The organism is Streptomyces sp. NPDC007875, from assembly GCF_042868035.1.
Taxonomy (GTDB): Bacteria; Actinomycetota; Actinomycetes; order Streptomycetales; family Streptomycetaceae; genus Streptomyces; species Streptomyces antimycoticus.
Map to the genome: position 1 here is coordinate 1 of NZ_JBIADZ010000037.1, position 57,671 is coordinate 57,671.

At 71.7% G+C, this 57,671-nt stretch carries 45 protein-coding genes and 2 pseudogenes (1 of these 47 running past the window's edge); 10 read left to right on the plus strand and 37 right to left on the minus strand.

Features of this window, described 5'->3' with window-relative positions; all coding sequences use genetic code 11:
- From ACFYOY_RS43195 to ACFYOY_RS43320, 26 genes and pseudogenes are all read right to left on the minus strand, one after another.
- Window positions 1-177: pseudogene (locus ACFYOY_RS43195) on the minus strand (4-hydroxy-3-methylbut-2-en-1-yl diphosphate synthase); the annotation flags it as partial.
- A gap of 4 nt (window positions 178-181) precedes the next feature.
- On the minus strand, window positions 182-1,207 hold the full coding sequence (hpnH, locus tag ACFYOY_RS43200; RefSeq protein WP_351900802.1) for an adenosyl-hopene transferase HpnH: 1,026 nt from the start codon (window positions 1,205-1,207) through the stop codon (window positions 182-184).
- On the minus strand, window positions 1,158-1,919 hold the full coding sequence (locus ACFYOY_RS43205; RefSeq protein ID WP_388593269.1) for a 1-hydroxy-2-methyl-2-butenyl 4-diphosphate reductase: 762 nt from the start codon (window positions 1,917-1,919) through the stop codon (window positions 1,158-1,160). The genes hpnH and ACFYOY_RS43205 overlap by 50 nt, the downstream gene beginning before the upstream one ends.
- Window positions 1,919-3,865 (minus strand): squalene--hopene cyclase, encoded by a 1,947-nt coding sequence (gene shc, locus ACFYOY_RS43210; protein ID WP_351900798.1) that lies wholly within the window; start codon window positions 3,863-3,865, stop codon window positions 1,919-1,921. The genes ACFYOY_RS43205 and shc overlap by 1 nt, the downstream gene beginning before the upstream one ends.
- 104 nt (window positions 3,866-3,969) lie before the next feature.
- Window positions 3,970-5,067: a polyprenyl synthetase family protein gene (locus ACFYOY_RS43215; RefSeq protein WP_388593273.1), complete on the minus strand. Its 1,098-nt coding sequence runs from the start codon at window positions 5,065-5,067 to the stop codon at window positions 3,970-3,972.
- Window positions 5,064-6,557: a hydroxysqualene dehydroxylase HpnE gene (gene hpnE, locus ACFYOY_RS43220; protein ID WP_388593276.1), complete on the minus strand. Its 1,494-nt coding sequence runs from the start codon at window positions 6,555-6,557 to the stop codon at window positions 5,064-5,066. Before hpnE ends, ACFYOY_RS43215 begins: the two co-directional genes overlap by 4 nt.
- The gene (hpnD, locus tag ACFYOY_RS43225) at window positions 6,554-7,516 is read right to left on the minus strand and encodes a presqualene diphosphate synthase HpnD (protein WP_388593279.1); all 963 of its coding nucleotides are present in this window, start codon (window positions 7,514-7,516) and stop codon (window positions 6,554-6,556) included. The genes hpnE and hpnD overlap by 4 nt, the downstream gene beginning before the upstream one ends.
- A complete protein-coding gene (gene hpnC, locus ACFYOY_RS43230; protein ID WP_351900817.1) occupies window positions 7,513-8,376 on the minus strand; it encodes a squalene synthase HpnC in 864 nt (287 codons plus the stop codon). The genes hpnD and hpnC overlap by 4 nt, the downstream gene beginning before the upstream one ends.
- A gap of 440 nt (window positions 8,377-8,816) precedes the next feature.
- Window positions 8,817-9,557, minus strand: a complete 741-nt coding sequence (locus tag ACFYOY_RS43235) for a TetR/AcrR family transcriptional regulator (RefSeq protein WP_014056063.1) — start codon at window positions 9,555-9,557, stop codon at window positions 8,817-8,819.
- A gap of 1,278 nt (window positions 9,558-10,835) precedes the next feature.
- A complete protein-coding gene (locus tag ACFYOY_RS43240) occupies window positions 10,836-12,269 on the minus strand; it encodes a cytochrome P450 (RefSeq protein ID WP_351900789.1) in 1,434 nt (477 codons plus the stop codon).
- Window positions 12,266-13,192, minus strand: coding sequence for an SDR family NAD(P)-dependent oxidoreductase (locus tag ACFYOY_RS43245; RefSeq protein WP_351900787.1), 927 nt, complete (start codon window positions 13,190-13,192; stop codon window positions 12,266-12,268). Before ACFYOY_RS43245 ends, ACFYOY_RS43240 begins: the two co-directional genes overlap by 4 nt.
- A complete protein-coding gene (locus ACFYOY_RS43250; RefSeq protein WP_093465960.1) occupies window positions 13,189-13,626 on the minus strand; it encodes an ester cyclase in 438 nt (145 codons plus the stop codon). Before ACFYOY_RS43250 ends, ACFYOY_RS43245 begins: the two co-directional genes overlap by 4 nt.
- A gap of 12 nt (window positions 13,627-13,638) precedes the next feature.
- Window positions 13,639-16,017, minus strand: coding sequence for an SDR family NAD(P)-dependent oxidoreductase (locus ACFYOY_RS43255; RefSeq protein ID WP_351900785.1), 2,379 nt, complete (start codon window positions 16,015-16,017; stop codon window positions 13,639-13,641).
- Window positions 16,014-21,974: an SDR family oxidoreductase gene (locus tag ACFYOY_RS43260; protein WP_388593285.1), complete on the minus strand. Its 5,961-nt coding sequence runs from the start codon at window positions 21,972-21,974 to the stop codon at window positions 16,014-16,016. Before ACFYOY_RS43260 ends, ACFYOY_RS43255 begins: the two co-directional genes overlap by 4 nt.
- A gap of 39 nt (window positions 21,975-22,013) precedes the next feature.
- Window positions 22,014-23,567 carry an acyltransferase domain-containing protein gene (locus ACFYOY_RS43265; RefSeq protein WP_351900781.1) on the minus strand — a complete coding sequence of 518 codons (1,554 nt, stop codon included), beginning with the start codon at window positions 23,565-23,567 and terminating at the stop codon, window positions 22,014-22,016.
- Window positions 23,568-23,706: 139 nt separating this feature from the next.
- The gene (locus ACFYOY_RS43270) at window positions 23,707-25,080 is read right to left on the minus strand and encodes an NAD(P)/FAD-dependent oxidoreductase (RefSeq protein ID WP_388593288.1); all 1,374 of its coding nucleotides are present in this window, start codon (window positions 25,078-25,080) and stop codon (window positions 23,707-23,709) included.
- Between the two features lie 81 nt (window positions 25,081-25,161).
- Complete coding sequence (locus ACFYOY_RS43275) at window positions 25,162-26,625, minus strand: MFS transporter (protein WP_351900777.1); 1,464 nt, start codon at window positions 26,623-26,625, stop codon at window positions 25,162-25,164.
- 92 nt (window positions 26,626-26,717) lie between these two features.
- Window positions 26,718-27,020, minus strand: a complete 303-nt coding sequence (locus ACFYOY_RS43280; protein WP_388593291.1) for a response regulator transcription factor — start codon at window positions 27,018-27,020, stop codon at window positions 26,718-26,720.
- Window positions 27,021-27,209: 189 nt separating this feature from the next.
- The gene (locus tag ACFYOY_RS43285) at window positions 27,210-27,983 is read right to left on the minus strand and encodes an IclR family transcriptional regulator (protein WP_388593294.1); all 774 of its coding nucleotides are present in this window, start codon (window positions 27,981-27,983) and stop codon (window positions 27,210-27,212) included.
- A 215-nt stretch (window positions 27,984-28,198) separates the two neighbouring features.
- Window positions 28,199-29,005, minus strand: a complete 807-nt coding sequence (locus tag ACFYOY_RS43290) for an ABC transporter ATP-binding protein (protein ID WP_093465944.1) — start codon at window positions 29,003-29,005, stop codon at window positions 28,199-28,201.
- Window positions 28,998-29,933: an ABC transporter permease gene (locus ACFYOY_RS43295; RefSeq protein WP_351900771.1), complete on the minus strand. Its 936-nt coding sequence runs from the start codon at window positions 29,931-29,933 to the stop codon at window positions 28,998-29,000. The genes ACFYOY_RS43290 and ACFYOY_RS43295 overlap by 8 nt, the downstream gene beginning before the upstream one ends.
- Window positions 29,934-30,012: 79 nt before the next feature.
- Window positions 30,013-30,885 carry a glycosyltransferase gene (locus tag ACFYOY_RS43300; protein WP_351900815.1) on the minus strand — a complete coding sequence of 291 codons (873 nt, stop codon included), beginning with the start codon at window positions 30,883-30,885 and terminating at the stop codon, window positions 30,013-30,015.
- 11 nt (window positions 30,886-30,896) lie between these two features.
- Window positions 30,897-31,688 (minus strand): CDP-alcohol phosphatidyltransferase family protein, encoded by a 792-nt coding sequence (locus ACFYOY_RS43305; protein ID WP_351900769.1) that lies wholly within the window; start codon window positions 31,686-31,688, stop codon window positions 30,897-30,899.
- Window positions 31,654-32,727, minus strand: a complete 1,074-nt coding sequence (locus tag ACFYOY_RS43310) for an iron-containing alcohol dehydrogenase family protein (RefSeq protein ID WP_388593297.1) — start codon at window positions 32,725-32,727, stop codon at window positions 31,654-31,656. Before ACFYOY_RS43310 ends, ACFYOY_RS43305 begins: the two co-directional genes overlap by 35 nt.
- Entirely contained in the window at window positions 32,715-33,467 is a 753-nt protein-coding gene (locus ACFYOY_RS43315) for a sugar phosphate nucleotidyltransferase (protein WP_014056048.1), read from the minus strand. The genes ACFYOY_RS43310 and ACFYOY_RS43315 overlap by 13 nt, the downstream gene beginning before the upstream one ends.
- A complete protein-coding gene (locus ACFYOY_RS43320) occupies window positions 33,464-35,344 on the minus strand; it encodes a DUF5941 domain-containing protein (RefSeq protein ID WP_388593348.1) in 1,881 nt (626 codons plus the stop codon). The genes ACFYOY_RS43315 and ACFYOY_RS43320 overlap by 4 nt, the downstream gene beginning before the upstream one ends.
- A gap of 268 nt (window positions 35,345-35,612) precedes the next feature.
- On the opposite strand from ACFYOY_RS43320, the gene galE reads away from it, so the two are divergent.
- From galE to idi, 3 genes are all read left to right on the plus strand, one after another.
- Window positions 35,613-36,599 (plus strand): UDP-glucose 4-epimerase GalE, encoded by a 987-nt coding sequence (gene galE / locus ACFYOY_RS43325; RefSeq protein ID WP_351900765.1) that lies wholly within the window; start codon window positions 35,613-35,615, stop codon window positions 36,597-36,599.
- A gap of 155 nt (window positions 36,600-36,754) precedes the next feature.
- Window positions 36,755-37,678, plus strand: coding sequence for a cation diffusion facilitator family transporter (locus tag ACFYOY_RS43330; protein ID WP_351900763.1), 924 nt, complete (start codon window positions 36,755-36,757; stop codon window positions 37,676-37,678).
- Window positions 37,679-37,742: 64 nt separating this feature from the next.
- Window positions 37,743-38,354: an isopentenyl-diphosphate Delta-isomerase gene (gene idi / locus ACFYOY_RS43335; protein WP_351900761.1), complete on the plus strand. Its 612-nt coding sequence runs from the start codon at window positions 37,743-37,745 to the stop codon at window positions 38,352-38,354.
- Here the strand turns inward: idi and ACFYOY_RS43340 are convergent.
- Complete coding sequence (locus tag ACFYOY_RS43340; protein ID WP_351900759.1) at window positions 38,329-38,835, minus strand: ATP-binding protein; 507 nt, start codon at window positions 38,833-38,835, stop codon at window positions 38,329-38,331. The genes idi and ACFYOY_RS43340 overlap by 26 nt on opposite strands.
- A 285-nt stretch (window positions 38,836-39,120) precedes the next feature.
- On the opposite strand from ACFYOY_RS43340, the gene ACFYOY_RS43345 reads away from it, so the two are divergent.
- From ACFYOY_RS43345 to ACFYOY_RS43360, 4 genes are all read left to right on the plus strand, one after another.
- Window positions 39,121-39,879 (plus strand): enoyl-CoA hydratase/isomerase family protein, encoded by a 759-nt coding sequence (locus tag ACFYOY_RS43345; protein ID WP_351900757.1) that lies wholly within the window; start codon window positions 39,121-39,123, stop codon window positions 39,877-39,879.
- A 147-nt stretch (window positions 39,880-40,026) separates the two neighbouring features.
- Complete coding sequence (locus tag ACFYOY_RS43350) at window positions 40,027-40,890, plus strand: hypothetical protein (protein ID WP_351900755.1); 864 nt, start codon at window positions 40,027-40,029, stop codon at window positions 40,888-40,890.
- A 275-nt stretch (window positions 40,891-41,165) separates the two neighbouring features.
- Window positions 41,166-41,306, plus strand: a complete 141-nt coding sequence (locus ACFYOY_RS43355) for an LPFR motif small protein (RefSeq protein ID WP_014056040.1) — start codon at window positions 41,166-41,168, stop codon at window positions 41,304-41,306.
- Window positions 41,307-41,447: 141 nt separating this feature from the next.
- The gene (locus ACFYOY_RS43360) at window positions 41,448-43,850 is read left to right on the plus strand and encodes a Tex family protein (RefSeq protein ID WP_388593303.1); all 2,403 of its coding nucleotides are present in this window, start codon (window positions 41,448-41,450) and stop codon (window positions 43,848-43,850) included.
- Window positions 43,851-44,625: 775 nt separating this feature from the next.
- Here the strand turns inward: ACFYOY_RS43360 and ACFYOY_RS43365 are convergent.
- The 4 genes from ACFYOY_RS43365 to ACFYOY_RS43380 form a co-directional block, all read right to left on the minus strand.
- On the minus strand, window positions 44,626-45,669 hold the full coding sequence (locus ACFYOY_RS43365; RefSeq protein WP_388593306.1) for an oxidoreductase: 1,044 nt from the start codon (window positions 45,667-45,669) through the stop codon (window positions 44,626-44,628).
- A gap of 197 nt (window positions 45,670-45,866) precedes the next feature.
- The gene (locus ACFYOY_RS43370) at window positions 45,867-47,603 is read right to left on the minus strand and encodes a BCCT family transporter (RefSeq protein WP_351900810.1); all 1,737 of its coding nucleotides are present in this window, start codon (window positions 47,601-47,603) and stop codon (window positions 45,867-45,869) included.
- Between the two features lie 168 nt (window positions 47,604-47,771).
- Window positions 47,772-49,094, minus strand: a complete 1,323-nt coding sequence (locus tag ACFYOY_RS43375) for a M14 family metallocarboxypeptidase (protein WP_388593308.1) — start codon at window positions 49,092-49,094, stop codon at window positions 47,772-47,774.
- Window positions 49,095-49,218: 124 nt separating this feature from the next.
- Window positions 49,219-51,240 (minus strand): Xaa-Pro dipeptidyl-peptidase, encoded by a 2,022-nt coding sequence (locus ACFYOY_RS43380; RefSeq protein ID WP_351900749.1) that lies wholly within the window; start codon window positions 51,238-51,240, stop codon window positions 49,219-49,221.
- A 185-nt stretch (window positions 51,241-51,425) separates the two neighbouring features.
- Here ACFYOY_RS43380 and ACFYOY_RS43385 point away from each other — a divergent pair, with 185 nt between their 5' ends.
- A complete protein-coding gene (locus ACFYOY_RS43385; RefSeq protein ID WP_388593311.1) occupies window positions 51,426-52,916 on the plus strand; it encodes a M1 family metallopeptidase in 1,491 nt (496 codons plus the stop codon).
- A gap of 83 nt (window positions 52,917-52,999) precedes the next feature.
- Here the strand turns inward: ACFYOY_RS43385 and ACFYOY_RS43390 are convergent, their stop codons facing one another.
- The 5 genes and pseudogenes from ACFYOY_RS43390 to ACFYOY_RS43410 form a co-directional block, all read right to left on the minus strand.
- Window positions 53,000-53,860 carry an oxygenase MpaB family protein gene (locus ACFYOY_RS43390; protein ID WP_388593314.1) on the minus strand — a complete coding sequence of 287 codons (861 nt, stop codon included), beginning with the start codon at window positions 53,858-53,860 and terminating at the stop codon, window positions 53,000-53,002.
- A 19-nt stretch (window positions 53,861-53,879) separates the two neighbouring features.
- On the minus strand, window positions 53,880-54,755 hold the full coding sequence (locus ACFYOY_RS43395; RefSeq protein ID WP_388593316.1) for a beta-galactosidase small subunit: 876 nt from the start codon (window positions 54,753-54,755) through the stop codon (window positions 53,880-53,882).
- Between the two features lie 136 nt (window positions 54,756-54,891).
- Window positions 54,892-55,032 (minus strand): annotated as a pseudogene (locus tag ACFYOY_RS43400) (hypothetical protein); the annotation flags it as partial.
- 42 nt (window positions 55,033-55,074) lie between these two features.
- Entirely contained in the window at window positions 55,075-55,437 is a 363-nt protein-coding gene (locus tag ACFYOY_RS43405) for a glycoside hydrolase family 2 TIM barrel-domain containing protein (RefSeq protein WP_388593318.1), read from the minus strand.
- Window positions 55,373-55,519, minus strand: a complete 147-nt coding sequence (locus tag ACFYOY_RS43410; protein WP_388593352.1) for a hypothetical protein — start codon at window positions 55,517-55,519, stop codon at window positions 55,373-55,375. Before ACFYOY_RS43410 ends, ACFYOY_RS43405 begins: the two co-directional genes overlap by 65 nt.
- 274 nt (window positions 55,520-55,793) lie before the next feature.
- Between ACFYOY_RS43410 and ACFYOY_RS43415 the strand changes: the two genes are divergently transcribed.
- Window positions 55,794-56,537, plus strand: a complete 744-nt coding sequence (locus ACFYOY_RS43415) for a MerR family transcriptional regulator (RefSeq protein ID WP_351900737.1) — start codon at window positions 55,794-55,796, stop codon at window positions 56,535-56,537.
- 111 nt (window positions 56,538-56,648) lie between these two features.
- Here ACFYOY_RS43415 and ACFYOY_RS43420 read toward each other — a convergent pair whose 3' ends face one another.
- Window positions 56,649-57,545, minus strand: coding sequence for an alpha/beta hydrolase (locus ACFYOY_RS43420; RefSeq protein ID WP_351900735.1), 897 nt, complete (start codon window positions 57,543-57,545; stop codon window positions 56,649-56,651).
- 109 nt (window positions 57,546-57,654) lie between these two features.
- On the opposite strand from ACFYOY_RS43420, the gene ACFYOY_RS43425 reads away from it, so the two are divergent.
- On the plus strand, window positions 57,655-57,671 hold the beginning of the coding sequence (locus ACFYOY_RS43425) for a LysR family transcriptional regulator (protein ID WP_388593322.1). 922 nt of this gene lie beyond the right edge of the window; only the first 17 of its 939 coding nucleotides appear in the window; it begins with the start codon at window positions 57,655-57,657; its stop codon lies beyond the right edge, outside the window.

Below are 57,671 nucleotides of genomic sequence, written 5' to 3' on the forward strand. Positions count from 1 at the left end.
CTGCAGCGTCGCCCCGATGTCCGCCGTCACCGTCGTCGTCATCGACTGCACCGAGATCGGAGCGTCGCCGCCCACGGCCACCGGACCGACCTGGAGGCGGCGCGAGACCCGGCGTGGTGCGAGCGGCCTGCCCGGCATGGCGGGCAGGCCGAGCGCGACCGGTTCCACTGAGCTCATCCCGTCACCCATTGCTTCCGGCGGCGGTCTCCCGGGCGGCGCGCAGCGACTCCTTGAGGGAGCCCATGGTCGCCAGGACCGCGGTGGGCTCATAGCCGCAGTGGGCCATGCAGTTGTCGCAGCGCGGGTCCTTGCCGCGGCCGTACTTGTCCCAGTCGGTCTCCTCGACCAGCTGGCGGTAGGTCGGGACATAGCCGTCGCTCATCAGATAGCAGGGGCGCTGCCAGCCGAAGAGCGAGTAGTTGGGGATGCCCCACGCGGTGCACGGGAAGTCCGCCTTGCCCTCGAGGAAGTCGAGGAAGAGCGGGCTGTGGTTGAGCCGCCAGCGGCGCCGGTTGCCTCCGGCGAACGCCTTGCGGAACAGCTCGCGGGTCTGCTCGACGCCCAGGAAGTGCTCCTGGTCGGGCGCCTTCTCATAGGCGTAGGCGGGCGAGATCATCATCTCGTCCACCTCGAGCTCGTCATTGAGGAAGTCGAGCACGTCGACGACGGTCTGCGGGGTGTCGGTATTGAAGAACGTGGAGTTGGTGGTGACCCGGAAGCCGCGCCGCTTGGCCTCCTTGATGGCCTCCACCGCCTCGTCGAACACCCCCTCCTTCGCCACCGATTCGTCGTGCCGCTCCCGCAGCCCGTCGATGTGCACCGCGAAGGCGAAGTACGGGGAGGGGGTGAACAGATGCATCTTCTTCCGCAGCAGCATCGCGTTGGTGCACAGGAAGACGTACTTCTTCCGCTGCACCAGCTGCCGTGCGATCTCATCGATCTGTGGGTGCATCAGGGGCTCGCCGCCCGCGATGGACACCATCGGCGCACCCGACTCCAGCACCGCGCCCACCGCCTGGGCGACGGGCATGCGCTGCTTGAGGACCCCTGCCGGATGCTGGATCTTTCCGCAGCCCTCGCACTTGAGATTGCACGCGAACAGCGGCTCGAGCTCGACGATCAACGGGAACTTGTCCCGCCGCTTGATCATCTTCTGTTCAAAGAGATACGTCGCGACCCGGATGGTCTGGCGGAGAGGCATGGCCATCTAGCTCACCTCCTGGGAGCAGCGAAGAACGGTGCCAGTGAAAGAAAGCAGGAAGAACGGTCCGCAATACCCGGAAAGCTGATATTCCACCGCGCAGCGTGCCGATACGGACGAGTTCATGTTCAGGAGCGTCCACGACCACCCGGACGGCCGCAACCGGACGGACGCCGTGGCTGACGGCGGTGCGCAGGGTCGCGGCGGACTCCATGTCCACCGCGATGGCGCCGGTGCCGTGCAGTGCGGCCCGCTCCGCGCCGCGCACCACATGGTCGGAGCCCACGACCGGGCCGATGTGAACTCTCCAGCGGGGGCCGCCGGAGAGCGGACGTGACAGGGCGTCGGCGAGGATCCGGGTGCCGGTGCATACGGTGCGGCCCGCCGGATCGCGGGTCTCGTCGGCGACAACGAGGTCCCCGGGGTGCATCCCGGGGGCCAGTCCGGCGCAGAAGCCGGTGGCGATGACGGCGGTGCGCGACTCGCGAGGCTCGCCGGACACTCCGCGCCACGCCCCGGGCTCACCGGACCTTCCGGTCAGCGCCCGGGTCACGGCGCGCTCGGCCGACTGCGGCCCCATGCCCGTGCGGAGCACGGTCACGGGCCCGGCGGCGCCGGGCCCGGCGCCGGCGCCGCGCAGGGCGAACCGCTCGATGCCGAGCGCACAGGCGATCAGCAGCGGAGCACCGCCGGCCTCCGGGGCCGGGTCGGCGGACATCAGCCGCTCCGCGGTCGCGCCCCGGTGGGCTCGCCGTGGACATACCGGCCGAGTGCCGTGACCGGGAAGACCTGCCGGTACAGGTGGTAGTTGATGGAGAAGTCCCAGGGGAAGCCGGTGCCGGTGAAGTACGGCTCGTCCCAGGAGCCGTCCTCCCGCTGAGTCTCGGTGAGCCAGGTGACCCCACGCTCGACGGCCGCGCCGTCCCGCTCCCCCGCCGCCAGCAGCGCGAGCAGCGCCCACGCCGTCTGCGAGGCGGTGGAGGCCCCCCGGCCCATCCACTCGGCGTCGAGGTAGGAGCGCTGGTCCTCGCCCCAGCCGCCGTCCTCGTTCTGGACGCTCTCCAGCCAGCGGACGGCCCGGCGGACCGCCGGATGGGAGGCCGGGACACCCGCGGCGATCAGCGCGGGGACGACGGAGCCGGTGCCGTAGACGTAGTTGGTGCCCCAGCGGCCGAACCAGGCGCCGCTCGGCTCCTGCTCGGACAGCAGCCAGGCGATACCGCGCCGGGTGCGGGCGTCGTACGTCCTCCCTTCGTGGGCGAGCATCTCGACGACATGCGCGGTGACATCGGCCGACGGCGGGTCGACGACCTCACCGAAGTCGCAGAACGGCAGCTTGTTGGGCAGCGGGCTGGTGTTGTCGACGTCGAACGCGCCCCACGCCCCGTTCTTGGACTGCATGCCCAGGGTCCAGCGCATGGCGCGCCGCACGGCCGCCTCGATCCGCTCGGGCTCGGGGTGGTCGACCCGGCGAAGCGCCAGGACGACCTCGGCCGTGTCGTCGATGTCGGGGTAGTTGTCGTTGTGGAATTCGAACGCCCAGCCGCCGGAGGGGAGGCCGGGCCGCCGCACCGACCAGTCGCCGGGCCGGTCGATCTGCTCGGCCAGCATCCAGTCGGCGGCCTTGACCAGCGCCGGGTGGTCCGGGGCGAGCCCGGCGTCGGCGAGCGCGATGGCGGCCAGGCAGGTGTCCCAGACCGGGGACTGACAGGCTTCGATCATCCGGCTGCCGTCCTCGCGCCACACCGCGAAGCGGTCGAGGGACTCCAGACCGGCGCGCATCACCGGGTGGTCGAGGTCGTAGCCGAGCAGATGGAGGGCGATGACGGAGTAGACGGCGGGTGGCTGGATGCCGCCCCAGCAGCCGTCGTTCTCCTGCCGCTCCACGATCCAGCGGGCGCAGGAGCGCAGCGCGGCCCGGCGCAGCGGGCGGAAGGCGACCTTGTGGTAGGCGTGCAGGGCCCGGTCCAGCCGCTGGAAGGCGCCGTCCCAGGAGGCGATGGGGGCCGGCGGGCGGGGCGGATTGGGTCTGCGGGGGTCGGTGTGGAGCTCGTCGAGAGGGAAGGGGGCCGGGCGCACCGGGCGTTTGGCCGAGACGATGGTGAGGGGCACGATGGTCTGCCGGGCCCAGCAGCCGAAGTCGTAGATGTTGAGCGGCAGCCACTTCGGGAAGTAGATGATCTCCGGTGGCAGCTCGGGCAGGTCCTCCCAGCGCCACCAGCCGAAGAGGGCCAGCCAGATCCGGGTGAACACCCTGCCGGCCGCGATGCCGCCCCGGGAGCGCACCCAGGCGGAGGCGGCGGCCATATGGGGCGCGTCGGGCTCGTCCCCGGCCAGCCGCAGGGCGACATACGCCTCGATGGTGGTGGAGAGCTCGGGCGGACCGCCGTGGAAGGAGGCCCAGGTGCCGTCGGCGGCCTGCTGGGAGCGCAGGAAGCGGGCCGCGGCGTCGAGGGTGTCGGGGTCCTGGATACCGAGGAACTGCCGGAGCATCAGATCCTCGGCGTCCATGGTGACGTTGGTCTCCAGGTCGCCCTTCCACCAGCCCCGCTCGTCCTGGCGGGACAGCAGGTGCTCCACCGCACGGGCCGTCGCCTCACGGGCGACACTTAAGGTCTTGGACTCGGATGACTCGGAGGGTTGGACGGTCGGTGTCGCTGTCATGGCTTCCCCTCTGCAGTGTGCTCATCTGCCGTCTTTGGGGCTTCCGTCGGCCGGCACCCCGGCTGGATGCCGGCCGGCGACTGCGAACTAGCGGTCCATGGCGATCATCTCTCTCGTACGACGACGAAATCGGCGAGCGCCACGAACCGCGCCTGGATCTCGGCGGACATGTCCACCGAGTCCAGCGCCTCCATGGCGGTCGCATGCTGTCTGCGGGCCTCCTGGGAGGTCCAGTCCCGGCCACCTGATTGTTCGATCAGCGCGGCGCGGACGGCGAACTCCTCCTCCGAGAAGTCGGCGAACTCCTCTTCCGGCTTGTGCGCGTCGGCCGCCAGGATCTGGGCGAGCCGCTCGGAGTCGGGGCCCCCGGCGGAGAGCGCGGCGACCACGGGGAGGGACTTCTTGCGCTGGCGCAGATCGCTCCAGGTCCGCTTGCCGGTCGCCTCCGGGTCGCCCCAGATGCCGAGCAGGTCGTCGACGGCCTGGAAGGCGAGGCCCAGGTGGTAGCCGTAGCGCTCCAGGGTGTCGGCGGTGTGGTCGTCGGCGCCGCCGAGCACGGCGCCGATGGAGGCGGCGCAGGCGAGCAGGGCGCCGGTCTTGTTGCCCTCCATCTCCAGGCACTCCTCGACGGTGACCCGCTCGCGGTGCTCGTAGGAGATGTCCTGGGCCTGGCCGTCGATGAGTTTGCGGGTGGCGGCGGTGAGCCGGCGGGTGGCCCGCCCGGCGTCCGCGGTGCCGAGCTCCAGCAGTATCTCGTTGGCCAGGGCGAACAGGGCGTCACCGACCAGGATGGCCTGGGCCGGGCCGTGCACCTTCCAGACGGTGTCGCGGTGGCGGCGCTGCTCGTCCCCGTCCATCAGGTCGTCGTGGAGCAGCGAGAAGTTGTGCACCAGCTCGACCGCGACCGCGCCGGGCACCCCGGCCTCGGGGGCGGCGCCCGCCGCCTCGGCCGACAGCAGGGCGAGCGCGGGGCGCACGGCCTTGCCGCCGTCGCCCTCGGCCGGGTTGCCCTCGGCGTCGATCCAGCCGAAGTGGTACGCGGCGACGGTGTCCATGGGCGGGGCCAGCCGGTCCACGGCGGCGCGCAGCACCGGTGTGGCGAGCGTGCGGCCGCGCTCCAGCAGCGCCATGACTCCTGCGGTGTCGACAGCTGGGGTCGCCGGGGTCACGGTCTCTCCTCTGTTCTTGGTGGTGGTGCTCATGCCGCCTCCTTGGGCGTCTCCCCGCCAGGGGCGGGGAGAGGGTTCACATGCGAGCGGCCGAGGTGGCTGAGGGCCGCCCGGGCGGCGGAAAGACCGCTGCGCACGGCGCCCTCCATGGTCGCGGGCCAGCCGGTGGCGGTCCACGCGCCGGCCAGGTAGAGGCCGGGCGCGTCGGTCGGGGCGGAGGGCCGCAGAAGGCCGACGCCGGGGACGGGGGCGAAGGTGGCGGTGCGCTCCCGGGTGACGAAGAAGTCGCGCACCCCTGCCCCGCGGGCGACCGGAAGCAGCCGCTCCAGCTCGGGCAGATAGCGGTCGCGCAGCTCGGCCACCGGGCGGTCGATGTCGTCGTACGCGGCGGACTGCGACACCGCCAGGTACTGGCTGTCCCCGGCGCCGGGCGCGTCCCTGAGCCCCGAGGCGTCCGTACGGTCGAAGACCCACTGGACGGGGGAGCCGATCGCGGCGAAGAAGGGGCGGCGCAGCACCGTGCGGTCGTAGATCACATGCAGATTGAGGATCGGCGCGGTGCCGATGCGCAGCAGCTTGCCGGGGTCCTTCAGGGCGCCGTCGGGCAGCAGGGCGTGTGCCTCGCGCTGCGGGACGGCCAGTACGAGAACGTCCGCGCCATCCGCCTCGGCCGGCGGCTCGTCCCCCGGCCGCCCGGCCATGGCCACGCTCCAGCGGCCCTCGGGGGTGCGGGCCACGGCGGTCACCCGGGTGCGCAGCTCGGTCGTCACGCCCGCCGCGTCCAGGGCGCGGCGGGCGTGGGTGTGGTGCAGGTCGCCGAGCGGGGCGCGGGCCCAGCCGATGTCGGCGGCGTCGGGCCGGGAGAGCAGCCCGGTCTTGAAGACCATCGCGGCCAGGCCCAGCGAGACGTTCGGCGCGGTGGCGTTGAGCGTGGCCACGCCGACCAGGTCCCACAGCGCCTCGACGGCGCGCGGCGACTGGCCGTGGCGGCGCAGCCAGCCGGCGAAGTCCACCGCGTCCAGCGCCGGGTCCTGGGGGTCGAGCCGGCCCAGGGCGAGTGCGGCGCGGCCCACCTGGGCGCGCTCGACGAGGGAGAGATGGGGGTAGGTGGCCAGGCTCTCGGACAGATGGAGCGGCACCGGCAGGGCGGTGCGGCGCAGCCGGCCGAGCCGCCGCCCGCTCCGCCCCTGGGCGTCGAGGACGGGGATGTCCAACCGGCCCTGGAGCGGGGCGAGTCGGGCGGCGCCGACCCGGTCCAGGAACCACTGGTAGGCGGTGCAGCAGCGCAGGTGGACATGCTGGCCGTTGTCGACGGTCAGCTCACCCGCCGGGGAGGAGCGGTGGAAGGAGAAGGCAAGGCCGCCCAGCCGGGGGCGGCCCTCGACCAGGGTGACCCGCAGCCCGGCGTCGGCCAGCGCGAGCGCCGCCGCCGTACCGGCGAGCCCGCCGCCGATCACCAGCGCGCTCCGCCCGGCGGGGCTGCGTCTGGCGGCCGGGGCGGAGCCCAGGGTCGAGTGGGTCACACCGGCCTCCCGGTGCCGCGGCGCTCGACCGCGCGGGCGTCGAGCCCGGCCAGCCCGCGCACCGCCACATACGCCTTCTCGTGTCCCGGCAGCGAGACGCGGCCGCGCAGGACGGCCGCGGGATCCTTGGCGATCCGGTCCAGGAGTCTGCTGTAGATGCCCGCCATCGCCGACACACACGCCCCGCTGCGCCGGTCCAGCAGCGGCAGCAGCCGGAAGCCCTCGGCGAAGAGCGCCCTGGCCCGGCGCACCTCGAAGTGGACCAGGCCGGTGAAGTCGGCGTCGGGCGGTGCGGTGGAGCCGCGGAACGCGTCGGCGCAGCCGAATTTGGCGAGGTCGTCGGCGGGCAGATAGGTGCGTCCGGTGGCGGCGTCCTCGCGGACGTCCCGGAGGATGTTGGTCAGCTGCAGGGCGAGCCCGAGGGTGTCGGCGTAGTACGGGGCGCGCTCGAGCTCGTCCTCGCTGTGGCCGGTGCCGGGGGCGGTCCCGAAGACGCCGAGCGACAGCCGTCCGATGGCGCCCGCCACACAGCGGCAGTAGACCTTGAGGTCGTCCCAGGTCTCGTAGGTCTGCCCGGCCACGTCCATCAGCACGCCGTCGATCAGCTCGTCCAGCGCGTCGAGCGGGATCGGGAAGCGGTGTGCGGCATGGGCGAGGGCGACGGCGACGGGGTCGGTGTCGTCCTCCTCGATCCCGCCGCCCCGCATCCGGTCCAGCAGGGCGCGGGTGTCCGCCAGCCGGGTCCGCTTGGCCTCCGGGTCGAGGGGGCCGTCGCCGATGTCGTCGACCCGGCGGGAGAAGGCGTACAGGGCCGACATCGCATGGCGCTTCTCCGTCGGCAGCAGCCTGATGCCGTAGGCGAAGTTGCGGGCCTGGTGCCCGGTCACGGCCTCGCAATAGCGGTACGCCGCGAGCACTGGCGCGGACGCGTGCGGAGATCCCTTCACGGTCCGGCTCACCCCTCTCTTCGCAGTGTCGCCCCCACCTCGCGCAGCAGGCTGAGCTTGGTGGGCCTGGGCGGTCCAGGGAGTACGTCATGTCCCGCGGCCGCGACCGCCCGCAAGGCGGCCCGCCCCCCGGCCACGAATCCGGCGAGCAGCACCTTGAGCCTGCCGTGGACGCTACCCACCAGGGGGGTGCCTTCATTCAGCAGGGCAGCGGCGCGTTCCGCCTCCTTCGCGACCAGCGCGCGCAACCGTACGCCGCCCCTGGGGGCGGCGAGGTCGGCCTCGGTCACGCCGAAGCGTTTCATGTCCTCGGCGGGCAGATACACACGGTCCCTGCGGAGGTCCTCGGCCACGTCCTGCAGATGCTCGACGATCTGCAGGGCGGTGCAGATGGCGTCCGAGTGGCGGATCCGCTCGGGGCTCGCGGTGCCGGTGATGCCGAGGACGAGCCGTCCGACCGGGTTGGCGGACAGCTCGCAGTAGTCGAGCAGCTCCTGGTAGGTGGCGTACCGCCGGATCCGCTGGTCCTGGCGGTTGGCCTCGATCAGACCGCGGAAGGGCTCGGGGGTGAGCCCATGGCGGTGGACGGTGGGGCGCAGGGCCGCCAGCAGCGGATGGCGCGGCTCCGCGAAGGGCTGGAAGACCCGGTGGAGGTCGGTCTCGAACGCGTCCAGCATCGCGAGCGCGTCGCCCGCCTGGTCGCGGTCGAGCCCGAGCAGCTCGGCGTCGGCGCCGCCGGGGGCCAGATCGCCGTCGCCGATGTCGTCCACCAGCCGGGCGTAGCCGTAGACGGCCATCAGATCGGTGCGCCAGGCGCGGGGCAGGAAGAAGGGGGCCACGGGGAAGTTCTCGTGGGCGGCCTTGTCGAGCACGGCACGAGCGGCTTCCTGCCCGCCGCTGTGGCTGCTCGACGTGGTATGGGACCCGCTGCGCTCGTCCTCGACGGTCACCGTGGACAGCCAGGCGTACGGGCGAGACCCAGAACGCCACGTGGATCCCGGCGACCGGGCCCCGCGGGAGCGCTGGAGATGGGCCGTCTAGCCAATGCCGTCACATCCCCCGTTCTACACCGGTTACCAGGGTCGGCACGATCCGGACACGCCGCTCCGTCTTGTCAACGGGCTCCGGCGCCTAGCCCCCGAACAGGGGACAACGGCCCGGCTCCGGCATGATCCGGACGGTGATTGCCACAGCTTACGCCTCTCGGTGTACAGGTGTACGGGGCGATACCCCGATGTGACCTCCGATGTGGCGCCGGGCGGGTGACCGGCGAACGCCCCCGGACCGGTCTCCGGGGGGCCATCGCGTGGCCTCAGACGACCTCTTCGTAGAACTCGGCGATGTCCAGCACCCGGCACAGATCGCGGAGCTCGAACTCGAAGAAGTGCTGGCCCTCGGAGAGCGCGAAGGACATATGGCCGAGCGCCTCCATGGAGATCACCCCGTACAGCCGCACCCAGCAGCGGAGCATCACGGCGATGGCACCGGGGGGCATGTCGACGTCCTGGTCCTCGCTGAGCGCGGTGAGGGTGGTCGCGAGCCCGGGGTCGAGCTCCTCGACCTCCGGGGCGGGGAAGCCGCGCACCCGCCACAGATCGGCGACCAGATCGGAGTAGACGGAGCCGAAGACCCAGCTCATATGGCGCTCGGGCTTGGTCTCCTCACGGCCGAGCCCCGGGGCCCACGGGCCGAGGATGAGCCCGAACTCATGGGGGTGCTTGATCGCCCAGACGCGCAGCGCCCGGGCGCCGCTGATCCACCGGCGGCCCGGCTCCTCCTCGGGGTGCTGACCGAGGACCCCCCGCATGAAGCGGGCCATCTCCTCGAAAATGTCCACACGCAGCTGAAGGATCAGCGCATCCCGACTACTGAAGTAGCGGTAGACGGCCGGCGCGGTCATGCCCATCTCACGCGCGATGGCACGGATGGTCACATTTTCCGGGCCCTCCTGAACCAGGAGCGTCCGGGCGACGTCCTTGATTTCACGGATGGTCGCGATGCGCAGGCGCTCGCGCCGTGAGTACGGTGCGACGTGCGCTTCCCCTGGCGACACGCGTCCCCCTCCCTGATGCTGCGCCGCTCGACAACCCGGCGTACACGCACACGATACAGCGCCTCCGTTTAGTGAACAGCGACGGTGACGGTGGCTCTGGTTCAACTGCTAGTCCCCCGACCCTGCCACAGATCCGCGGGGTTGCCCCGCCGGATGGCTCAGCGACCACCGTCCGGGTCAGCGGACGACGCGGGGGAGCGTCCGTACATACGTCGGACATTCATTCGGGAAGAAGGCGCCTGAGTACTCTCGCAACGGCCGGAGAATCACCGATCGGCGCACTCGGCGCCGCCCCGCGGTAAACGCGCTTAGCGGAGGTGAGATTGAGTTCTCGCCCGCCTCGGCCGGTGCGGGGAAACGGCCCGCCCCACCCGTTCCACCAGGAGCGGAGAGAAAACCGACCGGTCGGCACCGTGGATTTCCACTTCGGCCCGCCGGGAGAGCGCCGAACGCCGGGGGAAAACGGGTCGCGGCATTCCGGTCGGCGGCGCCCGGGCGTTCGGCCGTCCCGGGGTTTCCGCGGCTCAGCCGGAGGATGTCGCCGTGACACGGGATCGCGGCCACGCGGTTCGCCAGGAGCCGATCCACTCACGCCGTCCGGCCCATACGAATAGGATGCGGCCGAAGCAAGGGTGGTTACCTCAAGAGCGATACCGCCCTTGTCTCCCATATCCGGGCAGTCGGGCCGCGCGCTTTCGCGATGAGGCCAGGTCGGCTCCGAGAAGCCCGGACCGGGCGGTTCCCACGGACCCCGCCCCTCGGATCCTCCCGCGCCTCGCCTGTTTTCTCGTCAACATCACGACGAGACGCGCTTTCCCCGAAAAGCGCCCGCGCCTCGTCGATAACGATCTCCCGCCATGGCTCCCCGCCTCTGGTGGGGACGCCTTCTTTACCGCGTCTGTTCGGTTCGCATTCGATCAGCGGTTCACTCCGTGAGAGCCCATGACGCGGTATCCCGGGCGAGATCGTCCGCGCGAAATCAGGGAAGGCGACGGGGTCGCTCCCGGCCCGGAACTCAGCTTCCGCTTACGCCTTCGGACCGCGGTGGAAGGGGCACTCCCGCCCATGATCACCGCGTTGCGCGCGCCCGCCGCCTTCTCCCCGACGGCCGCGGAGCACACGGTGGCTGCCGATCGCCCATAGCGGCGCGCTTCCCAACTCGCCCTCCCCCGAGGCGTTTACGGATTTTTTACCACCCGTACAGCCATCCGGAAGACGGGAAAGGACCGGTTCGGCCACCAACGGGTGGGTCGGACCGGATCCGGGTGACGGCCGGGCCTACGGGTGGTGGGGGCAGGCGGCGGGTCCGGCGGGGGCGGTCCGCCGGGACGGGCGGGGCTCGGCGGTGCTCCGCTCGCGCGGGGTCACCGTCACCATCACGTTCTGCAGCGGCCGCAGCGAGATCACCGGCGACCCGTACCTCAGCTCGGTCCCCGGGATCCGGCTGATCCGGAAGCGCTGGTTCACCATGGCCACGATGATGCGCAGCTCCAGCAGCGCCATGAAGTTGCCGACGCACTGCCGGGGCCCCGAGCCGAACGGGAGATACGCCATCCGCGGCCGCTCCTTGATGGCCTGCGGGGTGAACCGGTACGGGTCGAAGGCCAGTGGGTTGTCCCAGTGGCGCGGGTTGTGGTGGGAGACCAGCGGGGACAGCAGCACCGAGGAGCCCGGTTCGATGTCATAGCCGCCGAGGGTGTCCGCGCCCACCGCCGCCCGGGGGAAGATCCAGATGGGCGGGTGCATCCGCAGGCTCTCGTCGACGACCATCTTGGTGTACGTGAGCGACTCGGCGCTCGCCGCGTCCGGCAGCCCGCCCCCGAGCACCGTGGCGATCTCGGCGTCCAGTTCCTCCTGGACCCCGGGGTGGCCGGCGATCGACAGCAGCGTCCAGCACAGGGAGACGGCCGTGGTCTCATGGCCGGCCAGATAGACGGTGAGCAGCTCGTCCTTGATCTGCTGATCGGTCCAGGGCTCACCGGTGGCCGGGTCGGTGGCCTGCTCCATCAGCGCGATCAGCGGCCCCTCCCCCGTCTCCGCGTAGCTCCGGCGCACATCGGCCACGATGCGGTCGAAGACCCGGTGGATCCTGAGGATCTTGCGCTGACGGTCCGTCGGCACCCACGAGGGCAGCATCTCGGTGGCGGTGCCGCGCCGGAACATCACCTCCACCACATCGTCCACGATCGTCTTGAGCATGGCCGAGTCCGGCCTGATGTCGTAGGCGAACAGCGAGCGGCTGAGGGTGACCAGGGTCAGCCGCAGCATGTCGGTCATCAGGTCGACCGGCTCACCGGCGGCGGCCTTTGCCTCCCAGGTCTCCAGCATCTCCTCGGTGGCCCGGATGATGTTGGGGATGATGTCGGTGATGGCGTTCTTGAGGAAGACCGGCTGCACCGCCCGCCGGTGGGCGCGCCAGAACTCGCCGTCGGTGGTGAGCAGTCCCTTGCCCATGACCACGCCGAACTGCTCGTAGAGCGGGCCGCGGACATAGTTGCCGTTGTTCTCCACCAGCACCCGGCGCACCGCCTCGGGCTTGGTCACCTGGTGCACCAGGAAGGGGCCGAGCCGCATCCGGACGATCTCGCCGTGGTCGCGCTGCAGACCGAGGAGGAATTCGGCGGTGTTCCGCTTCCAGGGGCCCAGACTGCCCATCAGCGGGACGCCCTTGGGGCCGGGTGCCAGGCGCGGTGCGGAGGTCGCTGTGGTCATCGGTGGTCTCCTTGCTTTCGCGGCCGCGGCCCGCGGGGCACCGGAAAGAGGCGGCGCACGAAGAGATGGTCGAAAAGGGCGTCGGGCGCGAGGCGCCGCAGGGCGATCGTGCTGTGGGCGAGGAGCCCGACGGGGTAGCGGGCGCGCGGCCGGGAGCCGCGGGCGCCCTTCGCCACCACCTTCGCCACCCGCCGGGCCACGTCGTCGGACTGGATCGCGAAGGTGCCCGCCAGGGTCCGGCGGCTGCCGGTGTAGATCGCCTCGAAGTACTCGGCGCTCTCCCGGCGGAAGGTCTCGTACGTCCGGCTCACCGGTCGCAGATTGGCGACGTAGGTGGCGCCGAAGCGGGTGGTGCGCACCGGGCCCGGCTCGACGAGGACGACCCGCACCCCGAAGTCGGCCACCTCGTTCCGCAGGGAATCGCTGAGCGCCTCCACGGCGTGCTTGGTGGCGTTGTAGAAGCCCGAGCCGGGGACGGCGTAACGGCCGAAGATGGAGGAGATGTTGACGATGGTGCCGCCGCCGTGGGCGCGCATCGCGGGCAGCACCAGCTGGCTGAGCCGGACCAGTCCGTACACATTGGTCTCGAACTGCTCGCGCACCTCGGCCATGGAGGCTTCCTCGATACAGCCCGACATGGCGTAGCCGGCGCTGTTGACCAGCGCCCCGACCGCGCCGTGCTCCGCCTCGACCTTGGCGACCGCGGTGGCCATGGACTCCTCGTCGGTGACGTCCAGCGCCAGAGTGCGGATGCCGAGCGCCGCGAGCTCATCCAGCGTCTCGGGCCGCCGCGCGGTGGCGTATACGGCATGCCCGGCCCGGTGCAGCCGCAGCGCGCACGCGCGGCCGATGCCGGAGGAGCAGCCGGTGATGAGGACCGGGAGGCCGGCCCCGGCGCCCGGGGCCGGCGAGCGGCCGGTCACGCGGGGGGCGCGTCGAACGCCCCGAGCTGGGTGGCGAGGTCGTAGCTGTCCATGGAGAACCAGCTCTCCACGATCTTGCCCTCGTCGTTGAACTCGTCGATGACGATGCCGGGGATCTCCAGCGCGCGGCCCTGCGCCGGGATGATGCCCGCGTAGGGGTCGCCGGTGTGGGTGCCGCGTGCGGTGAACCGGCTGACGACCTTGTTCCCGTCCAGGATCCAGTCGTTCACGGTGACCTGGAGGTCGGGGAAGGAGGCGCGCTGCAGCCGCACCCACTCCTTCAGGTGCTCCACGCCTTCCTTGCCGTTCTCGGCGGTGCCGTGGCTGATGTGGTCCTCGGTGGCGCCCTCGTAGATGACGTCCAGATTGCCCTTGTTGAGGCACTGCTCGTAGTAGCGCTCGAGGACGGCCTTGTTCTGTTCGGGAGTGGACATGGGGTTCCCTTTCTATTCCGTCGTGTTTCCCAGCGGGCCGGAGAGTCCCGAGACGGTCGCCACGGGGTCTCCGGAGTCTGCGTCGGTGATCCGCCAGACGCCGAGCGAGGGATCGCCCTCGACGCGGGTGGGGCCGCGCTCGGCGGAGTGCGGTGTGATGCGGCCGAGGATCAGTGGGTCCGCGGTGACCGAGAGCCCGTCGCCCTGGGTGGTGCACCGCCGCACCACGTTCTCCAGCGCGGCGACCGGAAGGGCCGTCCCGGGCACGAGGGGTGTCGCCCACAGGTCGGCCGGCAGGCATCGCGGGACCTCGGCCACCAGCCGGCCCTCCGGCTCCACCCCCCATGCGCAGAGCGGCACCACGGCGCCGCGCCAGTGCAGGAACGGCGGCCCGGAGCGGAGGGTGGTGGTCTGCTGGACGGTGGGGCTCGGCGGGGCGGGCGGGCGGGGCGCGCCGGTCTCGTGGACGATGCGCAGGCTCGCCTCGGCGCTGTCCCCGGCCCCCTCCCGGCGGTAGCGGACCTCGACGATCCAGTTGTGCCCCTCGTGGAAGCCGCGGGTCTCACGGACCAGCCGGATCGCGGGGCCGTCCAGGCGCAGCAGCGACAGCGGCACCACGATCTCCTCCAGGAGACCGGCCGTGAGCGCCGGGAAGTCCTCCGGGACGATCCATTCGGCGGCCCGCAGGGCGTTCTCCAGCAGGAGGGAGGGCGGCAGCGCGGGGGCGCCGTCGATGCGGAAGTCGCCGAGCGCGGGGGTGTGTCCGGGGTCGAGGACGACGCGTGCCGTCATATCGGCGTGCGGCTGGTAGGCGGTCACCTCGCCGAGGTGAAAGATCTTCGGATAGGCGGTGGCGAAACCGGGCAGCGCGGGCACCACCGGATAGCCGATGGCCTGGCCCGGGTCGATGGCCTGGCCCAGCGGTCCGACGAAGGTGACCTCGCCCTCGGAGGCCCCCAGCAGTTCGGCCCGCCAGCGCTCCAGCCCGTCCGCCACGTCGATCGCGGCCATGTAGCGCAGGGTGGCGGCGAAGTTGGCGATCAGCCCGATGCGGTCCCAGGTGGGCCAGGCGAGGGTCATCACGGGGAACGCGGCCCGGCGGGCGGCCCACTGGCCGAGCCGGGCCAGCCCGTCGTTGGCCGCGGCGTATTCGAGCTGGCCGACCATGCCGCCGAGGCGTCCGGTGAGGGAGCCGACGCTGCAGAAGAACTTCAGGTCGCGGTCGCGCACCTCCTCGAAGACGTTGAGGAAGCCCTCGATCTTGACCTCGACGGTGCGCAGGATCTCCTCGTCGGTCTTCTTCGGCAGCCGGGCGGAGGTGTCCACTCCGGCGTTGTGCACCACTCCGGCGAGCCTGCCGCCCTCCTGCGCGTCCTCGCGCCGGATGAGCTGGCGCACCTGGGCGCGGTCGGTGAAGTCGCAGCGCGCGTACGCGATGCGCAGCCCCTCCCGCCGGGCGCGGGTCAAATGGGTGGCGAGCTCCCACAGCCGGCGGGTGCGGGCGAGCCGGGCCCGGGTCTTCGCGGGCGACTCGCCCTTCGCGCGGCCCGCCCAGACCTCCTTCTCGTACCGCTTCCACCCGGCCTCGTCCACGCCGAACCAGGGCTCGTCCCCGCTCGGGAACGGCTCCCGGCCGGTGACCACGACCCGTACGCCGTGCCGGGCGGCCAGCGAGCGGGCCAGCTCCCAGCCGATGCCCCGGCCGCCGCCGGAGATCAGCACGGTGTCCTCGGGACCGAGGGTGAGGGCGGGCGCGGCCACGGGCCGGTCCTCGGGGGTGAGGGTGAACCGGCGGCCGTCCCGGTGGCCGACCTCGATCTCGCCGGTGCGGCCGAGTTCGGCGGCGACGATGCCGGGCAGGTCGGCGGAGGCGGCCAGGTCGATGTCGACGACGCGGGCGTTCACGTTGGGGAACTCCCGGTGCAGGGTCTTGGCGAGCCCCGCCCAGATGCCGCCCAGGGGCTGCTCCAGACCGTCCCGCGGATGCTGGCCCATCCCGCCGCCGAGGTAGCTGACGGCGAGATAGAACAGCCGGTCCGCGGTGGTCTCCGCCGCCCAGTCGTCGTATACGCCGCGCAGCGCGGTCACGGTCTCGGTCAGCGCCTCCCGCCAGGCCCCGGCGAAGGCGGCGGGGTCCGGGTCGTGGGCCCGGCCCACGGTGAGGTCGACGATGGCGTCCACGGGGCCGGGGCCGTCCGGCTCCCGGCGCACCAGCGCGCCGTGTTCCTTCAGTTCGCGCTCCACACCGGCGGCGATGTCCTCCTCGCCGCCGATCAGCAGCACCCGCGTCCCGGCGAGCCGGGGGTGCGGCCCGGCGGGGCGCGGCAGCTCGGTGAGCCGCCATACCATCCGGGTCACCGGCTGGACCGGCGCTTCCTCGGCCACGGTCATGTCCGGTCCTCCCCCGCTGCTGCCTGTTCGACGGGGACGGCCTCGCCGGTCTCGGCGTCGATGTAGCCGATGAGGGTGGCCCGCATGTCCTTCATCTGCAGGAGCATCCGGCCGTCGGGCCGCACGGCGACGAAGCGGTTGCTGATGGCGTCGGCCGTCAGATCGAAGCCGGGCGGGGTGACGAAGAGGTCGACGGCCTCCCCGGAGGCGGCCAGATCGTGGTCGCTGATCTCCTGGTACAGATCGATCCGGCGGATCGACAGCGGCGCTGCCACCGGCACCAGATGCCCGTCGACCAGGTCCAGCACCCCCACCCGGGCCAGCCCGTCGAGCAGGATGGACGGCACGGTGAATTGGGACCACACCGGGTCGCCGGCCGGGATGTCGGGCGCGTAGCGGGCGCGCTTGCCGCGGGGGTGGATCCGGGTGTCGGTGGTGGAGACGAAGGGGCCGGTCAGCCGCACCGGGGAGCCGGGCTGATGGTACGGGTCGGGCACCGGGGTCTCCTCCCCCGCCGGCCACTCCTCCCAGCGCGGCGCGGTGGGCGCCTCGGTGTCCAGCAGCACCCGGGCCACGAAGTGGACCCGGTCCTTGACCAGGACCACTCCGCTGGGCGCCACCACGTCCTCGGTGATCCGCACCTGGACGACGGTCACCTCGCCGGGGCTGTCGACCAGCTCGGCGCGGATGCGCCTCGGACCTGCCGGGAGGTCGCGGTAGACCCGCAGGAAGTGCTCGAAGCGCAGGTCCTCGAAGGCGATCACCCGCTTGCCGGGGACCAGGGCGCGGGCGGCCTCGGCGGCCAGTTCGGTGACGAAGGTGCCGGGCAGGGTGGCCTCGCCGCGCACCGTGTGGTGTTCGAGATAGCCGTCGGTCTCCAGGTCGAAGGCGCACTCGTAGACCACGGACCGCTCATCGGACTCCAGCAGCCGGCGCAGGAAGAACGCGGGCCGCTCCGCCTGGCCCGTGGTGGCCAGATAGCCGGGGTAGAAGCGCTCCACGGTGGCGCGCTCGGCGTCGCCGAGGTGGACGACGGAGGGGCGCCGCACGGGGGCGTGCAGCTCCTGGACGAAGTGGTGGATGCCCTCGGCGATGGCCATGTTGCTGTACGACCCGGCGCGTTCGTAGTACGCCTTGGTCAGCTCGTTGGCGCCCATGCCGACGCCTTCCCACAGCGTCCAGCCGATGGTGAACTCGTCCGTCCGCGGATCGGTGGCCCGGGTGTGGGTCGCGGCGGCGGCCAGGAAGTCGTTGGCCGCGGCGTAGTCGGCCTCCCCCAGCTGTCCGAAGTACCCCAGCAGCGAGCCGAAGTTGCACCACAGCCGGGGCGGCTCGGTGCGCAGGGCGCGCTTGAGGTGGAGATAGGAGTCCAGCTTCAGATCGCGGATGGCGGTGAACTCGGCGAAGCTCTTGTCCTTGATCAGCCCCGAGCGCTGCAGCCCGGCGGCGTTGACCAGCAGGTCGATCCGCCCCTGCTCGGCCAGAACTTGGCCGATCGCCCCGTCCACCGCGTCGCCGTCGCGCATGTCGCAGGCGAGGTAGCTGACCCGGCCGGCCCCGCTGTGGGCGGCCATCTCGTCCAGGTTCCGGCGCGCCCAGCGGGCGTTGACCATGCGGTCGAAGTCGCGGTTGATGTCGGCGACGGTGCGGCCGTCGCGCCGGGCGATCTCCGTCTTGATGTAGCCGGCGCGGCGGGCGGCGAACTCCTCGTCGGTGCCCTCATAGGTCTCCGGCGGCCAGTCGTCCAGGGAGTTGCTGCCGAGGACGTAGATCCGGGGCCGGAAGTGCTCGGCGACCGCCTTGACCACCTCGGCGGTGATGCCCCGGGCGCCTCCGGCGACCACCACGACGGAGTCCGGGCCGAGAGCGGCCCGTGCCCCCTCGCCCGGGGCGCCCGGCTCGTCGGAGAGCAGGTAGCTCCTCCGCACGCCATCGATGTCGAACACCGCGGGGAAGACCCGCTCGTTCGCGCTCTCCTCCTCGGCCCGGGCCATCGCCTCGGTGAGGTCGGTGGCGGAGGTGCACAGCGTGAAGGCGAGGCAGGCGTCGCGCTCCAGGGCCGCGGTCTTCCACAGCCCGGTGAAGAGCCCGGTGTACGGATGCGGGGCGCCGCCGGGCGCGGCGCCCAGCAGCAGCGCCACGGCCGAGGAGCCGGGGTCGGCCAGGTCGTCGTAGGCGTGCTGGAGCGTCAGGTAGGCGGCGTCGTGCAGGGCGGTGAGGCTGGGCGCGGGGCCGTCCGTGGGCGCCTGGCCGAGGTCGGCGACCACCCTGAGGTGGGTGGCTCCGGGGCCCGCGCCGGCCAGGGCCCCGCGGACCGACTCCTCGGTGACGTCGGGCAGATGGTGCCAGCCGGGGCGCGGGGCCCCGAGCGGCGCCGTGGACAGGACGGTGAGGTCCGCCTCCGGCGGCGCGGCACCGGCGAGCAGCTCGGGCGCGTCGGTGAGCACCACCGCGCCCGCGGGGAGGAACGGGGTGCGCTCGCGCACGGTGCGCGCGGGCAGCTCGGTCAGGACGGGTACCTGGCGGCGGACCCGTACGGGAGTGCCGTCCGCGAGCCGTCCGTCGGTGGCGAACGCGGCGGGCAGCGCGGCCGGGGCCGCCTCGGCAGGGCCGGATCCGGCGTCCTCACCGGTCCCCGGGATGGTCAGCCGGAGCCGGGCCCCGGCGGCGCCCTCGCTCTCGTCGGTGGCGATCTCCACACACCCCGAGGGCCGGTGCAGCGCCTTGAGGACGGCGAGACCGCCGGCCGCACCCAGATAGCGGGCGTGCTCGGGGGCGGGCGCGCCGCACAGCAGGATCTCGTCCGGGGCGGCCTCGCCGCGCCCCGCCTCGACGGCGCCGAGCGGCTCGTCCACGTACGCGAGCACCTCGAGCCCCGCGGCGCGGGCCCGCTCCTCGGTGGTCAGGGCGAACAGGAAGGCGCCCTCGGCGAGTTCCTCGGCCTCCGGCGGCAGCAGCCCGCCGATCAGCGTCCGGTACTCCGGGAGGCTGTTGCCGTTGATCCCGCCCGCGAGCGCGAAGTCGAGCTCCCCGGTGCGCAGATAGCGGCCCGCGGAGGTGATGGAGGAGACGGCGGAGGCGAAGCCGGAGTCCATCGTCATGTTCGGGCCGTTGAGGTCGAAGTAGTTCGCCACCCGGGCCGAGATGATGTTGGGCATCTGGCCGGGGAAGGAGTCCTCGTTGGAGGCCGGGATCATGTCGCGTACGCGGTCGCCGAGCCGCTCCAGAACACCGGGCAGGGCATCGGAGCCCAGCTCGCCGAGCGCCTCGGCGATGTCGTCGAGATAGCAGCGGTTGGCGTAGAGCATTGCGGCGCGGGTCGGGCCCATATGGCCGACGAACACCCCGGTCTTGAGCGCTTGCTCCTGCCAGAAGTCCGGCATCTGGTCGCGGAGTTGATGGGCGCACTCCACGATCATCAGCTGGCAGCGGTCCAGGGCGCGGATGGTCTTGGGAGGCAGCCGGACCTTGTTGAACGGCGGCGCCGGGTACTCCTGGCCGAAGCTGTCGCGGGGGCGCGGACCGCCGCCCAGCCAGCGGGTGACCTCCTCGCGGCCCTCCAGCCCCGGCAGATGGGCCGACCAGCCGACGATCGCCACCCGGCTGCCGGGGTCGGGGACCTTGGTGACGGTCGCGGGGGCCCGGTCGGTGGCGGTGGCGTTCGCGGCGGCCGGGCGCGGCCGGTGCTCGGAGACGATCAGATGGGCGTTGGTGCCGCCGAAGCCGAAACCGGACACCGCGGCCAGCCGCGGGCCCTCCGGCTTCCCCGGCCACTCCTTGTGCTCGGGGGTGATCTCCAGTCCGGTCTCGGCGAGCCGGAAGTCCTCACGGGGCCGGGAGAAGCGGAATTGACCGGGGATGGTGTGCTCGGCCAGGCCCAGCAGGTTCTCGATGAGCGAGACCACGCCCGCCGCCCAGCCGGTGTGGCCGATCAGGGACTTGTTGGAGGTGACCGCGGCCGGTCCGGCGGTGCCGTAGTACTCCCGCAGCGTGGTGAACTCGGCGAGGTCACCGGCCGGGGTGCCGGTAGCGTGGGCGTTGACCCAGCTGACCGCCCCGCCCTCGACCTCGCCCGCCTCCAGGGCGCGCCGGACCGCCAGGCTCTGACCGGCGGCGTTGGGCGCGTAGATGGCCTTGCCCTTGCCGTCGGAGGACGAGCCGAACGCCCGGAGCACCCCGAGCACCTCGTCCCCGTCGGCCCGCGCCCGGCTCAGCCGCTTGAGGACGACCAGCGCGGCGCCGTCGGCGAAGATCACCCCGTCGGCGTCCTCGTCGAGTGCGTGCACCTCACCGCGCTTGGAGAGCCCCTGGAGCTTGGAGAAGAGCACGGTGCCGCGCGGCGCGAGCGCGAAGGCGCCACCGCAGACCGCGATGTCCTGCTTGCCCATGAGCAGGCCCTTGGCGGCGATGTCGATCGCGTACAGGGAGGAGGAGCAGGCGGTGTCCACCATGTGCAGCTCGGTGGAGGGCGGCAGTAGCCCGCGCATCGCCAGCTCGCCGACGCGGTGCGGCAGAAAGCGCGAGCGGTCCTGGCCGGCGCGCCAGTAGCGGCGGGCCAGGGCCGCTTCGATGTCGCCGCCGAGGGTGGTGCGCTCGCCGTCCTCCAGCGGCAGATCCCGGAGGATGTCGTGGGTCATCCGGGTGACGCTGTCCAGCACCCCGGCCTCTTCGAGGTGCTGGCTGCCGTCGGGGGTGTACCCGACGACGAAGGAGCAGCGGTCGGTGTCCTGGTGGCGCACCCCGTCCAGGGCCTGGACCAGGCTGTGGCGCAGCCACATGGTGGTCAGCTCGTGGTCGTCCGTGCCCTCGGCCATGCTGTCGACGGAGCCGGGGGCGGCCTCGAAGTCCGTGATGAAGACGCAGCGGTCGGCGTACGCCTTGTCCTCGGCGGCGGTGTCGACGGCGTGGAAGTTCTCATGCCGCCAGCGGTCCCGGGGGATCTTGACGAACAGCTCGTCGCCGGTCGTACGGAGCTTCCAGAACTCCTCGGGGCTGTTCGCCCCGGCGACCGCCAGGCCCATGCCGACGACGGCGATCGCGTCGTCGGGGACATCGGGGGGCAGGTCGGGGCCGGGCGCGTCCACGGGCTCGGTGACTGCGGCGGCCCGGGTCCTTACGGGCTCGGGGGCCACGGCGGGCTGGGGCTCCGGTGCCGCCCCTTCCCGTACGGCGGCGGTGGCGGGCGGGGACAGGAGGGCGGCGCCCAGCGTCAGTCCCCCGTCCGCGAGCACCACCTGTCCGGTGATCCACCGCGAGGCGTCGGAGGCCAGGAACGCGACGACGTCGGCGAACTCCTCAGCGGTGCCCAGCCGTCCGAAGGGCGTCGCCCTGGCGATCACCTCCTGCATCTCCCGGGCCCGGGGAAACTTGTCCGCGACATCGCTTTCGAGCATGGCGGCCGAGGCGGTGTTCACCCGGATGCCGAGCGGGGCGAACTCCACGGCGAGATAGCGGGTCGCCGCCTCGGCGGCCGCCTTGGCGGGGGCGCAGGCCGAGTAGTTGGCCATCACCATCTGCGAGCCGCCGAGCGCCGAGACGGTGACGATCGACCCGCCCCCGGTGCGCGCCATCAGCGGGGCCGCGCCCCGGGCGCAGCGCAGTCCCCCCTTGTAGTTGGTGTCGATGGCCTTGGCGATGTCCTCGTCGGTCACCTCGGCCAGGGGCAGCAGGGCCCCGTTGGCGGCGCTGTTGACCAGGATGTCCAGCCGCCCGTGGCGCCCCTCGATCTCGGCGAACATCCGGTCGACCTGCTCCTGCCGGGCCACCGAGGCCCGTGCGAGCTGGACCCGGGCGCCGCTTGCCACCAGTTCGTCCCTGGTGCGCTTGGCCTGGTCGTGCGAGTGGAAGTAGTTGAGGACGATATCGGCGCCGCGGGCCGCGAGGGTCCGCGCGATCGCCTTTCCCACGCCCTTGGAACCTCCGGTGACCAGGGCCACCTTCCCCGTGAGGTCTTTCATGGAACGACTGACTCCTTCTGCGACGAGGGGGTGGGCGCTTCAGCCCGTGGCGGAGGCGGGCGCATGGGCCCCCTGGTCGTTCATCTGCTGCAGCACAAAGTCGGTGATCTTGCCCATGGTGTTGTAGGTGGCCAGCCGGAAGCCGGACTCGCGCGGCGGCAGCCCGTAACGACTGGAGACCCTGGACAGGAGTTCGACCTGCTTGACGGAGTCGACTCCCAGCTCGGCCTCGAGCTGCACCTCGTCCTCGAAGACGTCCTCGGGGTATTCGAGCGCCTCGGCGTAGAGGGTGCGCAGCTCATCGAAGAGCCGCTCGCGGTCGTACTCCTCCGGCCGCGGCCCCGACGCGGACGAGGCCGCCGGGGCCGCCGGGGCGGGCTCGGGAGCGGCCTCGACGGCGAGCTCGGGCTCCGCGGTGTGCTCGGCGGCGGGCTCGGGCTCGGGTCGCCCGGCCTCGGCGGACTTGCGGAAGGCGTCCAGTTCGGTGCGGACCAGCTCCAGCACCATGTGGCCGTGCTCGCTCCAGTACGCCGCGAAGACGTCGGAGGGCACCGAGGGGGCCAGCAGCTCGGCGAGCCCTCCTCGCTCGGGCGCGGCCAGACCGGCCTCGCGCAGCGCCTCGAGGGTTCCATCGAGCGCGAGCCGTCCGCCGGTGAGGGCCAGCGTGGGCAGCGACCGCACCTCGGAGCCGGCGGTCACCTTGGCGACCAGCTTGGAGAGCGCGGCGCGCCCGCCCGCTTCCACGAACACCTCGGCGCCGCTCTCCCGCAAGTGCCGTACGGCCGCGGCGAACCGCACCGGCCGGGTGAAGTGCTCGGCCAGCAGATCGGCGAGCACATCGCCCGGCTCGTAGTAGCGCTGCAGGATCGGCGAGTAGACCGGGCGGTTCAGCGGGTGCTGGTCCAGCTTCCGTACGTAGGCGGCGAACTCGGGGGCGGCGGGGGCGAGCGCCGGGGTGTGGAAGGGGAAGGGGGTGTCGATCTCGATGGCGCCCACGTCAAGCTGTCCGGCGATCGCCACGACCCGGTCCAGGATTCCGGCGGGGCCGCTGACCACGGTCTGCTCGTCGTGGTTCTCGGTGGCGACGGCCAGCAGCGGCTCGTCCACCAGCTCCAGCAGCTTGCGGGTGCGCTCGGCGCTCGCCGCCAGGGCCACCATGCGGCCGTCGACACCGCCCTGCCGCTCGATCACGGCGACGCGCTGGGCGACGATCCGGACCCCGTCCTCGACCGAGAAGGCCCCGGCCGCCACCAGCGCGGTGATCTCGCCGAGGCTGTGCCCGGCCAGCACGTCGGGGGTGGCGCCCTGGGCGGCGAGGATCTCGTAGGCGGCCAGGCCCGCGCCGTAGATGGCGACCTGGGAGGCCCAGGGGTCGTTGTCGAGGAGGTCGCGCAGATCGGCCTTGCGCTCGCCGAAGAGCACCTCGGAGATGCGGCGGGCGTAGAGCTCCTCGGTCACGGCGTCGAGCCGCTCGAAGACCCGGCCGATCTGGGGATGGCGCTCCTTGGCCCGGCGGAGCGCCTCGCCGTCGAAGCCGCCTTGTCCGGGGAAGAGGAAGGCCGTCGTGACGCCTGTGGACGGATTGCTGGACATGCCGATGCCTCCATGAGTGAGGTGGTGACGGTGCGTGAGGTGCGCCACCCGCGTGGGTGACGCGGCGCTGTGGGGGCGGCCGATGGCCGTGTTGTGAGATCGCGGCCGCACCGTGTGGGCGTGCCGCGGGAGAGCCTGGCTAGGCGGCGCCGGTGACCGGGGAGTCGAGCAGGAAGGTGCCCATGCTCCCGAGGTTGGCGGCGATCAGCCGGTCGGCGAGCCGGGTCGCCGGGGGCAGATGCCGGGGGGCGCCGCGGACGAGCCAGCGCACCATCCGGATCTTCCAGCCCGGCTCGGGGCCCGGCGGAATGTGGTCGAAGAGGGCGTGGATATTGGCCGGGGAGTAGAACTCGGAGGGCGGGACGATCGTGGCGAACATCCCGACCATGCCGCTGCCGTGGTGCGGGCTGCGCGCCATCGCCCGGATGAACTCCAGCTCCTCGCGGTTGTAGTCGGCGAGGGCGGCGTGGTCGCGGGTGTACCGGAAGTGGCCGCCCACCAGGGCGTCGCGGCGCCGGGCGTAGTCGGCGAGCGCGGCGGCGAGGTCACGGTCGCCGGACAGGGCGGGCTCCACGGCCTCCACGAGCAGTTCGGCACCGCGCAGGGAGTCGGTGATACCGGCGGCGGTGATGGGGTCGCGGGTGTAGCCCGCGTCGCCGACGAGGGCCCAGCCGGGGCCGCGGCAGTGGCGCAGGAAGTTGGGGACCGCGCCGGTCATCCACTTGTCGACGCGCCGGGTCTCCCGCAGCCGCGCCGCGAACTCGGGGTCGACGTCCTCGAAGGCGGCGATGACCGTGGCGTCGCGCTCCTCGTCGGGGGCCGCCTTGAAGTCCCCCACCGGCAGGGCCACTCCGACGATGGTGAGGCCGTCGTGGGTGGGCCAGGTGAAGGCGTGCTGATGGCGGTGGCGGTAGGTGCGCACCTTGCCGTCGTGCGGCAGATCGGCCCAGTACGACCAGTGGCTCTTGTTGAGCACCGGGTGCGAGTCGTACTTCTCGGCCCCCACCAGCCGGGCGACGGTGGAGTTGGAGCCGTCGGCGCCCACCACCAGCCGGGCGTGCTCGACGAGGGGGGTGCGGTCCTCGGTCTCGGCCCGGACGCCGATGACGGTGCCCTGGCTGTCGGTCAGCAGTTCGCGCAGTGCGACCTGCTCCCGCAGCTCCGCCCCTGCCTTGACGGCGGCCTCGAGCAGGATCTCGTCCAGCTTGGCGCGCTCCGGGGAGTACGCCTCGGCCACGCCCTCGACGGCGGGCAGCTTGGCCATCAGCCGGACGGGGCCGCTCTGCAGACCGTAGGAGTGGATGGGCGGGCAGCCGGTGGCCGCCACCTCGTCCAGCAGTCCCCAGCGCTTCAGCCGGAGAATTCCCGGCGGGTGGACCAGATTTGTGGCGGCCCCCTTGCCGCCCGGGAATTTGGCCCGGTCGAGAAGAAGGACCCGGTATCCCGCTCTTGCCAGGAGCATCGCCGTCGATGCCCCGCTGATGCGCGCTCCTACCACAATGACGTCGTACATAGCGACCCCCATACCCAACGGTCACCCGGGGTCCGGGGACCGGTGGATCATCTTTTTCGCTCTGTCTTCGCTCTGTCGAATTTAGTTGCGCGACCGGCTCGGGAGGTTTCCCGTGTATGAATCCTCGGCGGCTCCCGAAGAAACCACCTTCGTTTCGCCGGGTACGGTGCGGCCGCGCGGTGCCGTAAGAATGGCCAGACAGCCGAGGGCGGCGATTCCGGCACCGATCCAGGCGGCGGGCCGCAGCCCGTCCACGAATTCCTGGGGCGAGCCGTATCCGCCCAGCGTGGTGAATACGGAGGTGAGCACCGCGACGCCGAGTGCGCCGCCGAGCTCCCGGAACGTGTTGTTGGCGCCCGAGGCGATTCCCTGGTCGCGCGGCGCGACGATGCTCATCGCCATTTCCGCGACCGGCGAGAAGAACAGCCCGAGGCCGATTCCGCCGAGCACCAGACCGGGCACCTGGTCGGCGTAGGCGGTGTCCGCGCTCACCACGGACGCCAGCCAGCCCAGCCCCACGGCCTCGAACAGCAGGCCCGCGGCGACCACCAGACGGTTGCCGAACCGGGCGGTCAGCAGCGCCGCCAGCGGGGCGACGACGACCGGCATCGCCGTCCACGGCAGCATCTTCACGCCCGCCTCCAGCGGCGAGAAGCCCTGGATGTTCTGCATGAACTGGGTGAGCAGGAAGACCAGTCCGAACATGGCCGCGAACATCAGCAGGCTGGCCGCGTTGACCGCGCTGAACGCGCGGTTGCGGAACAGCCGCATCGGCAGCATGGGTTCGGCGGTGCGCAGCTCCCAGCCGACGAAGAGCGCGAGGACCACGAGGCCGCCGGCCAGGAAGCCGATCACCCGGCCGCTGGACCAGCCGTGTTCGGTGGTGGACACCAGCGCGTAGACCACGCCGAACACCCCGAGGCTGACCAGCACGGTGCCCAGCGGGTCGAGCGAGGTGTCCGGGCGGGTGGACTCGGCCAGCTTCCACAGGCCGAGCACCAGCACCAGCACGCCGATCGGCACATTGACCCAGAAGATCCACTCCCAGGAGATCTTCTCCACCACGGCCCCGCCGATCAGCGGGCCGAGCGCGACCGCGAGCCCGCTGAGGGCGCCCCAGACACCCAGCGCGAGACCGCGCCGGCGCTCGGGGACGGCGACGGTCAGCAGCGTCAGCGTCAGCGGCATGACCACGGCCGCCCCGAGGCCCTGTACGGCCCGGGCGGCGATCAGGGCGTCCGCGCTGCCGGACAGCGCCGCGGCGGCGGAGGCTCCGGTGAAGACGACGAGACCGGCCAGGAACACCCGGCGGCGCCCGAACCGGTCCCCGGCGGCCGCACCGGCCATCAGGAAGACCGAGAAGGTGAGGGTGTAGCCGTTCACCGTCCACTCCAGGTCCTGGAGGCTGGTGCCCAGGTCCTTCTGGATGGCGGGCAGCGCGGTGATGACGACGAGGTTGTCCAAGGCGGCCATGAAGACGGTGAGTCCGGACACCACCAGCGTCCACACGGGGTTCATTCCGCTCGGGCCGGAACGGTCAGTCATGAATACCTTTCCTATGACGGCGCGTTTGCTGTGCGACAGATTGGCTCACGTCGATATCCGGCCTACGGATAAACGGACAGACAGCGGCAACGCTAACCGGCCACGATCCTCCCGGGAACTGTACTTTGGTACAGGTGCCGGTAGCTGAGGGCGACGAGGCCGGCCTGTAGCCGCGATTCCACCTGCAGTTTCGCGAGTATTGAGGCCACATGCGCCTTCACCGTGCGCTCGGTCACTTGCAGCCGCAGTGCGATACGGCGGTTGGACCAGCCGGCGCCGAGCAGCGCAAACGCCTGGGCCTCCCTGGCCGATAACAACGGCACACGCTCCAGCTCCCGCGACCAGTTGGGCACGGGAATATCGGGCACGACGGCAAGACCGCTCCTGTCGGACACGGTGACATTTCCCCCTAGTGTGCGGCGCGTCGAGCCGCCGCTCGTGCAAGAATCAGACTTGATTGCCCTCTTGATTATTGCGGCCGCACGCCCGTACGAGTCAAGGATTTCCGACCCTTTCTCGCCTCGCGAGAAAGACCTGGTGAAGCGTGGGGAATGCGCTTCACGTTTACTCCTGTTACCTTAAATTTACTTCATTCTCGGATCATTTCCATCCGGAGCGGCGGGTTGCCCACGCCCCAGATCGGCCAGCGCCGCCGCCGTCTGCTCCACCGCCCCGATGACGGTCACCGGGCACCGCGTCATGACCTGCTTGGGCTTCATCACCAGCACCGAGCCCATCACCAGCCCGTCCCAAGTGACCGGCGCCGCGCACTCGTTCCACCCCGCCGCGCACTCCTCGTGGCCCAGCGCGTAGCCCCGCTCCCGGATCCGGTCCAGCGAGGCGAGAAGCCGCACATCGTCCCGGAAGGCCCCGGGGCCGGCCTCGGCGGGCACCGGCCGGTCCAGCACCTCCGACTGGATGGTCTCCGGGAGATACGCCAGGATCGCCCGCCCCGCGGCGCCCACCCGCAGCGAGTGCTCGACGGTCTGCACCGCACGCGGCGTCATCCCCAGCTCCGTCAGATCGGAGTCGCCCACGGCCATATCGGCGCACTGCCGGTGGGCGCCGCCGAACGGCGCCAGCAGATAGAGGAAGGCCAGCCCCCCGGTGGCCCGGCGCAGCCCCTCCAGCAGGGCATGGGCGGCCTCCGGCGCGGGCGAGTGGGCAAGCGCCTTGAGACCGAGCTGCGGGGCCGCCGAGCCGAGCCGGTACAGCCCCCGGCCCTCGCGGACGAAGATGCCCTGGTGCACCCCGGACTGCAGGATCCGGTACACGGTCGAATCGTCCAGCTCCGCCGCCCTGGCCAGCGCCCCGGGCCCATGGGCCCGTCCGCCGAGCTGGGTGAAGGCCCGCTGCACGCGGAACACCCTCTCGGCATGGCTACTTCCACCCACGGCCCCGTTCTTGGCCACCCCGTCAGCCCCCCGTGCAGATTCCCCCGTCGCCCTGCCCAACGTGCCATGCTTCCCTACCCATTCCCCATCCGGGTGCCTGGTCCGCTAGTGGACAAAAGGCCCCGCCGGGTTGCCCGGCGGGGCCTGATGCTTTATGGGGCTTGGTGTTGGCGGAGCGGCTACTTGCCGGTCTCCTTCTCGTACGCCTTGATGACCTCGTCGGTCGGGCCGTCCATCAGCAGCTCGCCCTTCTCCAGCCACAGCACCCGGTCGCAGGTGTCCCGGATGGACTTGTTGTTGTGGCTGACGAGGAAGACCGTGCCGGCCTCCTGGCGGAGCTCGCGGATTCGGGCCTCGGAGCGCTTCTGGAACTTCCTGTCGCCCGTGGCCAGCGCCTCGTCGATCATCAGCACATCGTGGTCCTTGGCCGCGGCGATGGAGAAGCGCAGCCGGGCCGCCATACCGGAGGAGTACGTGCGCATCGGCAGGGTGATGAAGTCACCCTTCTCGTTGATGCCCGAGAAGTCCACGATGTCCTGGTAACGCTCCCGGACCTGCTCACGCGACATGCCCATGGCCAAACCGCCGAGTATGACGTTCCGCTCACCGGTGAGGTCGTTCATCAGCGCCGCGTTCACACCGAGCAGCGACGGCTGGCCATCGGTGTAGACGCTGCCGCGCTCGGTGGGCAGCAGCCCCGCGACGGCCTTGAGCAGGGTCGACTTACCGGAGCCGTTGGACCCGATCAGGCCGATCGACTCGCCCTTGTACGCCACGAAGGTGACCCCGCGCACGGCGTGCACCTCGCGCATACCGGGGGAACCCTTGCGGCGCAGTATGCGGCTCAGGGCGGCGGTGGCGCTGCCGCGCCCCTTGGGGCCGCCGTTGACGCGATAGACGATATGGACGTCGTCGGCGACGACGGTGGGCACACGGGCCTCGGCGGGCGTCGCCCGCTCGACGGTTTCGAGTGTCTGTTCAGCCACGGCCGTACTGCTCCTCCGCCTTCCAGAAATATACGAAGCCCGCCGAGCCGACCAGGACCGCCCAGCCGAGCGCGAAGGCCCAGACGTGATCCGGCAGGTTCGACGCGGAGTATCCATCGATCAGCGCGTACCGGATGAGGTCCATATAGACGGCCGCCGGGTTCCACTGAAGGACGTCGGTGACCCACCCGGGCACGTCCTTCTCGGCCAGCATGTGCGGGATGCTGAACATCACCCCGGACGCGTACATCCACGTCCGCAGAATGAACGGCATCAGCTGCGCGAGGTCGGGCGTCTTGGCGCCCATCCGGGCGACGATGAGCGAGAGGCCGGTGTTGAACACGAACTGGAGCGCCAGCACCGGGATCACCAGCAGCCACGACAGACCGGGGTAGCTGCCGAAGCCGACCATGATGACGACCAGCACGATCATCGAGAACAGCAGCTGCTGGAGCTGCTGGAGCGAGAACGAGATCGGCAGCGAGGCGCGCGGGAAGTGCAGGGCCCTGACCAGGCCGAGATTGCCCGAGATGGACCTCACACCGGCGAGGACCGAGTTCTGCGTGAAGGTGAAGACGAAGACACCCGTCACGAGGAACGGAATGAACACCTCATGCGGCATCCCGCGGCTGGTGCTCAGCAGCAACCCGAAGATGAGGTAGTACACCAGGGCGTTGAGGAGCGGCGTCGCCACCTGCCACAGCTGGCCCAGCTTGGCCTGGCTGTACTGCGCGGTGAGCTTGGCCTGCGAAAAGGCCAGGATGAAGTGACGCCGGCCCCACATCTGGCGGATGTATTCGCCGAGGCCCACCCGGGCGCCGCTCACCGACAGCCCGTACTTCGTCGCCAGCTCGGCCGGGGACAGGCCGTCGTCGGCCGATGGCGGGGCACTCACGGCTACCGCACCGTCGTGCGTAGTCTCGCTCACAGTTGACACTTTCGTCTTCAGGGTGCGCTGAGCGGGGCCGCGCCCCGGGTCGCGCCCGATGCTCTTCGATACGAGCTTGTCAGATGACAGGAGGTCGGCCCAGTCGGGTCAGGCGCCATACCGTACGCCACTTCATGGGTCGGCGGGGACCACACGGTGTCTTCCAGCCCTCCCTGAAGCCCCCGAACCAGGCCCGAAGTGCGGTTTTCGACGGACGCCTGGCCAGCGTGAGCAGCAGCCAGACGCCCAGATAGACGGGCACGAGCAGCGCAGGAAGGTTACGCCGGGCCAGCCAGACCCGGTTGCGGGCCACCATCCGGTGGTAGACCGCGTGCCTGCTCGGCGCGGTGGTCGGATGGTGCAGGACCATGTCCGACCGGTAATCGATCATCCAGCCGGCGTCCAGCGCCCGCCAGGCCAGATCGGTCTCCTCATGCGCGTAGAAGAAGTCGTCGGGCAACCCTCCGACCTGCTGGAAGACCGTGGTACGGACCGCATTGGCTCCCCCCAGGAAGGTGGTCACCCGGGAGGACCGCAGGGGGTCGGAGGCGCGCAGCCGCGGCACATGGCGACGCTGGGTGACGCCGGTGTCTGGGTCGGCGATGCGGAACGAGATGATGCCCAGCTCCGGATCACCGGCGAACGCCTGGCGGCACAGCTCGGCCGTGTCGGTGCCCGGCAGCAACCCGTCGTCATCGAGGAAGAGCAGTACGTCGACGTCCGAGCCGCCGGGCCCGAACGCCTCGATGCCGACATTGCGGCCCGCCGGGATGCCCACGTTCTCGGGCAGCTCGATGGTCCGTACGCCCTCGGGGAGCGCGGGTAGCGGCGAGCCATTGCCCACGACGACCACCTCGACCGGGTCGCCGTCCTGCTTGGCGACCGAGTCGAGGAGTTCGCGCAGCTCCTCGGGACGATTGCCCATCGTGAGGACGACCGCTCCGACCTTCATGGCGCTCATGCTCACTTGAGCCTGCTCGACGCGAGGATGGACACGAGGTGAAGAAGGGTTTGCAGCAGGGCGATACCGGCCAGTACGGCAACGCCCAGCCGGGTGAAGAACAGGTCCCCGCGCACCTGGTCCACCACCGCCACCACGAGGATGAGCAGCGACGCCTCGACCCCGAGGACCAGTCGGTGGAACTTCAGTGCCGCGGCCGCCCTGCGGGCCAGCGCCACACCGGACGAGCGCGGCTCGGCGGCCGCCTCCTTGACCGGCGGCAGACCGCCCTGATGCCGGGCGACCCCGACGAGGTCGGTCTCGGCCTTGATCAGGATGGCACCGAGCGCGGCGAGGGTGCCGAGGAACGCCCACAGCCAGTCGATCCGCCCGGAGCCCCACAGGTCGGCGGCGCGCAGACCGAAGCCGACGAGCACCGCGGCGTCGCACAGGTAGGCGCCGACCCGGTCCAGATACACACCGCCCAGCGAGAACTGCTTCTTCCAGCGGGCTATCTCGCCGTCGACGCAGTCCAGCAGCAGGTAGAGCTGGACCATCAGCACCCCGAGCACGGCACCCGCGATCCCCGGCACCAGCAGGGCCGGGGCAGCGAGGGCGCCGAAGACGGTCATCACATACGTCAGCTGGTTGGGCGTGACCCGTGTGTTCACCAGGTGCCGGTCGATGCGCAGCGAGATCTCCCGCATATAGAGGCGCCCGGCCCAGTGCTCACCGCTCCGCCGGTCCTTGACCCCCGCGGGGTGGACGACCGGGCGGAGTTCAGCCACTGATGGCTTGACTGACTGCTTTGGCATAGTCGGCGTATGCGTCCCTGATCGCGTCGGTTGAGAGGTCGAGGTGCTCGAGGATCGTGTAGCGGCCGGGGCGCGTCTTCGGAGCGAACTCCACGACCTGGACGAACTCGTCCACGGTGAAGCCGATCTCCTCGGGCAGCACGGGCAGACCGTGCCGGTGCAGCACCTGGGCCATGTGTTCCGACTCCTCGTGCGCCCCGCGCAGCCGCATCGCGAAGGCGGCGGCCAGGCCGCACTGCTCGCCGTGGCTGGCGGCGCGCTTGGGGAAGAGGAGGTCGAAGGCGTGGTTGATCTCGTGGCAGGCACCGGAGGCCGGGCGGGAGTCCCCCGCGACCGACATGGAGATGCCGGTGAGCACCAGTCCCTCGGCCAGCACCTGGAGGAAACCGTCGTCGCCTACCCCGCCGGGGTGGCGCAGCACGGCCTCGCCGGCCTGGCGCGCCATCGCGGCCGCGAGGCCGTCGATCTGCTCGCCGGTCTCGCGGTGGGACAGCTCCCAGTCGGCGACCGCGGAGATATTGGACAGGGCGTCGCCGATACCGGAGCGGACGAAGCGGACCGGCGCCTCACGGATCACATCGAGGTCGATGACCACCGCGATCGGGTTGGGCACCCCGTACGAGCCGCGTCCGGCGTCGTTGTCGAGGGTCGCGACCGGGGAGCACAGACCGTCGTGCGAGAGGTTGGTGGCGACGGCGACCAGCGGAAGGCCGATGCGCGCCGCGGCGAACTTCGCACAGTCGATGATCTTTCCGCCGCCCAGCCCCACGACCGCGTCGTAGTGCCCCGACTTCATGGCGTCGGCGAGCTTGATCGCGTCATCCAGCGTGCCGCCGCCGACCTCGTACCAGGTCGCGCCCGGCAGCGCCGGTGACAGCCGCTCGCGCAGCAGGGCGCCGGAGCCGCCGCTGATGGCGATGGCCAGCTTGCCGGAGGCGGAGATCCGCTGGTCGGCGAGGACCCCCGCGAGATCGTCCAGGGCGCCCGCGCGGATGTCGACGACGAGCGGCGAGGGGATGAGCCTCGTCAGTACTGGCACGCGATGTCACGGCCCTTCGCCAGATCGTCGTGGTTGTCGATCTCGACCCACTTGACGTCGCCGATCGGGGCCACGTCGACCTTGAAGCCGCGGTTGACCAGCTCCTGGTAGCCGTCCTCGTAGTAGAGGTCGGGGTCGCGCTCGAAGGTGGCCTTCAGCGCGTCCGCGAGATCGGCGGCGGCCTCGCCCTCGATGAGGGTGACGCCGATGTACTCACCGGTCGCCTCGGCCGGGTCCATCAGCTTGGTGATCTTCTGGACGCCCTTGTCGGGGTCGGCGACGACCTTCATCTCCTCGTCGGCGAGCTGCTTGACCGTGTCCAGGGCCAGGATGATCTTCTGGCCGTTGCCGCGCGCGGCCAGCAGGGTCTTCTCGACGGAGACCGGGTGCACGGTGTCGCCATTGGCGAGGATCACGGTGTGCTGGATCGCGTCACGGGCGCACCAGAGGGAGTAGGCGTTGTTCCACTCCTCGGCCTTGTCGTTGTCGATCAGCGTGAGCTTGAGGCCGTACTTCTGCTCCAGGGCCTCCTTGCGCTCGTACACGGCCTCCTTGCGGTAGCCGACGACGATGGCGACCTCGGTCAGACCGATCTCCGCGAAGTTGCCGAGGGTCAGGTCCAGGACGGTGGGCTCGCCTTCCTTCCCCTCGGGTCCCACTGGCACCAGCGCCTTGGGAAGCGTGTCGGTGTAAGGGCGCAGACGCCGTCCGGCGCCGGCCGCGAGCACGAGGCCGATCATGCGGGTTCTCCTGTTTCGTCGTGTACGGCGGGTGCTCCTGAGGACACCCAGAAACGGATGCTCTCGATGAGCACCGCCAGCGCGATGACCGCCGCCAAAGCGGTCAACGCGATGGTGAAACCTTGGTTCTGGTCGTGCAGCAGGGCAGCGGCGGCCGTGACCACCACCGTCCGCCCCTCGTGCCCGCCGATCGCCCGCACCAGCGGGCGCGGGGGTGCCCCCGTGCCGCCGCGGATGCGGTACACCGTGTCGTAGTGATGGTAGGCGACCGCCGCAACCAGCCCGAAAGCAGCGGGCAAGGCTCCGTTCACCTCCGCGTAGGCCGCCAGGACCAGGATGGTCCCGTATTCGGCGGCGCGGAAGAGCGGCGGCACCAGCCAGTCGAGGGGGCACTTGAGCGGCGCGGCGACGGCGACGCCCGCGAGGACCGCGTAGAGCACGGCGCATCCGAGAGGCACCCAGGAGCCGAAACCGGCGGCCGCGGTGCCGGCCAGGACGGCTGCGGCACCGAGGGCGGCCGAGACCGGGGCGAGGTACGAACTCGCCCTGCGGGGGGTGACCTTGGCGACCAGCTCGGCCAGCGGACCGGAGTCCGCGAGCTCGGCGAGGGCGCGGGCGGCCCGGTCCGTGCGCTCCGCGCGGCGGGTCAGCGAGCGCAGCACCCGGCCGGCGGTGGTGTAGCAGGCGGCCAGCGCACAGCCGATGAGCAGCACGTAGAAGGTGATGCGGGGCGTGGTGAACGCGGTCAGCACGGCGATCATCGCCCAGCGCTCACCGATCGGCAGCACGATCATGCGGCGCACCCAGACCGTCCAGCCGACGCTGTCGAGGCGGCCGGAGAGGGCGGCGGTGGGGCTGGTGTTGCCGGTGGCGTCGTGGTTGGCCTCGTTGAAGGCGAAGTCCACGACATGGCGGCAGGTCTGGAGCACCATCGCGCCGAGCGCGAGCGCCCATACATCGTCACCGCCGCCGTCGGCGCGGGCGGCGCCGAGGGCGAGGCCCGCGTAGTAGGCGTACTCCTTGGCCCGGTCGAACGTGGCGTCCAGCCAGGCGCCGAGCGTGGAGTACTGCAGCGAGTAGCGGGCCAGCTGTCCGTCGGTGCAGTCGAGCACGAACGAGGCGATCAGCAGCACACCGGCCGAGACGAACCCGGGCCGGGTGCCGGTGGCGGCGCAGGCCGCCGCGATGAGGGCGGTGAGGAGGGAGGCGGTGGTGACCTGATTGGGGGTCAGCCCGCGCCGGGCGCACCAGCGGGCGATGTAGCGGGAGTACGGGCTGATGCAGAAGGTCGTGAAGAAGCCGTCCCGCGCCTTCACGGCGGACCGCAGCCGCACCCGCTCGTCGTCCACCGCGGCCACGGCGTCGCGCGCCGCGGCCCGCGCCTCGGCGTCCGCGGGCACGTCGGCCACGAGCACACCGAGCTCGGGGCGGTGGACGGCGACACCTTCGGCGTCGAGGGCGGCGGCGAGGTCGTCCACCCGGGAGTGAGCGGCGGTCGCTCCGTCCGTGGCGGTCGTCTCGGCAACGGCCACGGATCGCGACTGCGCGGCGGAGCCGGTGGGGGCCGTCGTTCCGGCGCGCGCGGCGGCCGTCACCGCGCGGACCAGCGCCGTACGAGCCTCCGGCTGGACGCTGAGCGCGCCGCGCACCGCGGCCGCGGGGAAGCGGGGGTCGGTGAGGGCCAGCCGCAGGGCATGGACATGGCCGACGAAGCGGGGGTCCACAAGGGCCACCCGCTCATGCGCCGGGACGGTGGCGAGCTCCGCCGTGACCGCGGCGGCGTCGGTCGCCGTACGCACGTCGAAGCCCAGCGATCGCAGGCCGTCCTCGAGGGACGAGCCGGCGACCGGCGCACCGGTGAGAATCGCGGTCGACAGACGAACTCACTCCTTGGCAGCTGACATGGTGGCCGCGCCACTGATGGCACTGGCCTGGGCCCTCCGGGCCATGGGCATCGCACGCCCTGGCCCCGCGGGGCTGGCGGCACGTCCGGCAGAGGCTATCGGATTGATGGAAGCCGCCGTTCACCGCACATTCACCACACGATCGGGGGAACGACCACTTCCGCGTGCCGCGGATCATCATGGTGGATGGCGGCTGTCCTCCACAAACGGCGACCGCCCCGCCACGGATAGGGTGCGGGGCATGACATGGCTGATCACAGGTGGTGCCGGATATATCGGGTCGCATGTCGTGCGGGCCATGGCCGAGGCGGGCGAGTCCGTGGCCGTGCTCGACGACCTGTCCAGCGGGGTCCGGGCGCGGCTGCCCGAGGACGTACCGCTGGTGAGCGGCTCCCTCCTGGACCGTGAACTGCTGGACCGCACCCTCGCTGAGCTGCGGGTCACCGGGGTGGTGCATCTCGCGGCGAAGAAGCAGGTCGGGGAGTCCGTGGAGCAGCCGCTGCGCTACTACCGCGAGAATGTGCACGGGCTCACGGTGCTGCTGGAGGCGGCGGTCGCGGCCGGTGTCAGCCGCTTTCTCTTCTCCTCCTCCGCGGCCGTCTACGGCATGCCCGATGTGGAACTCGTCACCGAGGACACCCCGTGCCTGCCGATCAATCCGTACGGGGAGACCAAGCTGGCCGGAGAATGGCTGGTCAGGGCGGCGGGCGCGGCCCACTCCCTCTCCACGGCCTGTCTGCGCTACTTCAATGTGGCGGGTGCCACGCGCCCCGAGCTGTCCGACACCGGAGTGTTCAACATCATCCCGATGATGTTCGAGCGGATCACCGCCGGAGAGCCGCCCCGGATCTTCGGTGAGGACTACGACACCCCCGACGGCACCTGTGTCCGCGACTACATCCATGTCGAGGATCTGGCCTCCGCCCATCTGGCCGTGGCCCGCCGGCTGGCCACGCAGCGGGCGCCGGGCGATCTCACGGTGAACATCGGCACCGGTCAGGGCGTCTCGGTGCGCGAGATGTCCGATCTGATCGGGGAGGTCACCGGCCGCCCGGAACTCACCCCGGTGGTCGGGCCGCGCCGGGCGGGCGATCCGGCCCGGGTCGTCGGATCCACCGAACTGATCGCCAAGGAGCTGGGCTGGAGCGCCCGGCACGATGTGCGCGCGATGGTGGAGTCGGCCTGGGAGGGCTGGTGCCTGCACCACCCCGAGGCCCGCCGCGGCTGAGGGGGGCACGGGCGCCGCTGAGCCGGGCACTGGTGCCGCTGTCCGGGCATCCGCGCGGGTGAGGGGGCACCGGCGCGGCTTATCCGGCCGCGCCCCGGCGCCGTAGTTCACTGGTGAGCAGGGGGCCGCGCCGCCGGGAGGAGGGCCCTACGCACATGGGCGCAGGTCATGACCACGCGCGCGGCCACACCACCGCCGGCGCCGCCCACCGGTGGCGGCTGCGGATCGTCCTGGCCATCACGCTCACGGTGATGGCCGTGGAGATCATCGGCGGCCTGCTCGCCGGCTCCCTCGCCCTGCTCGCGGACGCCGGCCATATGGCGACGGACGCGCTCGGGCTGGCGATGGCGCTTCTGGCGATCCACTTCGCCGGCCGTCCCCCGAGCCCGCACCGCACCTACGGCTATGCCCGCGCCGAGATCCTGGCGGCCCTCGGCAACTGTCTGCTGCTGTTCGGCGTCGGCGGCTACATCCTCTCCGAGGCGGTGCTGCGGTTCCTCACCCCGGCCGCCACCGAGGGCGGGCTGACCATCGTCTTCGGCGCCGTCGGCCTGGCGGCGAACCTGGTGTCGCTGGCCCTGCTCAGGGGCGGCCAGCGCACGAGCCTGAACGTCCGGGGCGCCTTCCTGGAGGTCGCGGCGGACGCGCTGGGCTCGGTCGCGGTGCTGGTGTCCGCCGGGATCATCCTCGCGACCGGCTGGCAGGCGGCCGACCCCGTCGCCTCCCTGGTGATCGGCCTCATGATCGTCCCGCGGACGTACAAGCTGCTGCGCGAGACGCTGAACGTCCTCCTGGAGGCGGCACCGCGGAATGTCGACATGGCGGCCGTACGCGCCCACATCCTCGGCCTGCCCGGGGTGGAGGGGCTGCACGATCTCCACGTGTGGACCATCACCTCGGGAATGCCGGTGCTCTCCGCGCATGTGGTGGTCGCCCCAGGGGCTCTGGACGCGATCGGCCACGAGCGGATGCTGCACGCCTTGCAGGGATGTCTGGGGGAGCACTTCGACGTCGGGCACTGCACGTTCCAGCTGGAACCGGGTGGGCATGCTGATCACGAAGCCAAGCTGTGCCACTGACACAGACAGGGGGCACATGTGCGGCAGACTTGGATGTTCACGAGTCGGAACTATGAGGATGGTCATGCCGATCACACCTGCCAACGGCGCCTCCGCCGAGACCGCCGCGCCCTCCGCGCCGAGCGGTTCCGCAGACCCGATCATGCTCGAGCTGGTCGACGAGGAGGGTACGACGATCGGCACCGCGGAGAAGCTCTCCGCACATCTCGCGCCCGGCAAGCTGCACCGGGCGTTCTCCGTCTTCCTCTTCGACGACCGGGGGCGGCTGCTGCTGCAGCGCCGTGCCCTGGGCAAATACCACTCCCCCGGGGTCTGGTCCAACACCTGCTGCGGCCATCCCTACCCCGGTGAGCCGCCGTTCGTGGCCGCCGCCCGGCGCACCGGTGAGGAGCTGGGCGTGGCGCCCGCGCTGCTGCGGGAGGCGGGCACCGTCCGCTACAACCACCCCGACCCCGCCTCGGGCCTGGTGGAGCAGGAGTACAACCACCTCTTCGCCGGGCTGGTGCGGGCGACCCCGCGCCCGGATCCCGAGGAGATCGGCGAGGTCGCCTTCGTCACCCCCGATGAGCTGGAGAAGCTGCGCGACGAGGGACCGTTCTCGGCGTGGTTCATGACCGTGCTGGACGCGGCCCGCCCGGCGGTCCGGGAACTCACCGGGACGGCGGCAGGCTGGTAGCCGCGCCGGGCAGCGGAAGGGCGGCCCAGACGACCTTGCCGCCGCTCGCCGTGTGGTCGACGTCGTAGACCCCGCCCGCCGCCTCCGTGATCGCCGTCACCAGCAGCAGTCCACGCCCGCCCGTCCCGCCCTGGTCCGCCATCAGCGCGACGGGCCGGTAGGGGTGGTTGTCCTCGACGGCGATCCGGACCCAGTCCCGGCTCAAGGAGACCTCGACGGCGATCTCGGGGGAGAGCAGCGCGGCATGCCGTACGGCGTTGGTGACCAGCTCGGAGACGATCAGAAGCAGACTCTCCACCAGTTCGTCGTCGACCGGCACGCGCTGATGGTCCAGCAGATCGCGCACCGCGTGCCGGGCCTGGGGCACGGAGGAGTCCAGGGCCGGTGCGGTGAACCGCCACGTCCCCTCGTAGGCGACCGGTCGCGGGGCCGGGGGCGGGGCGTGTCTCCCTTCGGAGGGGACTCTCCCGAGGATCTCCATGTGCGATACCCACCCCTCGCCGCGCCCGACCACTCGTACCGAGTGTTGAGAAGCGCCGGTACGGACCGATGGAGTACGCACAACTTGACGCTTATCGAGCGTTTTTGATCGTTGGCGTATGCCACGGTCACGCGCTCGACTGTTCCTGCTCGCCAGGGTTCCGGCCATGGTGAATCTGCCATGCCCGGCCCGAATGCCCCGGCCCCGCTCCTGTCCCGCTCCTGTCCCGCCCCGGCCCGGATGCCGTCGAAGGCGCCCCCGCGCGGCCCGGATACGATCCGCCACATGGAGCCCTGTCTGGAGCACGAGGTCGCCGACGGCATAGCGACCGTCGTCATCCGCCACCCCGCCAAGCGCAACGCGATGACCCCCGGGATGTGGCGGGCGCTGCCCCCGCTGCTGACCCGGCTCGCCGCCGACCCCGCCGTACGGGCGCTGGTGCTCACCGGCGAGGGCGACACCTTCTGCGCGGGCGCCGACATCGGCTCGCTGAGCGCCACGTACGAGGAGTCCACCGGGCTCGCGCTGCCCGCCGAGGAGGCGCTGGCCGCCTTCCCCAAGCCGACCCTGGCCGCCGTGCGCGGCTACTGCGTGGGCGGCGGCTGTCAGCTCGCGGCCGCCTGCGATCTGCGGTTCGCCGAGGAGGGCGCCCGCTTCGGGATCACCCCGGCCAAGCTGGGCATCGTCTACGCCCCCAGCTCGACCCGCCGGCTGGTCGAGCTGGTGGGACCGGCCACCGCCAAGTTCCTGCTGTTCTCGGGCGAACTGATCGACGCCGAACGGGCGTTGCGCACCGGGCTGGTGGACGAGGTGCCGCCGGCGGGCGGACTCGACAAGCGGGTGGCGGAGTTCACGCGGTCGCTGGTCTCCCGGTCACAGCTCACCCAGGCGGCGGCCAAGGAGTTCGCGGCCGGGCCCGTCGAACCGGACCGGGCGGCGTACTGGCGGGAACAGGCACGGCACAGCGAGGAGGCCGGCGAGGGCATCGCCGCATTCCTCGAACGCCGCACCCCGCGCTTCCGCTGGACCCCACCGGTCGGATGACCGCGGCCGCAAGATGGCCGGATCGAGCGGGCTGATGGGGTTTGGAGGGGATCGCGACGGCGTAAAGGTGGCCGGATCCCGCGGGCCCGATGGATCTTGGGGATACCCGGGCTACCGGGGGTCACTACCTGTCGGTAGCGTGCGGCCATGACCACACTTCCCGAGCTTGCCGCCCGTCGCTGTTACAGCGTCGTCAACCCGCTCCACTCCGCCATCTACTTCTCCCCCGACTTCGGCGAGGAGCTCGCCGAGTTGGGCCTGAAGGACAGCGCGGCCGCCTACTTCGTCGGGCGGGCGGCGCCCATGGGCCGGGCTGGCGCGGGCACCGTCACCGCGACCTTCTTCAATTTCAGCCATGCCCTGATCGCCCGCCACATTCCTGCCGCGTGGGACGTGGTCTCCCCCGAGGCCGCCCTGGACGCCCGGCTGCGGGCCGCCGACTCGGTGCTGCGGCGGGTGCTGGGCGAGGACGTCATCGCCTCCAAGGAGATGGCCGAGGCCGCGGAGCTGGCGCTGCGCGCCACGGAGGCGTGTTCGCGCCCGGCGCGCCCCCTGTACGCCGCCCACGCCGATCTGCCCGTCCCGGACGCCCCGCATCTGGCGCTGTGGCACGCCGCGTCGCTGCTGCGCGAACACCGTGGCGACGGCCATCTGATGACCCTGGTCAGCGCCGAGCTCGACGCGGTCGAGGCGCTGGCCTCCCACACCGCGACCGGTCAGGGCATGTCCACCAAGTGGATCCTGCGGACCCGCGGCTGGAGCGCCGAGGAGTGGGAGGCGGGCCGGCAGCGGCTGCGCGACCGGGGGCTGCTCACCGCCGACAACGAGCTGACGGAGGCCGGTGAGCGGCTGCGCCAGCACCTCGAGAAGGAGACCGACCGCCTGGACGCGGCGCCGTACGAGCACCTGGGCGCCGAGGGTGTGGCCCGGCTGACCGAGCTGGCCACCGCCTTCACCACCACCGCCCGCGAGAACGGCGCCTTCCCGGCGGACCTCCGCGGCAAGAGCTGACGGTCGGCCGACAGGCCCGCCACGCGCCCGTGCCGCGCCCCCGGGGGAGCCTTCCAGGAAGGGCTTCCAGGGGAGACGCCGCACGGGACCGCCCATCCCGGGCGGAGTTTGGCAGGAGCACATCGGGATACCCGCTTGTCGTGCGCGATCGGCCGTCTGACAACCGGGCGCCCACACCGCGCGCCGCGTACGCCGGCACCAGCCCGTGCGCCGCGTAGCGAACGGTGCCCGGCGGCCGCCGCCGAGCCGCCACCGACCGACAGGAGGTATCCACCGTGTTCCGTGCCATCGCCGACGTGCTCCGTGCCATCGGTGCCGCCATCGCGACCGTGGTGACGCTCCCGTTCCGCGCCCTGGCCCGCCTCTTCGGCGGTGCCTCCGACGCGGCGAGCGGACCGCGCCGCAGGCGGGTGTGATGACCTTTTCCGGCTGATACCGGTGTCCGCCCGATCCGTATCCCGACCCTCCCGGCCCGCCGAAAGCGTCGGCCGCGACCGCTTCGTCAGTGCCACCTGCCACAATGCAGGAGCAGTGCATACCGAAAGCGGAGCGTGATCGTGACGACGTCCATCGAAGGCAGGATCGCCGAGGAACTCGGCGTACGGGAACGGCAGGTCAAAGCCGCCGTCGAGCTGCTCGACGGCGGCTCCACCGTGCCGTTCATCGCGCGCTACCGCAAGGAAGCGACGGAAATGCTCGACGACGCGCAGCTGCGCTCCTTGGAGGAGCGGCTGCGCTATCTGCGGGAGCTGGAGGAGCGGCGCGCCGCGATCCTCGAGTCGATCCGCTCCCAGGACAAGCTGGACGAGGCGCTGGAGGCACAGATCCTCGCCGCGGACTCCAAGGCCCGGCTGGAGGACATCTACCTCCCCTACAAGCCCAAGCGGCGTACGAAGGCCCAGATCGCCCGCGAGGCCGGGCTGGAGCCGCTCGCGGACGGGCTGCTGGGCGACCCGACGGTGGAGCCCACGGCCGCCGCGTCGGCCTTCGTGGACGCCGAGAAGGGCGTTGCGGACGCCGCCGCCGCGCTGGACGGGGCGCGGGCCATCCTCGCCGAGCGGTTCAGCGAGGACGCCGACCTCATCGGCGAGCTGCGTGAGCGGATGTGGGAGCGCGGCCGGGTGGCCACCAAGGTGCGCGAGGGCAAGGAGGAGGCGGGCGCCAAGTTCGCCGACTACTTCGACTTCGCCGAGCCGTTCACCGAGCTGCCCTCGCACCGGGTGCTGGCGATGTTCCGCGGGGAGAAGGAGGAGGTCCTCGACCTCACCCTGGAGCCGGAGGAGCCCTCCGAGGAGACCGGCCCGACCTCCTACGAGCGCTCCATCGCCCACCGCTTCGACATCGCGGACCGCGGTCGCCCCGCCGACAAGTGGCTTGCCGACACGGTCCGCTGGGCCTGGCGCACCCGCGTCCTGGTCCACCTCGGCATCGATCTGCGGCTGCGGCTGCGGCAGGCCGCCGAGGACGAGGCCGTCCGGGTCTTCGCCGCCAACCTCCGCGATCTGCTGCTCGCCGCCCCGGCGGGCACCCGCGCCACGATGGGCCTCGACCCCGGCTTCCGTACGGGGGTGAAGGTGGCCGTGGTCGACGCGACCGGCAAAGTGGCGGCCACGGACACGATCTACCCACATGTCCCCCGCAACCAGTGGGACCAGGCCCTCGACAAGCTGGCCGGGCTGGCGCGTGAGCACAAGGTCGAGCTCATCGCGATCGGCAATGGCACGGCGTCCCGCGAGACCGACAAGCTGGCGGGCGAGCTGTGCGGCAGGCATCCCGAGCTGAAGCTCACCAAGGTGATGGTCTCGGAGGCGGGCGCCTCGGTGTACTCGGCCTCCGCCTTCGCCTCGCAGGAGCTGCCGGACCTCGATGTCTCGCTGCGCGGCGCCGTCTCCATCGCGCGCCGGCTCCAGGATCCGCTGGCCGAGCTGGTCAAGATCGACCCGAAGTCGATCGGCGTCGGCCAGTACCAGCACGACCTGTCCGAGGTGAAGCTCTCCCGTTCGCTCGACGCGGTCGTCGAGGACTGTGTGAACGGTGTCGGGGTGGACGTCAACACGGCCTCCGCCCCGCTGCTCAGCCGGGTCTCGGGCATCGGCACCGGCCTCGCGGAGAACATCGTCTCCCACCGCGACGCCAACGGCCCGTTCGTCAACCGTAAGGCGCTCAAGGACGTGGCCCGGCTCGGCCCCAAGGCGTATGAGCAGTGCGCGGGCTTCCTGCGCATCCGGGGCGGCGACGACCCGCTGGACGGGTCGAGCGTGCACCCCGAGGCGTATCCGGTGGTGCGCCGGATGGTCACCAAGGCGGGCGGCGACGTGTCCACCCTCATCGGGAACACGACGGTGCTGCGGGACCTGCGGCCGGACGAGTTCGTGGACGATGCCTTCGGTCTGCCGACGGTCACCGACATCCTCAAGGAGCTGGAGAAGCCGGGCCGCGACCCGCGACCCGCTTTCAAGACCGCGACCTTCAAGGAGGGCGTCGAGAAGATCGGCGACCTGTCGGCCGGGATGATCCTGGAGGGCGTCGTCACCAACGTGGCGGCGTTCGGGGCGTTCGTCGACGTCGGTGTGCACCAGGACGGCCTGGTGCACGTCTCCGCGATGTCCAAGACGTTCGTCAAGGACCCGCGGGATGTGGTCAAGCCCGGTGACATCGTCCGGGTGAAGGTCCTCGACGTCGACATCCCGCGCAAGCGGATCTCGCTGACGCTCCGGCTCGACGACGAGGCGGGCGCCGCGTCCGGCGGCGGCCGGGACCGCAACCGCTCCGAGGACGCCCGCGGCCAGCGCGGCGGGGGCCGTCGCGGCGCGCCCCAGCAGCGTCAGGGCGGTGCGCCTCAGCAGCGCCAGGGCGGCCGCGGCCAGCGCGGCGGCGGAGGCCGCGACGCGGCCCCGGTGAACGGCGCGATGGCCGACGCTCTGCGGCGAGCGGGCCTGCTCGACCCGAAGAAGCGCTAGCCCTCCGGGCAACACCGGTTCGCCCCTCCGCCCGGCCCCGCCATAGCGGCAACACCGGATCGCCCCGCCCGGCCTCGCCATGACACGCGAGGCCGGGCGGAGGCGGCCAGGGGGCGGTGGGCCGCGGCCACCTCGGCCCCTGGCAGGCACGCCCCCGGCCACAACTGAGAGGTGGTGCCGCCACGTTGCCACCGTCGCGTGCGGCGTCCCAGCCAGCGCTGGACGTTGTCCCCGCGCTCTCCCCTCCTCTCCTCCCGAGTGGCGGCTGCCCACAGCGGGGCTGCACCTTCCTGATCCGGCCTGATCCCCGCGCGTCTCAGGCCGACCGGGCTCCCGGTCGCCATGAGGGCCCGTGGGGCCTGTGGAACTGTGCCCAAAGCGATCGCGCGGGTGCGGGCGCGGGCTGCCGTGTCGGAGGCCGGAGCACCTGCGCGGTCAGCCGGGTGGCGGCGAGTGGGAGCGGGCCATGGGCCGTACCAGGGGCCGGAGGGCCCACGCGGTCAACCGGAAGGGAGCGGATGGGGCGGGGCACCGCCCGCTCGGGGCCGGAAGGCAGGCCCTGGCGAGCCGGGGTGACGGCGGGTGCGGCCTACTCAGGCCGGAAGGCAACCACTGGCCGGCCCGGTCAAGGCGGGCACGGCCCACCCACAGCGAAGGCAGGCTCCGGGATGCGGGCCGGGCGGGGCCCTGACGCGCAGTCCTGCACCGTCGCGGCGGCCCTTCCGAGCGCGAGCCCGGGGTCACCCGGTGAGAGCGTGTGGAGCCGGGCGCGCCCTTACCGTTCCACGGGAGCGACCCGTACCGCGTCGCTCGTGCGGGCCGCCAGGAAGGACCGGCCGCGGACGGCGCGGGGGTCCAGGGGGATGCGGTGGGTGCCCGGGTCCAGGACGGTGTCGAAGAGCTCGCGTGCATGGGGCCGGGACAGCCGGTCGAGGCGGTGGGCCACCAGCCTCACCCGGCAGGCGGACGCGACCTCGACCACCGCCTCGGCGCCGCCCGCCACCGCCGTCAGGCGCAGGAGGCGGCGGCGGTCGTACGGGGTGCGGTCCAGGGCCTGTTCCACCTGGGCGACGAGCAGGGGGACGATAGGGGCGAGCGCGGTGACGCACACCGCGTCGGAACGCGCCGCCGCGAAGGCGTCCCGGACCGCGTCACGCTCGCCCGGGCCCACCGTCCGGCCGAAGACCACCGCACCATATTTGCGCAGCTCATCCGCGTGAGCACCCACCGCGTCCAGGGTGATCTCGGCGCCGATGCCGATGTTGCGCAGCGCGGCGGCCAGCTTGGCGAGGACGGCGGCGCGCTGCCCGATCAGCAGCGCCCTCGGGCCCGTCGGGACCTCGGGCGCGGGCGCGCCGTCGGCGGTCAGCAGCCGCTTCAGCGCGGCCCGGTACTGCTCGCCGCGAAAGCGGTAGGGGCCCATGTCGTGGTAGCCGTCGCGCTCGACGTCCGGGGTCTCGCCGGTCTGCCAGACGAAGTCACGCCAGACGACGTCCGGCCCGTCCCGCTCGACCACGGCGGTGACGGCCCCGCACTCCAGCCCCTCGCACTCCGGACAGCCGTAGATGACGCACCGGCTTCCCTCCAGCGGCGTCTCCGCCTCCAGGAGCAGCCTGCGCACCTGCTCGGCGAGGGCGGAGGGCCCCGTGTCGGCGGCGAGCGGTGAGACCGCGTCAAGGTCGGCGAGGCGCGCCAGCAGGGGCCTGCCGTCCACCACGAAGTCCAGGAAGTCGCGGTGGGTTTGGTACGTGCCATCGGCCAGCACACCGCCCGCGCGCATCGCCGGCGCCAGCCCGAACGTCACGTACTCGGAGGTCATGCCCCAAGTATTCCCGTTGCGGGGCGTATCAGGGGGAAACCGGCGGTGCGCCGGGCGGCCCGGGTCGCCGCTTACGCCGTGTCGGACGCCATGATCCGCTGCCCGGGCCGACACAACGCGCCGACACGACGCGCCGCCCGGACCATCGGGTCCGGGCGGCAGGTCACGGCCGCGCCCTGCGGGGGCGGCCAGGGCGGCTAGCGGCGCTCGGCCGCGGCGGCGCGATCGCCCGATCCGTCCGCGCCGTCCCTGTCTCCGTCCTCGGACGAGGCGTCGGAGCCGGCGTCGGGCGGGGTCGCCGGGCCGATGCGGATCTCGAACTCGCCGTCGTACTTCTCATGACCGGCGATGACCGCCATCTCGACGGCCTCCTCACCCCGCTCGCCCCGCACGATCAGCGGGTCGCGCCGCAGATCCTTCAACAGCGCCCAGCACAGCCCCACCATCACCAGCGTGAAGGGCGCGGCCACCAGGATCGTCAGGTTCTGCAACCCGGTGAGGGCATCGCCCCCGCCGCCGCCGATCAGCAGCATCACGGCCGCCACCGCGCCTGTGATCACGCCCCAGAAGATGACGACGAAGCGGGTCGGCTCGAAGGCGCCCTTCTGCGAGAGCGTGCCCATCACGATGGACGCCGCGTCGGCGCCGGAGACGAAGAAGATGCCGACCAGGATCATCACCAGGACGCTCATCACGCCGGCGATCGGGTACTGGTCCAGCACCCCGAACAGCTGCCCCTCGGGGGTGGATTCCTTCCCCAGCCGGCCCGCGGCCTGGAGCTTCATCGACGAACCGCCGAAGATGGCGAACCAGAGCAGGCTGACGGTGCTCGGCACCAGGATCACGCCACCCACGAACTGCCGGATGGTGCGGCCACGGCTGATCCGGGCGATGAACATGCCCACGAACGGCGTCCAGGAGATCCACCAGGCCCAGTAGAAGACCGTCCAGCTGCTCAGCCAGTCCGCGACCGACTTGCCGCCGGTGGCCTCGGTGCGGCCCACCAGCTGCGGCAGATCGCCGATGTACGAGCCGATCGAGGTCGGCAGCAGGTCGAGGATGATGATGGTCGGGCCGGCCACGAAGACGAAGACCGCGAGGAAGAGCGCCAGCACCATATTGATGTTGGACAGCCACTGGATGCCCTTGGCGACACCGGAGACGGCGGACGCGATGAAGGCGACCGTCAGGATCGCGATCACGGCGACCAGCAGCCCGGTGCCCACGTCGCTCTTCCAGCCCAGCACCTCGATACCGCTGCCGATCTGCAGCGCGCCGAGGCCGAGCGATGCGGCGGAGCCGAAGAGCGTGGCGAAGATGGCCAGGATGTCGATGACCCGGCCGGCCCAGCCGTTGGCGTTCTTCGAGCCGATGAGCGGTGTGAAGACCGCGCTGATCGTCTGCCGGCGGCCGCGGCGGAAGGTGCTGTACGCGATGGCCAGACCGACGACCGCGTAGATGGCCCAGGGGTGCAGCGTCCAGTGGAAGAGCGTGGTGGACATCGCGGTCTGCATCTTCTCGGCCGCGCTGCTGGGGTCGGTCCCGGGCGGCGGCGATACGAAGTGCGACAGCGGCTCACTCACGCCGTAGAACATCAGACCGATGCCCATGCCCGCGCTGAACATCATCGCGACCCATGAGACGGTGCGGAATTCGGGTTCCTCGCCCTCCTTTCCGAGGGTGATCTTGCCGTAGCGGCTCATGGCCAGCCAGAGGGCGAAGATGACAAACCCCGACGCGGCCAGGACGAAGGCCCATCCGCCGTTGTGTATGAGCCCGGAGAGCATGCTGTCCGAGACTCTCTCGAGGGTGTCGCTCGCGACGGACCCCCAGATGACGAAGGCCAGCGTGAGCGCGGCGGAGACGCCGAACACCACGCGGTCCGTCCGGGGGGCCGCATGGGGCCCGGCGGAGCCGGCGCCGGGAGTATCCACGGTGGCCGGGGGATCGCCGCCGACGTCCCCCGCGCTTGTACCTGTCTGCGGCACGCAAAAAGCCTTTCACTGGGGGTTTGGCTGACGGATTTCCGGCTACCCAGGACTCTGGGATGCATGCCAACCGGCCGCGGGGCCGGCGTTTTAGCATGCCATCAAAGCTTCATGTCAGCATTTGTCCACCGGCTGCCCGGCGGTGAGGTGGTACGCGGCGCGGCCGTCCAGCAGCAGCGGCACGAGTGCGCGGGCCGACTGGCGCAGCGGTACGAAGGCGCCTCCGCCGCCCTTGACGGGCCGGGCCGTCACCCCGTGCAGGGCCAGTTCGTCCCGCACCTCGCCGTATTGGGCGGCGTCCAGCCGGTAGCCGCACGGCGGATCCTGCAGGATCGTACCCTCCTCCGGCGGTTCGTTGTCCGCGCCGCCGAGGTAGACCGGGCCCCGGTCCGCGTAGCCGGCCAGCCGCGCCGCCGTCGTGGCCGCCTCGATCCGGCCGCGCCGCTTAGTGATGAAGTCGAAGGCGCCGTTCAGGGCGGCCAGATGGGAGCCCACCCGGCGGCGGTTGTTGACGGCGGGGTCGGCCTTCTCGGCGTCGGTGAGCGGGTCGACCCGGGTCTCGACCAGCAGCCCTACGGAGTGCTTGACGCCCGCGGTGTTCCGCAGGATCCGCTCCTGCCCGTCGCCCGCCACCTGCTTGACCGGCTCCCCGGTCTCGGGGTCGGTCCAGATGCCGTAGACGCCGGTGGTGTGGCCCGCGGCCTCGACGCTCGGGCGCACATAGGTGTCCGACAGGGTCCGCGCCTCGTGGTGCACCGGGTCCTGGGTGTTGAGGTTGCGCGGCCACAGCGCCAGCAGATCCTTCATGTAGTACGGGACGGTCGCGCCGTACTCATGCAGGTCGTAGACGGTGTCCGGGCGCCAGTCGCGGATGACGCCCGCCATCGCGCGGGACTCGGCGGTGGCGAGCGCGACATGGTCGCGGTTGATGTCCACGCCGTCGGAGTTGCCGCGGGTGTCGGCGGCGCGGCCGTCGGGGTTGGCGGTCGGGACGACGAGGACCTGGGTGCGCTCCAGGAAGCGTCGCGTCCGGCGGTCCTTGGCGTAGGCGAGGTCGCGGACGGTGGACAGACACGCCTCACGGCCGGAGGGCTCGTCGCCGTGCTGGGAGCAGATCAGCAGCAGGACGTTGCCGCGCGCCGCTTTGGCCGGGTCGACGGGTGCGGCCGGGGCGCCGATCCGCACCAGCCGCAGCGGCCGCCCCTGCGCGGTGGCGCCGATCCGGTCGACGGCCACGCGCGGGGCGGACGTGTCGACGGCCGCGAGGAAGTCCGCCTCCTCGGTCTGGGTGGTCCACCGTGCGCCATGGCTGATCTCGAACCCCGTACGCGGCGGACGCTGCTCGGCCCGCGCGGGCGCGCTGAGGAACGATCCGGTCAGCAGCGCACCGATCGCGCCGCAGGCGGCGCTGCGGAAGAGGGGTGACCGCGAGAACACGAAGGACCTCCTGGGGTGAGAGGGATACGGAGCGATATCGGTGCCGGCGTCGTGCCACGGCCCGCCGCCGGTGGGTGCCGCGCCGCCACTGGCCGTGGCGGCGCGGCACCCGCCGGTGCGGGGCTCAGCCGCGGGTGGAGTGGGTGGACGTCGACGTGGACGGGAGCGGGGTGCGGTGCTGCGGGGCCCGTACGCCCTTCAGGGGCGGTGTGGCCGCCGTGCGCGAGGGGGCGGCCGCGGCCTTGGGGGCGCCGCCGACCAACGGCAGGCGGGCCGAGGTGCGGGGCAGGTCCAGGGTCAGCCGCGGGGTGGTGGACGGCGGTTCGAGAAGGCCCGCGTCGGTGCCGGCGATGATCAGGCCGAGGCGGTGGCCGGCCGGGACGACATGGTCGGTGGCCGCGAGGTCCAGGGTGATGGTGTACGCCTTGCCCGGGGTCAGCGGGCGGCCCTTGCCGTCGTCCGCGAAGTTGCCGAGGTCGGCCCAGCCCCGGCTGAAGACCGTGTAGTCGACGTTGGCCCGGTCCGCGGCGGTCTCCTTGAAGCAGGCGCTGTCGCCCGCCGTACTGCTGCCCCAGCAGCTGCGCCGGTCGAGGGTGGTGATGCCCTCGCCGCTCGCCGTGTAGTTCCGGATGGTGGCCGGGCCGAGGTCGACCAGGACCGCGGAGAGATGGGCGCTCGCGGTGGAGGGCGTGGCGGTGACGGTGACCGTGCCGGAGCCGGACAGTCGCAGGTCCTTCGTCAGCGGACCGGTGGTGAAGCCCGCCTTGCCGGGCGTCGAGGTGTCGATCGCCGCGGACCAGTCGGCCTCGCTCAGCGCGGGATCGTCGGTGAAGGTCTCCGTCGCGCCGGGCTCGGCCCGCTCGGTGCCGAGTACGCCCACTCCGGCCGTGGCGCCGCCGCGCGGACGCAACGTGGTCTGCCGGGTGCCGGACGGGGGCCAGACCCGGTCGGTGGACCACTGGTCGGGGGCGCGCTCGACATCGGCCATCGGCTCGCGCTCGATGCCGTTGTCGATACCGAGCAGGTAGTGGTCGAACCAGCGGTGCAGGGTCCGCACCCACTCTCCGCGCCGGAAGTCGAACGGGTCGACATGCCCGGTCTGCGAGAGCCAGATCTTGCGCTCGACGCCCGCGTCGGCGAGGGCGTTCCACCACTGTCCGAGGTGCTTGGTGCGGACGTTGAGGTCCTGCGCGCCGTGGACGGCGAAGACGCTGGCCCGCACCTTGTCCGCGGCCGGCACATAGTCGCGCTCGCTCCACAGGCCGGTCCAGTCGCCGCTGCGCGGGGCGCCCTCGACGAGACGTTTCTGTACGGCGGCGCAGCGGGCGTGGGCGTCATCGCTCTCGACGGCGTCCGAGAGTCCGTCGGGGCCGGAGTCGTAGAGCGCGGCACCCTTGGCGAAGTAGTAGTCGTACCAGGAGGAGATGGCGCCGATGGGCACGATGGTCTTGAGGCCCTTGACGCCGGTGGCGGCGACCCCGTTGGCGACGGTGCCGTCGTAGCTCTTGCCGATCATGCCGGTGGCGCCGTTGGACCAGCTCGCCTTGACCGGCTGCCCGCCGGTGCGGGTGGAGTACGCGGTGGCGCGGCCGTTCAGCCAGTCGACCACGGCCTTGGCGGACAGGATGTCGGAGCGGCCGCCGACGTCCACACAGCCGTCGGAGCGGTTGGTTCCGGCGAGGTCGACCAGGACGGTGGCGTAGCCGCGCGGTACGAAGTAGTTGTCGTAGAAGAGCGGGAAGAGGACCGGATTCCCGGCGGCGTCATAGGTCTTGGTCTGGCTCTCGTTGCCGCGGCCGCAGCAGGAGTAGTACGGGCTGGCGTCCATGATGACGGGGATGCGGCGGCCCTGCGCGGCGGGTTCGCGCGGCCGCACGATGTCGACGGCGACCCGGTCGGTCTCTCCGTCCGCGTCGCCGTCGATCGTGGTGTCCACCCATACGGATTCCCGGATGGCCTTCTCGTAGGAGTAGACGGGTCTGCTCTCGGATCTGCCGTCCGGTGCGCTCGGCGCGGTGGAAGCGGCGTGGGCGGCCGGGGCGCCGAGCGGTGGCAGCAGGGATATGGCGGCCGCGACCAGCGCGGTGACCGCCGACAGCACGAGCGTGGTCCAGGGGATGCGGGGTGTCCGCGTCTGTAGCAGCACGGCCGGACGGTAGCGCGAGTCAACTCCCGTATAGAAGAGGGCGATACGTGTCGTGATCGTGTCCGAGTCGATTCGCGTTGCGTCCGGATGTCGATTGGATGTCGGACGGCGTGATGGACGTGAGGTGCGTGTGAGGAGTACATAAGGTCACGAGTGATCGTTCTCCCCTACGAGTTGGAGGACTCGTGCGTCACCACAGACTCCTCGTCCCGGGCGCGGCCGCGGCCTGCCTGCTGCTGGCGATCCCGGCGTCGGCGGCCGATGCCACGCCGGGCGCCCCCGGCATCGGGGACTCCTACTACCCCTCGTACGGCAACGGCGGGTACGACGTCTCCCATTACGACCTTCGGCTGAAGTACCAGCCGACGACGGACCGGCTGGAGGGCACGGCGACGATCGTGGCCGACGCCCGGCAGGATCTGTCCCGGTTCAACCTGGACTTCGCGCTCGATGTGAGCGAGGTGCTGGTGGGCGGGAAGAAGGCCTCGTTCACCAAGACCGGCGACCATGAGCTGGAGATCACCCCGGCCGCGCCGCTGTCCTCCGACCGCCCCTTCACCGTGGTCGTGCGCTACAGCGGTACCCCCTCGAAGGTGGTGGCCGGAGGGTTCACCTCATGGCTGCGCACCCCGGACGGGGGGATCGCGGCCAACGAGCCGGAGTCGGCGTGGTGGTGGTTCCCGAGCAATGACCATCCGCTCGACAAGGCCACCTACGACGTGTCGGTGGCGGTGCCGGACGGAACGCAGGCGATCAGCAACGGCACCCTGCAGTCGACCAGCTCCCAGCTGGGCTGGACCCGTTACAACTGGCGCTCCAGCAAGCCGCAGGCCACGTATCTGACCACGCTGGCGGTCGGCAAGTTCGACATCACGACGGACACGACCGCCAACGGTCTGCCGGTGATCAACGCATACAGCAAGGACCTCGGGGACAACGCGGGGGCCGCGCGGGCGAGCGTGGAGCGGTCGGCGGAGATCGTCGACTGGGAGTCCACCGTCTTCGGCCCGTACCCCTTCGACGCGCTGGGCGGCTATGTGCCCAATGTGCCCACGGGCTACGCGCTGGAGACCCAGACCCGGCCGTTCTACAGCCCGAAGGGGTTCGCCAAGGGCGCGAACACCTCACTGGTCGTGCATGAGCTGGCCCATCAGTGGTTCGGCGACAGCGTCTCGCTGAAGGACTGGCGCGACATCTGGGTCAACGAGGGCTTCGCCAGCTACGCCCAGTGGCTGTGGTCGGAGAAGGAGGGCGAGGGCACCGCGCAGGAGCTGGCGGACTACACCTACGCCTCCTACCCGGCCGACGACCCCTTCTGGAAGGTCGAGCCGGGCAACCCGGGGCCGGAGAACCAGTTTCATGACGCGGTGTACGACCGGGGCGCGCTGGCCCTCCAGGCGCTGCGGAACCACATCGGCGACAAGGACTTCTTCGCGATCCTGAAGGGCTGGACGACGGAGAACCGGTACGGAAACGCCTCGGTCAAGGACTTCGTGACCTACGCGGAGAAGGTGTCCGGCAAGCCCCTGGCCACGCTCTTCGACACCTGGCTGTTCACCCCGTCGAAGCCTGCCGCCGCGCAGGCGCGGGCGGCGGAGCTGAGCCCGGCCAAGGCGCCGGTGCGGCCGAAGTCGTGGCAGCGGATCCAGGACACGCACCGCACCCACGGCCGCTGAGCCCCCGAAGCCCCGGCCGGGTCCCCCGCCCCGGCCGGGGCACAGCGCCGCCGTGATGCGCTGGCGCCCGGCATATCCCCTGGTCACGGCCGTCCTGCGCGGGCGCGGTGCCGGGCCTCACGTGCGATGGGGAGATAGCGCAGCCGCTCGGGCAGCAGCGGGACCACCACCCGGACGACCCTCCCGAACCACCGCAGCCGCTGCTCCTGCCCCCGCGTCCACCCCAGCCCGATCGCCTCCCGGGCGTCCGGCGGCATCAGCCCGACGGTGAGGAACGCGCGGAAGCGGGTGAACAGCGGGCGCAGCAGCGGCCACAGCAGCCGCGGCGGCAGCGGACCCGGCGGAGGCACCGGCGCGTCGGGCGCGGCCAGTTCACGGGTGACGGCGGTCGGCTCCAGCCGTTCGCGCACCATCGCGCGGTAGTAGGGCCAGAACTCCTCGACGGATCCCGGCATCTCGCGGTCGTCGATGCCCAGCACCCGTCCGATCCGCAGCCATTCCCCGTACAGCTGCCGCTCCTCGGCGGCGGTGAAGGGGCGGGTGCCCAGATAGCGCTGGGCGCGCAGATAGACCGGATAGCCGGTGGCGTGCACCCAGGCGTAGACGGGCGGGTCCAGCGCGCGGTACGGGCGGCCGTGCGCGTCGACGCCCTGGATGGACGCGTGGAGCCTGCGCAGCCGGCGGCCCTCCGCCTGGGCCTGCGCACCGCCGTACACCCACAGCTGCACCGACCGCAGGGAGCGCTCCCCGCGCCCCCAGGGGTCGGTGCGGAAGACGGAGTACTGGTCCACGCCCGCCCCGACGGCCGGATGCGCCACTTGCATGGTCATCGCGGCCGGCAGGGCGAGCAGGCTGCGCAGCTCCCCCGCCACGGCCCACAGGATGCCGCCGGCGGGCGGCGGGTCGTGGCCTTCGGCGGGGCGGCGGGGGCTCTGCGTGCTCATGGGACCATGGGTGGCGCGGTTACTTCTCTCCTGTTCCAGTGTGCGCCCCCGCGCCGCCGCTGAGCGGGCGCAGGGTGAGCGCGTAGTCGTAGGCGCTGTCGGCCTTCACCCGGTACTGGTCGCGCACCGGGTTGGGGGTGTCGCCGGCGCCGGTGACCGCGTGGTCGGCGTGCAGGGTGTTCCAGCCGTCGTTGCGCTTGAGGAAGTGCGGATAGGCGGCGCGGTCGAGCTCGACGTACGCGCTGGCGCCCGCCTCCAGATCGCCGGAGACCAGCAGTCCGGCACCGCCGCGGTCGGTGAGGGACGTCCAGCGCACATCGTCGGGGTTGTGGTCCTGGGGCTTCAGATACTCGACGTACTGGTCCTCGACCGAGGAGGACCAGACGCCCATGGGCGTGCCGTCCTTACGGTCGTTGAAGTTCTCCACCGGCCCGCGCCCGTACCACCGGAAGGTGCCGTACCGCTCGGGCACCTTCAGCTGGAGACCGATCCTGGGCAGACAGGACAGGGTGCGGAAGTCGCCGCGCGCCTCGACCTGATGCCGGATCCGGACCTGGCCCGCGCCATCGACCCGGTTGGCCACGGTCTGGCCGAAGGACGCGCCGGTCACATCGGGCGCGGCGGCCGTGGAGCGGACGGTGACAGGGACCGTGCCGTCGTCGCCGGGGGTCGTCTCGATGCCGTCGACGGTGGTGCGCAGCCGGTCAAGGCCCAGGGTCCGCCAGCGCTTGCCCTCGGCGGTGCCCCAGTCGGAGCGCTCATTGCCGATCGGGGCGCGCCAGGCGTCCAGTTCGGGGCCGGAGCGGAGCGGTTCGCGGCCCGCCACGCGCATCGAGGTGAGCATGCCCTCCTTCTTGCCGAAGGTGTACTGGAAGTCCTCGCCGCTGGCCCCCACGGTGTCGCCGCGCTCGACGGCTTTGGCTCGCCCGCCTGCGGCCGGGGCGGGGGGCCTCGGGCACCTTGTCGCCGCCGACCGCGAACTGGCCGAAGGAGACCACATGCCCGGCCTTGGCCCAGTCGGTGGAGTGTTCGGTGACGGCCCGCACGGTCAGATGGCGCTCATAGCCCCCGGGGTTGGCGGGCGGGGCCGGGAGCTGGACCGTGGCGCTCTCGCCGGGCCCGACGTCCAGGGCGCGGGTGCCGCTGGCGACGGTCCGCGCGCCCTCGGTCACCGTCCAGCGCAGGGCGAGATCATCGGTGCCGGTGAAGGGCGCTCATTGGTGACCTTCACCTTGCCGGTGCGGGCACCCTCGCCTCGCGTTGACGTTCAGCCGCTTCATCAGCCGGACGTCCTGTTCCATCCGGGCGCGGATGGCATGACGCCCGGTGGCCGGGTCGGTCTCGGCGCGGTTGACGCCACGTATCAGGATTGCGCTTGCCGTTGAGCGTGAGCTGCTTGTCCTTGACCTCGATCTCGCGGAATCCGACGCTCTGGCGCTCGGCCATCGCGAACCGCCAGGATCCGTCCAGACCGCGTTCCCACGCCTTGCGGTCGGGCCCGTCCGGCCGCAGTCAGGTGTGCGGGGGTTCCTGGCCCTCGCCGGTCCGCTCCGGGTCCTCGAGGTACGTATGCACATCGGCGGGCAACTTGCCCGCGTCCGACCACCTCCCGACGGCCGTGTCCACGGCCGTGAGACCGAGGCCGACAGCCATGGTCATGGCCAGCACCGCCCCGATCAGTCGCCGTATCCCATATCTGCCGCGTTCCGACCTCAATCCGACCCCACCTAACAGATTCGGAAGAAAACCAACACAACTGAACAGCGAGGCACGCTATTCATCGGTAAAGAGATCGTCAACAGGTGGTGCTGATCCCGGAGTTGAGCCAGTGGCGGGGAGAGGTTTCACAGCGGTGCTGCGACAGCAATACTGATGAACCCGATCGGGCAGCAGCCCGGCGGAGCAGGACGACGCGGAGAGCGAGGCACGGCCGATGACCACTCCCGGCACCGAGGAACCCACCCTCACCGTCGATGAACTGGCGGCCCGCGCCGGGGTGACCGTGCGCACCGTGCGCTTCTACAGCACCCGCGGGCTGCTGCCGCCGCCGGTGATCGGCCCGCGCCGGGTCGGCCACTACGGCCCCGAGCACCTCTCCCGGCTCGCGCTGATCGAACAGTTGCAGCGCCACGGCATGACCCTGTCCGCCATCGAGCGCTATCTGAGCCAATTGCCACCGGATCTGAGCGAGGACGATCTGGCGCTCCACCGGGCCCTGGTCGCCTCCTGGGGCCCGGACGCCCCCGAGGAGACGACCCGCGAACAGCTGGACCGGCGGGCCGGGCGGGAGCTCACGGAGGAGGACATCGACCGGCTGGCCGCACTGGACGCCTTGGAGCGCACCGACGACCCGGATCGCTTCCGGATCGACCCCAAGGTGCTCCATCTGGGGCTGCGGCTGCTGGACGTGCCGATCGAGATGGAGACGATACGCACGGCCCATACGGTCGTGCTGGAACACACCCGCTCCGCGGCACGCGAGCTCAGCCGGCTGTTCCGGGACGAGGTCTGGGGGCCCGAGCGCGATCACGAGTCCGGGAGCGGACCGGAGCGGATGCAGGCGAAGAAGTCGCTGTCGGCCCATATGCAGCCGCTGGTGGTGGAGGCGCTGGTGATCGCCTTCCAGCGGTCGATGAAGCACGAGCTGCGGGCCTGGTACGGGCAGGACGCGGACTGAGCCGCGGAGTGTGAAGCGGGCTGAGCCGCGGACTGCGGGCGCGGACCGTGAATGGGGCTGAGCGGGCCCGGGGCGGCGCGACGGCCGACCGCCCCCGGGCACCGGTGGTGGTCATTCGCCGCCGGTGAGCGCGGCGGCGAGCTCTTCGGGGCGGGCGGCGAACGGCGAATGGCTGCCCGGCAGCGAGCGCACCGTGAAGGGCTGGTCCGGCATGGCCGCGTCGGCCTCCGCGATCATCAGATCCTGCATCGCGGGGGTGCACGCCCAGTCCTCGGCGCACCGGATGAAGGTGCGCGGGATCCGGCCCCACCGCTCCCGGGTCAGGGCGATCGGGGTGGTCGGCACCGCGAAGGGCAGATCGGGGCTCAGGGCGTGGTACCAGCGGGCGAAGGACCCGGCCGGGACGTCGTGGTAGTAGGTCAGCCGCAGCTCCTCCACGTACGCCGGATCGACGGAGAACGGATTGATCCGGAACGCGCCGATGGCCTCCGGGTCGCCCAGCATCAGCCCCTGCCCCCGTACGGTCGTGGTCTGCTCGGGGGCCGCCAGATAATCGGCGAAGCGGGGGCGCCCGGCGGGGACGAAGGACGACAGATGGATCAGCTCGTCGACGAGCTCGGGGGCCCGCTCCGCGGCCAGGGACGCCGAGGCGCCACCGGCGCTGTGCGAGACCAGCGCGACCTTCTGATACCCACGCACCGATCGCAGCGCGGTGACGACGGCCCCGGCACACTCTTCCAGGGTCAGCCCGGCCAGCGCCGACTTCTCGGTGGCGAAACCCGGCTGGCCGGGAAGGTGGTGGCCCGAGGGCAGCGGTGCCTCGAAGCCGTGCCCCGGCAGGTCGACGGCGAGGCTCGCCGCGCCGAGCCGGGCCAGGGCGCGCTGGGTGGGTGCCCACTGCCAGGAGGCGTGCCAGGCGCCGTGGACCAGCACGAACACGGTGCCGGAGGGGGCGGGGTGGATCTCGCTCACGGGTTGGGCATCGCTCAAAGGCGCTCTGGGGCTCATGGCACTCATGGAGAACAGTCCACCGGCGCGGCTCGGCATTATCCACCGCCATATCTGACAACCCCGCCGCCGATATCTCTTGGATATCGGCTCGGATATCCTGGGTCCGATGGAGTCACGACATCT

What these genes read in the sequence shown, in the direction of transcription:
- hpnH (WP_351900802.1), bottom strand. Translation starts at nt 1,207, where the DNA reads ATGGCCATGCCTCTCCGCCAGACCATCCGGGTCGCGACGTATCTCTTT.
- ACFYOY_RS43205 (WP_388593269.1), bottom strand. Translation starts at nt 1,919, where the DNA reads ATGTCCGCCGACCCGGCCCCGGAGGCCGGCGGTGCTCCGCTGCTGATC.
- shc (WP_351900798.1), bottom strand. Translation starts at nt 3,865, where the DNA reads ATGACAGCGACACCGACCGTCCAACCCTCCGAGTCATCCGAGTCCAAG.
- ACFYOY_RS43215 (WP_388593273.1), bottom strand. Translation starts at nt 5,067, where the DNA reads ATGAGCACCACCACCAAGAACAGAGGAGAGACCGTGACCCCGGCGACC.
- ACFYOY_RS43240 (WP_351900789.1), bottom strand. Translation starts at nt 12,269, where the DNA reads ATGACCACAGCGACCTCCGCACCGCGCCTGGCACCCGGCCCCAAGGGC.
- ACFYOY_RS43250 (WP_093465960.1), bottom strand. Translation starts at nt 13,626, where the DNA reads ATGTCCACTCCCGAACAGAACAAGGCCGTCCTCGAGCGCTACTACGAG.
- ACFYOY_RS43255 (WP_351900785.1), bottom strand. Translation starts at nt 16,017, where the DNA reads ATGACCGTGGCCGAGGAAGCGCCGGTCCAGCCGGTGACCCGGATGGTA.
- ACFYOY_RS43260 (WP_388593285.1), bottom strand. Translation starts at nt 21,974, where the DNA reads ATGAAAGACCTCACGGGGAAGGTGGCCCTGGTCACCGGAGGTTCCAAG.
- ACFYOY_RS43265 (WP_351900781.1), bottom strand. Translation starts at nt 23,567, where the DNA reads ATGTCCAGCAATCCGTCCACAGGCGTCACGACGGCCTTCCTCTTCCCC.
- ACFYOY_RS43270 (WP_388593288.1), bottom strand. Translation starts at nt 25,080, where the DNA reads ATGTACGACGTCATTGTGGTAGGAGCGCGCATCAGCGGGGCATCGACG.
- ACFYOY_RS43275 (WP_351900777.1), bottom strand. Translation starts at nt 26,625, where the DNA reads ATGACTGACCGTTCCGGCCCGAGCGGAATGAACCCCGTGTGGACGCTG.
- ACFYOY_RS43300 (WP_351900815.1), bottom strand. Translation starts at nt 30,885, where the DNA reads ATGAAGGTCGGAGCGGTCGTCCTCACGATGGGCAATCGTCCCGAGGAG.
- ACFYOY_RS43305 (WP_351900769.1), bottom strand. Translation starts at nt 31,688, where the DNA reads ATGCCAAAGCAGTCAGTCAAGCCATCAGTGGCTGAACTCCGCCCGGTC.
- ACFYOY_RS43315 (WP_014056048.1), bottom strand. Translation starts at nt 33,467, where the DNA reads ATGATCGGCCTCGTGCTCGCGGCCGGCGCCGGACGGCGTCTGCGCCCT.
- galE (WP_351900765.1), top strand. Translation starts at nt 35,613, where the DNA reads ATGACATGGCTGATCACAGGTGGTGCCGGATATATCGGGTCGCATGTC.
- ACFYOY_RS43330 (WP_351900763.1), top strand. Translation starts at nt 36,755, where the DNA reads ATGGGCGCAGGTCATGACCACGCGCGCGGCCACACCACCGCCGGCGCC.
- idi (WP_351900761.1), top strand. Translation starts at nt 37,743, where the DNA reads ATGCCGATCACACCTGCCAACGGCGCCTCCGCCGAGACCGCCGCGCCC.
- ACFYOY_RS43340 (WP_351900759.1), bottom strand. Translation starts at nt 38,835, where the DNA reads ATGGAGATCCTCGGGAGAGTCCCCTCCGAAGGGAGACACGCCCCGCCC.
- ACFYOY_RS43345 (WP_351900757.1), top strand. Translation starts at nt 39,121, where the DNA reads ATGGAGCCCTGTCTGGAGCACGAGGTCGCCGACGGCATAGCGACCGTC.
- ACFYOY_RS43350 (WP_351900755.1), top strand. Translation starts at nt 40,027, where the DNA reads ATGACCACACTTCCCGAGCTTGCCGCCCGTCGCTGTTACAGCGTCGTC.
- ACFYOY_RS43365 (WP_388593306.1), bottom strand. Translation starts at nt 45,669, where the DNA reads ATGACCTCCGAGTACGTGACGTTCGGGCTGGCGCCGGCGATGCGCGCG.
- ACFYOY_RS43390 (WP_388593314.1), bottom strand. Translation starts at nt 53,860, where the DNA reads ATGAGCACGCAGAGCCCCCGCCGCCCCGCCGAAGGCCACGACCCGCCG.
- ACFYOY_RS43405 (WP_388593318.1), bottom strand. Translation starts at nt 55,437, where the DNA reads ATGTGCATACGTACCTCGAGGACCCGGAGCGGACCGGCGAGGGCCAGG.
- ACFYOY_RS43410 (WP_388593352.1), bottom strand. Translation starts at nt 55,519, where the DNA reads ATGACCATGGCTGTCGGCCTCGGTCTCACGGCCGTGGACACGGCCGTC.
- ACFYOY_RS43415 (WP_351900737.1), top strand. Translation starts at nt 55,794, where the DNA reads ATGACCACTCCCGGCACCGAGGAACCCACCCTCACCGTCGATGAACTG.
- ACFYOY_RS43420 (WP_351900735.1), bottom strand. Translation starts at nt 57,545, where the DNA reads ATGAGCCCCAGAGCGCCTTTGAGCGATGCCCAACCCGTGAGCGAGATC.